The organism is Pseudoalteromonas sp. P1-8 (genome assembly GCF_001399985.1).
Classification (GTDB): domain Bacteria; phylum Pseudomonadota; class Gammaproteobacteria; order Enterobacterales; family Alteromonadaceae; genus Pseudoalteromonas.
In genome coordinates, this window is record NZ_LJSO01000012.1 from 1 (window position 1) to 57,671 (window position 57,671).

The 57,671-nt window shown below is 38.9% G+C and carries 49 protein-coding genes and 1 pseudogene (1 of these 50 running past the window's edge); 16 read left to right on the forward strand and 34 right to left on the reverse strand.

Annotated features, from left to right (window positions below; genetic code table 11):
• Together AN213_RS15400 and AN213_RS15405 are read right to left on the reverse strand one after the other, a co-directional pair.
• Nucleotides 1-337 (reverse strand): annotated as a pseudogene (locus AN213_RS15400) (hypothetical protein); the annotation flags it as partial.
• Between the two features lie 24 nt (nucleotides 338-361).
• Nucleotides 362-700 (reverse strand): hypothetical protein, encoded by a 339-nt coding sequence (locus tag AN213_RS15405; protein ID WP_055199033.1) that lies wholly within the window; start codon nucleotides 698-700, stop codon nucleotides 362-364.
• A 236-nt stretch (nucleotides 701-936) separates the two neighbouring features.
• Between AN213_RS15405 and AN213_RS15410 the strand changes: the two genes are divergently transcribed.
• Nucleotides 937-1,125: a hypothetical protein gene (locus tag AN213_RS15410; RefSeq protein WP_055021845.1), complete on the forward strand. Its 189-nt coding sequence runs from the start codon at nucleotides 937-939 to the stop codon at nucleotides 1,123-1,125.
• 48 nt (nucleotides 1,126-1,173) lie between these two features.
• Here AN213_RS15410 and AN213_RS15415 read toward each other — a convergent pair whose 3' ends face one another.
• The 3 genes from AN213_RS15415 to AN213_RS15425 all read right to left on the reverse strand — a co-directional run bounded on the left by AN213_RS15415 (nucleotide 1,174) and on the right by AN213_RS15425 (nucleotide 2,749).
• Entirely contained in the window at nucleotides 1,174-1,437 is a 264-nt protein-coding gene (locus tag AN213_RS15415) for a hypothetical protein (RefSeq protein ID WP_150114727.1), read from the reverse strand.
• A gap of 188 nt (nucleotides 1,438-1,625) precedes the next feature.
• Nucleotides 1,626-2,141: a zf-TFIIB domain-containing protein gene (locus AN213_RS15420; protein ID WP_055021843.1), complete on the reverse strand. Its 516-nt coding sequence runs from the start codon at nucleotides 2,139-2,141 to the stop codon at nucleotides 1,626-1,628.
• Nucleotides 2,142-2,161: 20 nt separating this feature from the next.
• Nucleotides 2,162-2,749, reverse strand: a complete 588-nt coding sequence (locus AN213_RS15425; RefSeq protein WP_055021842.1) for a DUF4202 domain-containing protein — start codon at nucleotides 2,747-2,749, stop codon at nucleotides 2,162-2,164.
• 276 nt (nucleotides 2,750-3,025) lie between these two features.
• Here AN213_RS15425 and AN213_RS15430 point away from each other — a divergent pair, with 276 nt between their 5' ends.
• The gene (locus tag AN213_RS15430; protein ID WP_055199034.1) at nucleotides 3,026-5,434 is read left to right on the forward strand and encodes a bifunctional diguanylate cyclase/phosphodiesterase; all 2,409 of its coding nucleotides are present in this window, start codon (nucleotides 3,026-3,028) and stop codon (nucleotides 5,432-5,434) included.
• Here the strand turns inward: AN213_RS15430 and AN213_RS15435 are convergent.
• Nucleotides 5,409-5,873 (reverse strand): thioredoxin, encoded by a 465-nt coding sequence (locus tag AN213_RS15435; protein WP_054563289.1) that lies wholly within the window; start codon nucleotides 5,871-5,873, stop codon nucleotides 5,409-5,411. The two genes, AN213_RS15430 and AN213_RS15435, sit on opposite strands and share 26 nt — an antisense overlap.
• A gap of 155 nt (nucleotides 5,874-6,028) precedes the next feature.
• On the opposite strand from AN213_RS15435, the gene AN213_RS15440 reads away from it, so the two are divergent.
• Entirely contained in the window at nucleotides 6,029-6,595 is a 567-nt protein-coding gene (locus AN213_RS15440) for a DUF3365 domain-containing protein (RefSeq protein ID WP_055021840.1), read from the forward strand.
• A 75-nt stretch (nucleotides 6,596-6,670) separates the two neighbouring features.
• On the forward strand, nucleotides 6,671-7,006 hold the full coding sequence (locus tag AN213_RS15445; RefSeq protein WP_055199035.1) for a zinc ribbon domain-containing protein YjdM: 336 nt from the start codon (nucleotides 6,671-6,673) through the stop codon (nucleotides 7,004-7,006).
• A 66-nt stretch (nucleotides 7,007-7,072) separates the two neighbouring features.
• Here AN213_RS15445 and AN213_RS15450 read toward each other — a convergent pair whose 3' ends face one another.
• On the reverse strand, nucleotides 7,073-7,480 hold the full coding sequence (locus tag AN213_RS15450) for a hypothetical protein (RefSeq protein ID WP_150114729.1): 408 nt from the start codon (nucleotides 7,478-7,480) through the stop codon (nucleotides 7,073-7,075).
• Nucleotides 7,481-7,755: 275 nt separating this feature from the next.
• Between AN213_RS15450 and AN213_RS15455 the strand changes: the two genes are divergently transcribed.
• Complete coding sequence (locus tag AN213_RS15455; RefSeq protein WP_055199037.1) at nucleotides 7,756-8,514, forward strand: AAA family ATPase; 759 nt, start codon at nucleotides 7,756-7,758, stop codon at nucleotides 8,512-8,514.
• 97 nt (nucleotides 8,515-8,611) lie between these two features.
• On the opposite strand, the gene rsgA is transcribed toward AN213_RS15455, so the two are convergent.
• The 10 genes from rsgA to AN213_RS15505 form a co-directional block, all read right to left on the reverse strand.
• The gene (gene rsgA / locus AN213_RS15460) at nucleotides 8,612-9,724 is read right to left on the reverse strand and encodes a ribosome small subunit-dependent GTPase A (RefSeq protein ID WP_095209777.1); all 1,113 of its coding nucleotides are present in this window, start codon (nucleotides 9,722-9,724) and stop codon (nucleotides 8,612-8,614) included.
• A 5-nt stretch (nucleotides 9,725-9,729) separates the two neighbouring features.
• Nucleotides 9,730-10,269 carry a GNAT family N-acetyltransferase gene (locus AN213_RS15465; RefSeq protein WP_055199038.1) on the reverse strand — a complete coding sequence of 180 codons (540 nt, stop codon included), beginning with the start codon at nucleotides 10,267-10,269 and terminating at the stop codon, nucleotides 9,730-9,732.
• Nucleotides 10,266-11,447, reverse strand: a complete 1,182-nt coding sequence (locus AN213_RS15470) for a MerR family transcriptional regulator (RefSeq protein WP_055199039.1) — start codon at nucleotides 11,445-11,447, stop codon at nucleotides 10,266-10,268. Before AN213_RS15470 ends, AN213_RS15465 begins: the two co-directional genes overlap by 4 nt.
• A gap of 144 nt (nucleotides 11,448-11,591) precedes the next feature.
• Nucleotides 11,592-12,800, reverse strand: a complete 1,209-nt coding sequence (arsJ, locus tag AN213_RS15475; RefSeq protein ID WP_055199040.1) for an organoarsenical effux MFS transporter ArsJ — start codon at nucleotides 12,798-12,800, stop codon at nucleotides 11,592-11,594.
• Between the two features lie 5 nt (nucleotides 12,801-12,805).
• Nucleotides 12,806-13,816, reverse strand: coding sequence for an ArsJ-associated glyceraldehyde-3-phosphate dehydrogenase (locus AN213_RS15480; protein WP_055199041.1), 1,011 nt, complete (start codon nucleotides 13,814-13,816; stop codon nucleotides 12,806-12,808).
• Nucleotides 13,817-13,818: 2 nt separating this feature from the next.
• Entirely contained in the window at nucleotides 13,819-14,319 is a 501-nt protein-coding gene (locus AN213_RS15485; RefSeq protein ID WP_054563279.1) for a dual specificity protein phosphatase family protein, read from the reverse strand.
• Nucleotides 14,320-14,332: 13 nt separating this feature from the next.
• Nucleotides 14,333-15,355 carry an ACR3 family arsenite efflux transporter gene (arsB, locus tag AN213_RS15490; protein WP_054563278.1) on the reverse strand — a complete coding sequence of 341 codons (1,023 nt, stop codon included), beginning with the start codon at nucleotides 15,353-15,355 and terminating at the stop codon, nucleotides 14,333-14,335.
• 9 nt (nucleotides 15,356-15,364) lie between these two features.
• A complete protein-coding gene (locus AN213_RS15495; RefSeq protein ID WP_054563277.1) occupies nucleotides 15,365-16,129 on the reverse strand; it encodes a metalloregulator ArsR/SmtB family transcription factor in 765 nt (254 codons plus the stop codon).
• A gap of 142 nt (nucleotides 16,130-16,271) precedes the next feature.
• Nucleotides 16,272-17,417, reverse strand: a complete 1,146-nt coding sequence (locus AN213_RS15500; protein ID WP_055199042.1) for a serine hydrolase — start codon at nucleotides 17,415-17,417, stop codon at nucleotides 16,272-16,274.
• A gap of 129 nt (nucleotides 17,418-17,546) precedes the next feature.
• Nucleotides 17,547-18,356, reverse strand: coding sequence for a sulfite exporter TauE/SafE family protein (locus AN213_RS15505; protein ID WP_055199043.1), 810 nt, complete (start codon nucleotides 18,354-18,356; stop codon nucleotides 17,547-17,549).
• Nucleotides 18,357-18,743: 387 nt separating this feature from the next.
• Here AN213_RS15505 and AN213_RS15510 point away from each other — a divergent pair, with 387 nt between their 5' ends.
• The 3 genes from AN213_RS15510 (at nucleotide 18,744) to AN213_RS15520 (ending at nucleotide 21,645) form a co-directional block, all read left to right on the forward strand.
• Nucleotides 18,744-19,721: a DUF1852 domain-containing protein gene (locus AN213_RS15510; protein WP_054563270.1), complete on the forward strand. Its 978-nt coding sequence runs from the start codon at nucleotides 18,744-18,746 to the stop codon at nucleotides 19,719-19,721.
• Between the two features lie 11 nt (nucleotides 19,722-19,732).
• Nucleotides 19,733-20,770 (forward strand): methionine synthase, encoded by a 1,038-nt coding sequence (locus AN213_RS15515; protein ID WP_055199102.1) that lies wholly within the window; start codon nucleotides 19,733-19,735, stop codon nucleotides 20,768-20,770.
• A gap of 539 nt (nucleotides 20,771-21,309) precedes the next feature.
• Nucleotides 21,310-21,645, forward strand: a complete 336-nt coding sequence (locus tag AN213_RS15520) for a hypothetical protein (RefSeq protein ID WP_055199044.1) — start codon at nucleotides 21,310-21,312, stop codon at nucleotides 21,643-21,645.
• Nucleotides 21,646-21,679: 34 nt separating this feature from the next.
• On the opposite strand, the gene AN213_RS15525 is transcribed toward AN213_RS15520, so the two are convergent.
• Together AN213_RS15525 and AN213_RS15530 are read right to left on the reverse strand one after the other, a co-directional pair.
• Nucleotides 21,680-22,156 carry a hypothetical protein gene (locus tag AN213_RS15525; RefSeq protein WP_055021831.1) on the reverse strand — a complete coding sequence of 159 codons (477 nt, stop codon included), beginning with the start codon at nucleotides 22,154-22,156 and terminating at the stop codon, nucleotides 21,680-21,682.
• A gap of 40 nt (nucleotides 22,157-22,196) precedes the next feature.
• Nucleotides 22,197-23,018 (reverse strand): hypothetical protein, encoded by an 822-nt coding sequence (locus AN213_RS15530; protein WP_236702931.1) that lies wholly within the window; start codon nucleotides 23,016-23,018, stop codon nucleotides 22,197-22,199.
• A 248-nt stretch (nucleotides 23,019-23,266) separates the two neighbouring features.
• Here AN213_RS15530 and AN213_RS15535 point away from each other — a divergent pair, with 248 nt between their 5' ends.
• Complete coding sequence (locus tag AN213_RS15535; RefSeq protein WP_095209778.1) at nucleotides 23,267-25,099, forward strand: GGDEF domain-containing protein; 1,833 nt, start codon at nucleotides 23,267-23,269, stop codon at nucleotides 25,097-25,099.
• 352 nt (nucleotides 25,100-25,451) lie between these two features.
• On the opposite strand, the gene AN213_RS15540 is transcribed toward AN213_RS15535, so the two are convergent.
• Genes AN213_RS15540 through AN213_RS15555 form a run of 4 tightly spaced genes read right to left on the reverse strand, consistent with a single transcriptional unit; the run spans nucleotide 25,452 to nucleotide 30,679 of the window.
• Nucleotides 25,452-27,095 (reverse strand): hypothetical protein, encoded by a 1,644-nt coding sequence (locus AN213_RS15540; protein ID WP_055199046.1) that lies wholly within the window; start codon nucleotides 27,093-27,095, stop codon nucleotides 25,452-25,454.
• Nucleotides 27,085-28,005, reverse strand: coding sequence for a TniB family NTP-binding protein (locus AN213_RS15545; protein ID WP_055199047.1), 921 nt, complete (start codon nucleotides 28,003-28,005; stop codon nucleotides 27,085-27,087). The genes AN213_RS15540 and AN213_RS15545 overlap by 11 nt, the downstream gene beginning before the upstream one ends.
• A complete protein-coding gene (locus AN213_RS15550; RefSeq protein ID WP_055199048.1) occupies nucleotides 28,002-29,996 on the reverse strand; it encodes a DDE-type integrase/transposase/recombinase in 1,995 nt (664 codons plus the stop codon). Before AN213_RS15550 ends, AN213_RS15545 begins: the two co-directional genes overlap by 4 nt.
• Nucleotides 29,993-30,679 carry a TnsA endonuclease N-terminal domain-containing protein gene (locus AN213_RS15555; protein ID WP_055199049.1) on the reverse strand — a complete coding sequence of 229 codons (687 nt, stop codon included), beginning with the start codon at nucleotides 30,677-30,679 and terminating at the stop codon, nucleotides 29,993-29,995. The genes AN213_RS15550 and AN213_RS15555 overlap by 4 nt, the downstream gene beginning before the upstream one ends.
• Nucleotides 30,680-31,003: 324 nt before the next feature.
• Here AN213_RS15555 and umuD point away from each other — a divergent pair, with 324 nt between their 5' ends.
• Together umuD and AN213_RS15565 are read left to right on the forward strand one after the other, a co-directional pair.
• Complete coding sequence (gene umuD, locus AN213_RS15560) at nucleotides 31,004-31,417, forward strand: translesion error-prone DNA polymerase V autoproteolytic subunit (protein WP_055199050.1); 414 nt, start codon at nucleotides 31,004-31,006, stop codon at nucleotides 31,415-31,417.
• On the forward strand, nucleotides 31,405-32,664 hold the full coding sequence (locus AN213_RS15565) for a Y-family DNA polymerase (protein WP_055199051.1): 1,260 nt from the start codon (nucleotides 31,405-31,407) through the stop codon (nucleotides 32,662-32,664). Before umuD ends, AN213_RS15565 begins: the two co-directional genes overlap by 13 nt.
• Before the next feature lie 45 nt (nucleotides 32,665-32,709).
• On the opposite strand, the gene AN213_RS15570 is transcribed toward AN213_RS15565, so the two are convergent.
• Complete coding sequence (locus tag AN213_RS15570; RefSeq protein WP_055199052.1) at nucleotides 32,710-33,156, reverse strand: antitoxin Xre-like helix-turn-helix domain-containing protein; 447 nt, start codon at nucleotides 33,154-33,156, stop codon at nucleotides 32,710-32,712.
• Between the two features lie 189 nt (nucleotides 33,157-33,345).
• On the opposite strand from AN213_RS15570, the gene AN213_RS15575 reads away from it, so the two are divergent.
• The gene (locus AN213_RS15575) at nucleotides 33,346-36,216 is read left to right on the forward strand and encodes a UvrD-helicase domain-containing protein (RefSeq protein WP_055199053.1); all 2,871 of its coding nucleotides are present in this window, start codon (nucleotides 33,346-33,348) and stop codon (nucleotides 36,214-36,216) included.
• A 36-nt stretch (nucleotides 36,217-36,252) separates the two neighbouring features.
• Here the strand turns inward: AN213_RS15575 and AN213_RS15580 are convergent, their stop codons facing one another.
• The 9 genes from AN213_RS15580 to AN213_RS15620 all read right to left on the reverse strand — a co-directional run bounded on the left by AN213_RS15580 (nucleotide 36,253) and on the right by AN213_RS15620 (nucleotide 51,048).
• A complete protein-coding gene (locus AN213_RS15580) occupies nucleotides 36,253-36,927 on the reverse strand; it encodes a hypothetical protein (protein WP_055199054.1) in 675 nt (224 codons plus the stop codon).
• 421 nt (nucleotides 36,928-37,348) lie between these two features.
• Nucleotides 37,349-41,125 (reverse strand): hypothetical protein, encoded by a 3,777-nt coding sequence (locus tag AN213_RS15585; RefSeq protein WP_055199055.1) that lies wholly within the window; start codon nucleotides 41,123-41,125, stop codon nucleotides 37,349-37,351.
• Nucleotides 41,126-41,396: 271 nt separating this feature from the next.
• Nucleotides 41,397-41,603 carry a hypothetical protein gene (locus AN213_RS15590; RefSeq protein WP_150114730.1) on the reverse strand — a complete coding sequence of 69 codons (207 nt, stop codon included), beginning with the start codon at nucleotides 41,601-41,603 and terminating at the stop codon, nucleotides 41,397-41,399.
• A 198-nt stretch (nucleotides 41,604-41,801) separates the two neighbouring features.
• Nucleotides 41,802-42,239, reverse strand: coding sequence for a hypothetical protein (locus AN213_RS15595; RefSeq protein WP_055199057.1), 438 nt, complete (start codon nucleotides 42,237-42,239; stop codon nucleotides 41,802-41,804).
• A 128-nt stretch (nucleotides 42,240-42,367) separates the two neighbouring features.
• Nucleotides 42,368-43,285 carry a DUF2971 domain-containing protein gene (locus tag AN213_RS15600; RefSeq protein WP_055199058.1) on the reverse strand — a complete coding sequence of 306 codons (918 nt, stop codon included), beginning with the start codon at nucleotides 43,283-43,285 and terminating at the stop codon, nucleotides 42,368-42,370.
• Nucleotides 43,286-43,872: 587 nt separating this feature from the next.
• A complete protein-coding gene (ltrA, locus tag AN213_RS15605; RefSeq protein WP_055199104.1) occupies nucleotides 43,873-45,345 on the reverse strand; it encodes a group II intron reverse transcriptase/maturase in 1,473 nt (490 codons plus the stop codon).
• A 793-nt stretch (nucleotides 45,346-46,138) separates the two neighbouring features.
• The gene (locus AN213_RS15610) at nucleotides 46,139-48,592 is read right to left on the reverse strand and encodes an AAA family ATPase (protein WP_055199059.1); all 2,454 of its coding nucleotides are present in this window, start codon (nucleotides 48,590-48,592) and stop codon (nucleotides 46,139-46,141) included.
• Nucleotides 48,585-49,454 (reverse strand): ABC-three component system middle component 1, encoded by an 870-nt coding sequence (locus AN213_RS15615; protein WP_055199060.1) that lies wholly within the window; start codon nucleotides 49,452-49,454, stop codon nucleotides 48,585-48,587. The genes AN213_RS15610 and AN213_RS15615 overlap by 8 nt, the downstream gene beginning before the upstream one ends.
• Complete coding sequence (locus tag AN213_RS15620; protein WP_055199061.1) at nucleotides 49,447-51,048, reverse strand: hypothetical protein; 1,602 nt, start codon at nucleotides 51,046-51,048, stop codon at nucleotides 49,447-49,449. Before AN213_RS15620 ends, AN213_RS15615 begins: the two co-directional genes overlap by 8 nt.
• 657 nt (nucleotides 51,049-51,705) lie before the next feature.
• On the opposite strand from AN213_RS15620, the gene AN213_RS15625 reads away from it, so the two are divergent.
• Nucleotides 51,706-52,182, forward strand: a complete 477-nt coding sequence (locus tag AN213_RS15625) for a hypothetical protein (protein WP_055199062.1) — start codon at nucleotides 51,706-51,708, stop codon at nucleotides 52,180-52,182.
• 11 nt (nucleotides 52,183-52,193) lie between these two features.
• Here AN213_RS15625 and AN213_RS15630 read toward each other — a convergent pair whose 3' ends face one another.
• A complete protein-coding gene (locus tag AN213_RS15630; RefSeq protein WP_055199063.1) occupies nucleotides 52,194-53,399 on the reverse strand; it encodes an anhydro-N-acetylmuramic acid kinase in 1,206 nt (401 codons plus the stop codon).
• Between the two features lie 259 nt (nucleotides 53,400-53,658).
• On the opposite strand from AN213_RS15630, the gene AN213_RS15635 reads away from it, so the two are divergent.
• From AN213_RS15635 to AN213_RS15645, 3 genes are all read left to right on the forward strand, one after another.
• Nucleotides 53,659-56,394: a TonB-dependent receptor domain-containing protein gene (locus AN213_RS15635; RefSeq protein ID WP_055199064.1), complete on the forward strand. Its 2,736-nt coding sequence runs from the start codon at nucleotides 53,659-53,661 to the stop codon at nucleotides 56,392-56,394.
• Nucleotides 56,395-56,554: 160 nt separating this feature from the next.
• Complete coding sequence (locus tag AN213_RS15640; RefSeq protein ID WP_055199065.1) at nucleotides 56,555-57,550, forward strand: hypothetical protein; 996 nt, start codon at nucleotides 56,555-56,557, stop codon at nucleotides 57,548-57,550.
• Nucleotides 57,540-57,671 carry the 5' portion of a helix-hairpin-helix domain-containing protein gene (locus AN213_RS15645; RefSeq protein WP_055199066.1) on the forward strand. It continues 102 nt past the right edge of the window, so 132 of the gene's 234 nt are visible here — the first part of the coding sequence; the start codon lies at nucleotides 57,540-57,542; the stop codon falls past the right edge of the window. Before AN213_RS15640 ends, AN213_RS15645 begins: the two co-directional genes overlap by 11 nt.

Genomic DNA, 57,671 nt, shown 5'->3' on the forward strand with positions numbered 1-57,671 from the left:
TGTAGTGATAATTAGGATGAGTAACTTTAAAAAGAATTGTTGCGTAGGCATTAGCTTGCAATAGGTCTAACCGCTCACGCGGGAAGGTAATTGGCTCATTAGCATAGCTCGTTTTTAGATATCTATAACCGGAGTCTATGCCACAGCTACTATGACCACACGACTCTGTGTACACAGACTCTATTAAAAAAGGAAACTCCGACACTGAGCCATCTTCTGTTTTAATTGTCACAACGATGGGCCCGCGATAACCATGCGCTTCATCAAATAAAAAATCACAACCTGTGGTAAAAAAACAGGCCAGTAACACGCTCATAAACACCACTAATTTTTTCACACTATTGACCTTATATTTTAATAATTATTTAGCGCTAATTATGGGGTTGTCGGCACTGCCACTAATTTGGTAGCCATAAATGTTGGCAAGCTGCTCAAGCTCAGGCGACAAGGCAAGGCCGTTGTCTGTATCAAACAATAGTCCTAACGTTTTTAATAAGTCAGCTTTATTATTTTTTAAAATTGCAATGGGTATATTGTCGAATTCAGTAATGTTCGGGTTAGGTGATTCGCGGTCGTTATTTTGGCTCAACTCAGCCGAGTTTAGTTGCGATACCAAACTTAGAATTAGACTAGACTCATGATAAGACTGAGAGTTTAGCTGTTTTATTTCAGGCTCTTTTTGTTCAATATCATTTAACATAACTACTAGCGATGTATAAATAAACAAAATAGCGAATATGAGAATAAAATATAAAACAACCCTGTTATGACTTATATTCACAGCAATTCCTTTTGTAAAACCATTTAAAACTTTAATAACCTTACACCAGCAATAAAGACCATCAAAAAAATCATTAAAAAAACAAACAAAAGAACCGAAATAAAAATAAAGAACCAGTAATTTTTAACGATTTAAAGCAAGATAAAAAGCTCACCATGCAAGGCTTTATCGTGATTGATTATTTTGATCAGTACCCTGAGTTTATTGAACAAATGGGTGCGTGGTTCAGCGAAGGTAAAATTAAATCTGAAGAAACGGTATACCATGGCATCGAAAATGCCGTTGATGCATTTCTTGGTCTGTTCGAAGGTATAAATAAAGGAAAAATGCTAGTTAAGCTTTAACGCTTAATAACTAATAAAGCCTGTATCTTAATTAGTAAAGGCTTCTTTTTAGGCAAGTTTAAAAAATACGATTGCCGAAACAAGCACCAACCCCACATAGGAAAGAAACAAAATCCCAGCTTGGCGATGTTTTTTTGCATTCGCTCGCACAGTTTCGTTCTCTATGGAATTTAAAAGTGCTAAACCCTTTTTAGATACAAACACCATAGGTACTTTTAAAAATCGCGGTGCACCTAGCTGTTGCCACAGTTCCGGCTCTAAAGTTTTAACCGATTGATAGTATTTATATTCAGCGCTCGCAGCATAAAGCATTAACAGCGCCCACACTGAAACCAATATTATTGTTATTAGCATAGGTTACCGATCAATTTATTTCGTTAGGTTTAAAGTGTATGCCATCGCCTATAAATCACAACTCTGTAAACAGTTTTAAATCTTAAAGTTTCGAAAGATAGACAGAACCGCGAGTAAGTTCAGCGTCAGGTGTTTTATATAAATTATCAGTCATTCAAAATCGATAAATACGCAAGTTCTGCTAGTTTTTCTAATGATGACGTTGCTTTAGGCTCAGGCTTTTCAGCATGAACAGAATAACGCCTTTTCGGGATCTTAACTTGAATAAAACCATGATTATTGGCCATATCAATACGCAGCATTTCACGTTCTTTTGGCGTTAAATGATTTTCATGGATCTTTTCAAGCTCACCATGATCAAGCCAAATAGCTGCACAATTTGGACATTCATCTATTTCAACCACTTTTAGTGGCGTAAAAAAGCGTCGCATCATCACCACGTCAGGGCAATTCGGGCAATTAATTCGCTTTGCTAAATCAACACATTCTGTTGGCAGGGTTTGTAAATGAGCCACCAGCACTTGCGCGGGTTTTAAACTTGGATCGCTAAAGTGAAATATTTGTCGGTTATCAAAAAATACGCCACCAGATTTTGATAAATACACGTTAACGTCGCCAATGCTCACTGCTTCAAGGGCTGTTTTAGTACGCGGGCAAAACATAGACCATCCTTGTTTTATAATTAATTTAGCGCTTTTGTAATTAACGGTTTAAGCGGCTCAGGTAAGCTGATGTTACCAGCTAATACAAAGTCATGTGCTTCGTTTGACATTTTTTGCCATGTTTTACGAATAATACCCAACCATTTTTGCTCATCGTAGTCAGGCTTACTACTTGCAAAATCAAGCATGTAATGCTCAATAAACACAAGGCTTGCAATGTCTTCAATCAATTGGCTATCAGGGTTTCGTTTTATGTTCTTTTTAGCAACGGCTGCGTATACGCGCTCACATTCTTCCGGTGCGTAACCCGCCGTTTTCATAAGGGCTGTTACACGCTCGGCATGAAAGTCATATAAAGCCGTACGCCATTGATAATAACCTTGCTTACCCATAGGAAAATCACTGCGAGGAGAGCGCCAACGCTCAATATGTTGGCCTCGCGCAGCAATATGCATCAACTCATCGGCTTGTGGGTTGAAACGGTTTAGCATATCGGTCATACGCATTGCATATAAAGACTCTTTTGCTAGCTCTTGATCATCTTGTTTTACACGATTTGGGTCGACAGCATTCGCTGCATCTATCGCTTTTATAACGGCTTGGTACATAGTGTTTAATCTTACTTGTGCTTGCAATTCATTGTATTTAGGTACAATTATTTTTTTAACTTGCTAAAAATTCAACTAAAATTCTAGATATTTGCTAGACAACCAGCTAACCCTAAACTAGTATTTTTAAAAGCAAGCTTAGTACTTAAATACCCACTTAATTCAGAGACGCCATTGCGTAATATTACATATTTTTCGTTGTTATTTACTTCTTTTTTTCTCAGTTTCTGTTTATTTTCGGCGATCGCACTAAAAGTGTTTTACGATAGACAAGAAATGCATGAAATTGAGCAAAATGCAGCACTTAACAGTTACAGCAGTAACATTGAAAAAGCACTTGATAGCGCACTCCTTGGTCCTTACCTTGTTCGCGCCGCGATGCGTGACTTTACATACTCACAAACTGAATTCGAAACCCTTGCCACTGAGATATTAACTCATAGTGATGGTAGCCAAACTATTCAACTTGCACCAAAAGGGGTTATTCAATACAGCTACCCGCTAACCAGTCACGAGAGTGTGATTGGTGTCGACTTATTCAAGATGCAAAGTATTGAAAAGTCATTACAAACAGCCATTGATACTCAAAAAATGCAAATCGATGGACCTAAAGAGTTGGCTCAAGGTGGTCAAGGCTTAGTCGCTCGATTACCAATTTTTGATCAAAATGAGTTTTGGGGGTTTGCAATCGCGGTGCTGCGTTTTCCAGAATTTATAGCAAATTTGAGCCCTAAAACTACTTCACACCCTCACCTCTATGAGGTTTGGCAAAAAACAGCGAATAGCTACGCGCCGCTTTTAAATAACAACGGTTTTGAGCAAAGCCACTGGTCAACTTACAACCTCGATGTTGAAAATCAACATTGGGTTGTGGGTATTAAAGACGAGTTTGCTTATCGAGCGCATGTTGAATTTTTAGTATTACTACTCATAGCTCTGTTACTTTCATCGGTTAGCTGCTATTTGATTACGATTACTTGTCGGTTACGTGAGCATGAGCAAAACCTCGAAAAACTTGTGCAAAAGCAAACCTTAGAGCTGTCTGAACAGGCACTTGAATTAAAACAAGCTCAGTCACTCAGTGGCGTAGGCAGTTGGCATCTGTCGCCTGATAAAAGCATTAGGCAATTATCATCACAAGCTAAATCGCTATTCAAAGAACAAAGCAAAGCGCAATCAATTACTGATGTCTGTAAAAAAATCGATAGTTTTTATAAAAATTCGTTTTTAAATTTTATTCATACTAAGCCTAGTAGCCCGACTGAAATTGAATACACGATTAAACTCAATGGAGAAAAACGCTGGTTTCATGAACACGCTGAATGGAACCCTAAAACCAACACCTTGGTTGGTACGATTAAAGACATCAGTGCTGAAAAACAACGCCAACATGAGCTTTACCAGCAAGCACATTTTGACTCGGTCACCGGCCTTGCCAATCGCCATTACAGCGAAAAATATATCGCTAGTTTATGCCCTGAAGACCAATACAGTAGCGGCCTTACTTTATTGTGTGCCGAGATCAAAGGCTATCGTCAATTAGAAGATATTTACGGTCAGGATTACTTAAATGAACTACAGACAACGCTAGCTAACCGGCTAATTGAATTTTCTGACTTACATCAAGCGTTTTGCGCTCATATAAAACCTGGCTGTTTTTTAATATTACTAAAAGAAGCCATTTTTGATGAAAAACTCGCCGCCCTATTAGATAGATTACAGCATCAGGTCGGCGGTATTATTGAAACCGCTGGTAGCGCTCATTTTTACCACTTATACATTGGCGTGGGCTATCCGCATTTACAAAACATCGATGCGGCTGAGCAAATCAACACAGCCCTCATTGCGATGAATGAATGCCCTCGCACACAAAAACCGTTCACAGTTTATAGCCAATCTCTAAAAGATAAGCTTATTGCACAAAGTAACCTCGAAAGTGATCTACGCCATGCGCTTGCGGCCAACGAACAGCTAAGTATGGTGTATCAGCCAATTGTAAACACTCTAGATGGCACACTGATTGGCTGTGAAGCGCTTGTACGTTGGCAGCACCCTGTTAGAGGCTTTGTGTCACCTGTTGAGTTTATTGCCATCGCTGAGCAATCAGAGCTCATTAATTTATTATCACGTTGGATTGTTGCTAAGGTTGCGGAAGATTGCCACCGCATGGTTGATAACAATATTCGTATTAAAGTGTCGATCAACCTGTCGCGTAAGCAGTTCTCTGATGTGCATTTAGTTAAACGACTCAGTAAAGAAAAAGCTAAGCTATTTCCTGCTAATCAAAAAATTAATCTTGAGATCACCGAATCCGCCCTATTTCAAAATACCCAGTACGCCATAAACCTAATGCATGAACTTAAATTAGCAGGTTTTAATTTATCACTTGATGACTTTGGAACGGGTTATTCATCACTGTCGTCAATTCAGCAGTTTCCGCTAGATAACGTTAAGATTGACCGTGCCTTTATTTGTAACTGCGTGGATAACCCACGAGATGGTTTATTTTTACAAACGATGAGTGATTTAGCCCATCAACTAGACTTAACGATTACTGCAGAAGGGGTCGAAAGCTCAGAGCAATGGCAGTTGGTGAGTGATAAAGGTATTGATTATATTCAAGGTTACTTAATATCAATGCCCTTATCTATTGATGATTTTATAGCGTTTGACCCGGTTGCGTAAGGTCCACTGCCAAGCTTTGTTTTGGCTTTTCGATCATACGGGAAAGCTCTTTTTCACCATCAAGGACTATAATGGTTGGCGTATACATTAAGTCATACTGTTTTGCTAACCCTGCAGGGTCTAGCTTGTCGTAGCCAACGGCCACTAGTTTAAGTGAGCCTAACTGCACCTTTGCAGTATCGAGAAGCTTCAAAAATCGAGGCACTTCACGTTTTGAGTCATGACACCAAGTGCCCAAGAACACCAAAACCTGCTTACCTTGCAGTGCTTTTATAGTGCTTAACTCTTCTTTGCTCGGTGAGTATTCATCGTACTCTTCACTAAACGCAGAGTAGTCTTTAAGTAAGTCATCACGACTTATCTCTCCACTGTATGGAGCGGTACCTGCAAATGTCAGGGCAGAGAATAACAAAGCGGCGATATAAATTAGTTTTTTCATTTTTTAGTTCTCAAGATATTTTCTTCACCTTAACCAATTTAGCAACAACACTCCAGCAGGCTTTGTGCAAAGAATCGTTATTTTTTGCAGGTTAAATTGGCATGTATAGTAAAAACAAACTACTATATTAGATGTATCTAATATAAGGTTTTACTATGTTTTCCTTCAGAACAATTGTGATTTGTACTGTGTTACTTTCACCTAGTCTTTATGCCGAAACAAAATCAGCGACTCTAGAAACTCAAGCAGCGGAGCGAGCAACTGAATTTGCCACTACGCTTAAATCAGCATTGGGAGCTGCAATAAAACAAGGCGGTTTAGTTGAAGGAATTAACGTGTGCAAAATGCAAGCCCCGGCTATTAGCGATAGCTTATCAACTGATGGTTGGACGGTAGCACGTAAAAGCACTAAAAACCGTAATCCAAATAATCAACCCGATGAATGGGAAGCTGAAAAAATCGCCCAGCTGCTCGATATGATCAGAAACACAGAGAGCATCGACAATGTGACTTTTTCAACCAATAAAGATGGTCAATTTCGCTTTGCTAAAGCGATAAAAGTCGCGCCAGTTTGCCTCAATTGTCATGGCCAAACAATTGCGCCAGAAGTAAAGCAAGCGCTTAGCGAACATTACCCAAATGATTTAGCCACAGGCTATCGGCTTGGTGATCTAAGAGGAATATTCTCTATTACCAAAACGCTCGAAACGCCTGAGTCATAAAATAAAAGCCTTGTACTCGCATAGTTTACTCTTAGCCATTAAAATACCCTTTTAAAATCAACCATGGTGCCATTTATGTCTTTTCCTCCTTGCCCACAATGTAACTCTGAATACGTGTATGAAGATCAAAACAATTTAGTATGCCCAGAATGCGCTCATGAGTGGGATCCTAATGCGGTTGATACCGATGATGTGATCAATGTGAAAGATGCTAACGGCACCTTATTGGTCGATGGCGATAAAGTGACTGTTGCGAAAGACCTAAAAATTAAAGGCAGCTCACAAGTAATTAAAATTGGCACCAAAGCCGTGATCCGCCGCGTGTTAGATAAAAAAGACCACGAATTAGACTGTAAAGTTGATGGCGTTGGTGAAATGATGGTTACCGCTAAGTTTGTTAAAAAAGCCTGATAACATTATAAAATTGTTATATATTGCTGCGAATAATTACGCAGCAATTTCAATAAGCTAACTTTTTTAATAGCCAAACTTTTCAACAACAATCCCCGTTACTTCACAATGTTCGCAGCTCAACTGCCAGCCAGCAGCCCATGTGGTTGCGTTAAGCTTTACTTTGCAAAGTGGGCAAACTTCGCCAATAAAAGTGCTTGGGGTAATATCTTCAGCTTGCTTAGAAAACGGTCTTAAAAACCACAGAATATTATCGTCGATACTGATGGTTAGATCGTGGCGTAACGTTTCACAATACGCATCAAACACCGCTTGTTTGAACTGTTTTGCGTGCTCAGCAGATTGGCTGGCATAAACACTGAGTGCGTTTTCGATGTCTTTTAGGCGATCAGGCCATGCTTGTCCGTCTATATTCGCTTTGCAATCTAACAGCTCTTCAAGAGTGTAACTTGCATAGTTTGGTTCAAACATCATTACCATCCTTGCTTTGGGTTATTAATTTTTTGGGTACTCAGTGCTTTGGATATAATGTACCATTTAGCTTTATTTGCAAAAGCCATTGATCAAACAAATTGTTCGCGATACTCAGCTTTTCATCTGAAAGTGTCGGGTATTGTCTTTGCTCAAACCGCGCGTAACGATTATACACATCGTTATTTTGCGTGATTTCCATAATGGCAAGTTAGAAACTTAGTAAGCTACCAGAGCCTATTATTGGGTCTAGTTCGTCTTTATTAGGAGTATTGTGTATGGACGCATTACCGTATCTACAAAAAATAAAACTCAAACGAGAGCAGGTTTTCTCTTTTGATACATATCCATTCTCTATTCCTGCGGTTAATCAGCTCTTTGAAATAGACTTTTCGAAACATGTCACAATATTTGTAGGTGAAAATGGTTCTGGGAAATCGACTCTTTTAGAAGCAATTGCTATCGGCTTAGGTTTTAACGCCGAAGGTGGTTCTAAAAACTTTAACTTTCAAACTCAGCACTCGCATTCAGAGCTTCATAAGTACTTGCTATTCTCAAAATCCTTTAAGGGATACAAAGATGGATTCTTTTTACGTGCCGAAAGCTTCTATAACGTTGCATCAAATATTGATGACTTAGATTCGGGGTTTTCTGGAGGACCTAAGCTGATAGATGCCTATGGTGGTACATCCCTACATCACCAATCACATGGCGAATCCTTTTTAGCGCTTATGGTAAACCGCTTCATTGGCAATGGGCTTTACATTTTAGATGAGCCTGAGGCCGCACTTTCTCCTTCTAGGCAGTTGGCTGTTTTAAGTCGCATGTTTCAACTAATTGAACAAAACTCTCAGTTCATTATTGCCACACACTCACCGATTTTAATGGCGTACCCAGGTGCAAGGATCTACCAAGTGGGAGCACAAGGCATTGAACAGATAAATTATGAGGATACTGAGCATTACCAAATTACAAAGGCGTTTTTAAACAACCCACAGCCAATGCTCGAAGAGCTTTTCAAGCCTGAAGGTAACTAAATTTTTAGGTTTGAGATTCGCAACAGAATTAAGTTTGTTCACCAAGCAGTTGCTATCTCAGAATATCAGCTATCACCGCAGCGTCTTTATGATCTATTCAAGCTTCCCTGCTTGTATCTAAAATAAGTTTGTTCAAGTTAGGAGCATTGTTATGTACTCTCTCATTGATCAATAAGAGAGCTCTTTTAATTGACCTATTTTGCTTTTGAACAGTATTAACCATTTTTGAAAACGCGCGCTGGTTGGCGCGCTTTTCAGCCATGGTGGCATTGTTGTGCTCATTTTCAGCTAACAACTTACGGTAATTTTCTAAGCGTCTTGTTGATAATGAGCCCATTTCAATTGCTTTAATAACAGCGCAGCCCGGCTCTGTTTGGTGTTGGCAATCTTTAAATCGACAGCTACTTGCGAGTAGCTCAACATCTTCAAATGCACGTTCAATACCTTGCTTTGAATCACTTAATTGCAATTCTCGCATGCCCGGTGTGTCCATCAATAACGCACCATTAGGCAATCTTTTAATCGATCTAAAAGTTGTTGTATGACGGCCTTTGCTATCTTGTTCACGAATACCTGCTGTTTTTAATTCATCGGAACCAAGTAATGCATTAACAATGGTCGACTTGCCCACTCCAGATGAGCCCATAAATGCGAGCGTTTGCCCCTTTCGGCAATAAGGTGTAAGTAAATCACAGCCCTCTGCTTTTAACGCATTAATAGCAATGACACTCAAAAGAGAATCTAGGTTTTGTACTTGCTGGCAGTGCTTTTCAACGTCTGGGCAAGTATCAGCTTTAGTTAACACCACCACAGGCTCTATTTGGGCATTTTTAACCAAGGCTAAATATCGCTCTATCCGATTTAAACTAAAGTCATCATTAAGCGATGTAACAATAAACACGGTATCAATATTCGCCGCGATTAATTGAAACTCGTGTTTAGAGCCTGCAGCCTTGCGCTTAATGATTGAAGCTCTTTCAAGTACCCGTAAAATACGCGACTCATCAAATACCACCCAATCACCTACGCAAATTTGTTCAAGACCCGGTGTTAAAGCAAACCGCACCGTGCCTTGCTCGCCAAGCAATACGACCTCTGTTTTGTGATGCTCAACAACACGCCCTAAATGGCTGTTTTCTAGCTCATCCAAACTCAGCTGTTGTTGAAAGAAAGGTCGCATGCCTAATTCTATCAGTGAAGGGGTTTGCATAGTGTTTACCAAAGCGCAGGGTTATCGAGTGGTTTTAGACAACTTGGCTTACCAGTAATTGGCAAAATTTCGTCATCTAAAACCGGTTTAGCAAGCCAACCTTTTGGGTAAGATAAGTTATGAGGAGCTTGAATAATTTCTTCACTCACAACGGAAAAACCGACTTTTCCATAAAAGTTGATATCGCCATAGGTCATCACTAGGCTGACATTTTGTTCAGCTAACTTATCACAGCCAAATTGGATCAGCTTTTGTCCTATGCCTTGTCCCTGACAATCCGTTGCCACTGCAACAGGCGAGAGTAAAAACACCTCTTTAGCGTGCGCAAACTGTAAACGCGACAGCACAATAGCGCCCACGATCCGTTGCTTATCTGTCGCGACAAACACATATAAATCAGTTGATGGATATGGCTCAGCTAAAAAGTCAGTGACTAAACGGGCAACTTGCTCGCCTTCTTGTTTTGACTCTGATGCACTAAATGTTGCCAAGTAAAGCGCAATAATTTCGCTTTTTTGGCTCTGTTCGTAAATTGAAAAATTCACTTAGACTCCTTAAGTTTTAAAATAAAATAGTGATAAGTAAAGTTTTGCCCGGTTTCATTTTCGTAAAGGGCAATTTCTGTTTGTATGTCTTTCACAGCTTGAGACTCTCTTATCGATGGCGGTAATTCAGCAAGGCGCACCTTGAGTGGTTGCCAATAGTTTTGCCAAGCTTGCTGATCCAGCGAAAACTGCTCTATAAGCTCATATCCAAGCTCATCAAATAATGAAACGCGGCTTTCGATTAATTGCATATCTGGGTAATTCGCTTGCCAGTACTCTTTAACCGCCATTTCAGACTGGCTGTTAAGCCAAACTAAATCACTGACCACAATTACCCCATCACGGCGAAGAAACGGTTTCCAGCTTGATAGTGCGCTTTGCATCCCCATGACATACACGCACCCTTCAGCCCAAATAACATCGAATGAATTTGCTTTAAAAGGCAGTGCAGTCATCGATGCGCAAGTCAAAGACACACGCTCAGCCAATTGCTCTTTGCGCAGTCGCTCCTGTAAATAAGCAAGTGCCGATGACTCATTATCTAAAGCCGTGATATTGGCATCAGTTTGTTTGGTTATTAATAATGTTGATGAGCCTTTACCACAGCCAATTTCTAAAATTTGTTTGGCATTGTTAGGAACAGCAGAAATGGCTTTTAATGTGGCTTCTTCACTACCAGGCCCCAATCGCTCTAATGGCTCAAACACAGTCATGAAATCGTGCATGTAGCTTTCATGGTCACTCATATCTTTTGATAACCAACGAAGCCGCAATGCCTCTTTTTCTGTGTACCCTTGCTTTAACAACCAATTTAAATGCGCACTTGGCGCACGCTTATTCAGCTCATCATGTAAGTGTTTTTGAGGGCGTTCGCCAAGCAAACTCAGTAACAAATCTTTGGCTTGTAACTTAGCGGTAATTTCATCTTCAAGTTGTGCTAAGCGCTGTTGCAAAATAGCTTTATCTAGCTCTTCATCTAAACAGCTTTGACATTCTTTTAAGGTTAACCCCGCGCTTTGTAACTGCTGGATCAAAACCAAGCGTTGTAAATCAGCCTCGCTGTAATAGCGATAACCATTTGCAAGCCGGCGCCCTTGAATGATTTTAAGCTTCTCGTAATACAACACAGCCGTGCGCGACAAACCAAGCTTTGCTGCTAACTCTGAAATTAAATACATGATGAAATAGGCCTATAAGGCTTTTGAATACAATAAGTATGAAGTGTAAAGCTATAGACAGGTCAATTATTTTTACAAAATAATTTAAGAAAATAAGGTAAGCAAGAAAGTATGCTTACCTTTATAAGGCGTGTTTAGATTTAACTAAATTTGTTTTGGTAATTTAGTCGAAATAAGAGCGGTAATAACAATAAATAACAGTGAGATAGCTAAACAGGCTGCTAAACCATAAAGCTGAAACACTAAGCCCGAAAACACAGTACCAATTAAGCGTCCCATGGCATTGGCCATATAATAAAACCCGACGTCGAGTGATACGCCATCGGCATCAGCCATACTCACAATTAAGTAGCTGTGCAAAGATGAGTTAATCGCGAAGACCACGCCAAACAACATCAGTCCGCCTATCAGCATTGGTTTTACTGCCCAGTCAAAACCAATAGCAAGGGCAATGGCTAAGGTGACTAAAGCAAGCAGTGATGCCCACTTAACTGTTTCTGCGCTCGGTGATGTTTGCTTATTAAGCTTAATGATTTTAGGTGCAAAAGATTGCACTATCCCATAACCAATGATCCACGCAGCTATAAAAGCCCCCACGGTCCAATGATCCCAACCAAAGGCTTGCGATAAAAACACCGGAAGTGCAACTACAAACCAAACATCACGGGCACCAAACAAAAACAACCTCGCGGCTGACAAGATATTAATTGAACTGCTTTTTGAAAATATCTCGTTAAACTTAGGTTTATTTTTGGCTTTGCCTAAATCATTTTTAAGTGCATATATACTAAAACACCACACCACCAGCAAAGTGGCTGCCATCGCGAGCATTGCGCCTTTAAACGACATTAATGTCAGTAGTAAGCCACCTAAAAAGAAGCCTACACCTTTTAATGCATTTTTAGAGCCCGTTAGTAACGCCACCCATTTAAACAAGGTGCCTTCTTGTCCACTGGCAACCAGCATTTTAATTGAGCTTTTAGCACTCATTTTATTGAGATCTTTGGCAATGCCCGACAGAGCCTGCGCTAACATCACATAGGCAACACTCAACCATTCAGGGGGGACTGCCAGCATAAACAACGCCGCAACCTGTATGGCAAGGCCAATGTTCATGGTCTTGTTTAAACCAAGCCTTGCGCCTAAATAGCCGCCCACTAAGTTAGTGACAACACCAAAAATCTCATAAAACAAAAACAGCATGGCAATACTCAAAGGCGAGTAGCCAAGCGCATGAAAATGCAGTACCACCAACATTCTCAATGCGCCATCTGTTAGCGTAAATGCCCAGTAATTCCCAGTGACAATTAAGTACTGCTTTATATCTGCGGGAAGATTAGCAAAACGCGTCATTGCTTTTAACCTTGTAGTGATCGCGCAACTTTACGGGCAAGTTCAGCGGTGCGGTTTGCGTAACCCCATTCGTTATCGTACCAAACATACAGCTTAACTTGAGTCTCGTTCACAACCATGGTTGATAACGCATCAACAATGCTTGAGCGTGGATCGGTTTTGTAATCAATAGAAACAAGTGGCTTTTCTTCATAGCCCAAAATGCCTTTTAGCTGGCCCTCTGCGGCTTCTTGCATCCATTGGTTAATTTGCTCAGCGGTGGTTGGCTTTTCAACTTCAAACACACAGTCGGTGATTGATGCATTTGCTAACGGCACACGAACCGCGTGGCCGTTTAATTTGCCTTTAAGTTCAGGGAAAATATGTGTAATCGCTGTTGCAGAGCCCGTTGTAGTTGGAATTAAGCTCATGCCGCATGCGCGAGCACGGCGTAAATCTTTATGGGGCGCATCTAAGATAGTTTGCGTATTAGTGATATCGTGAATAGTGGTCATTGAACCATGTTTGATACCAATTTTCTCTTGCAGAACTTTAACCACAGGCGCTAAACAGTTGGTAGTGCATGATGCAGCAGTCACAATATCGTGCTGCTGTACATCGTATAAATCATCATTTACACCCATTACAACGTTCAGCACACCGTCTTCTTTTACAGGGGCAGTGACAACAACTTTCTTCACACCTTGATCAAGATAGGCTTGCAGTAACTCGGTTTTTTTCATCACACCAGAGGCTTCAATAACAATATCGCAACCAGACCAATCAGTGTCTGCAATCGTTTTATTTTGCGTAACGTTAATTTCGTGGCCATCGATGATCACAGCGTTGTCGTTACTTTCAACCTCATGAGGCCAAATACCGTGTACCGAATCATACTTTAGTAAGTGAGCGAGTGTTGCTGCATCACCCGCTGGGTCATTAATTTGCACAAACTCAACGTCGTCCCATGCAAACGCTGCCCTTAGCGATAAACGACCCATACGGCCAAAACCATTAATGCCTACTTTAATTGCCATTGTTAAGCTCCTACTTTTTGAAAATTGTCGAAAAATGAACGTTGTACTTGGTTATGCAACGATTTAGGGCGAATAGCCTGCACTTGATTAACTATGTCGTTTTTAGCATAGCCAAGCTCATGCATTAATAAACCAATAACTAAGCCTGTACGGCCTGAGCCGCCTTTACAGTGCACAGCCACGCTACCACCGCTTTTTATGATGGCAAGAATCTCGTTAAGGTGTTTGTTGAAAGCGAGACTAAACGCTTCGCTTGGCGCGTCATCATCAACAATAGGTAATTGAAACCAGCTAAGACAGGCTTGCTCACATTCGATTGCAAGCTGCTGCGCGCCATTTTTAATAAGCTCTTCATCGTACATTAGAGTAATAATGGCTTTTGCACCTGCCGCTTTTAAATCTGCTACAGACTGCGATAAACCAACGCCTTTTGTGCCAGGGCAAGGGGTAAAAATAAATGCCCCAGTTTCTAGCTGTAAAATATCAAATGGATGTGATTGCATTATGATTCCCCAATTACTCTTTAAACCAATGTGTTGTTTTATTAACGATTGCAACCAACGACAGCATCACAGGTACTTCGACCAACACCCCAACAACGGTTGCTAATGCTGCACCCGAGTGCAAACCAAATAATGAAATAGCCACTGCGACCGCTAACTCAAAAAAGTTAGAAGTACCAATTAAACATGCAGGCCCTGCAATGTTGTGCTTAAGCCTAAGCTTTAACGCAATGAAATAGGTGATTGCAAAAATACCGTAGGTTTGCAAAACAAGCGGAATGGCAATCAGTACAATGTTAAGCGGTTGGGCTAAAATCGTGTTCGCCTGAAACCCAAATAGCAAGACCACTGTGGCCAGTAAACCAATAACTGAGTAAGGTTTAATTTTCTCTAAAAATGACTGCACAGCAGCCTCATTTTGTGCTGAATTATTAAGAGCTTTTCGTGTTAATACCCCGGCAATGAGTGGTAGCAATACATACAGCACAACCGAAATCATCAGTGTAAGCCAAGGCACATGAATATCAGATACACCCAGCAATAACCCCGCAATAGGTGCAAAAGCAAAAATCATAATGATGTCGTTCACAGACACTTGCACTAAGGTGTAATTTGCATCGCCTTTGGTCAGTTGTGACCACACAAACACCATTGCCGTACAAGGTGCAACACCAAGCAAAATCATCCCAGCAATATATTCTTGCGCAGTTTCAGGGCTAACGAAATCAGCAAATAACCCTTCAAAAAATAGCCAACCTAATGCGGCCATTGAAAACGGTTTGATAAGCCAGTTAATGATTAAAGTGAGCATCAGCCCTTTAGGGTTTTTACCGACTTCTTTGATTGTTGAAAAATCAACTTGCACCATCATCGGGTAGATCATTACCCAAATAAACAGTGCAACAACAATGTTTACATGCGCCACTTCGGCTTTGGCAATTAGCTCAAATAAAGGCGGAAACATCACCCCAAGCGTCACACCGATGGCGATAGCAGCAGCAACCCATACAGATAAATATCGTTCAAAAACACCCATTTTCAGTCCTTAATTGCAGCAACGAGCAACACGGGTTGGGCGATCATCGCCCATCGCATTTAGCCTTGCTAACTCGTTTTCTATGAAATTTGGTTCGTTTACCACGGTCGAGGTAATTGTTTGTTTCATCCACATAGGTAGAGTCGGGTTTAAAGAGTAAAACACCCACTGCTGGTGTTTTCTATCCGACAAAATACCCTGTTTTTTAAGTTGCGCTAAATGCCTTGAAACCTTTGGTTGGCTCTGCTCGTTAAGTGCCGTCATTAGTTCGCATACGCAAACCTCTTGCTCAACGGCGATAAGCAATAAGCTTTTTAAACGAATATCATCTGCAAGGGCTTTATAAAATATGGTTGGCGAAATCGATACTGGTTTTTCTTTGTTATGGGATTGCACAAACTGTTTGATTCGCTCATTGAGCTCTTGCAAGGTTTTTTCAAAGGCGTGAGGTTCAGGACGCGTTTTAGGATCGATAAAATCCCATGCAAGGCAATGGCTGCCATCGACGCGATTGGCGCATTCTTTGGCAGCGTCATCACATAAGGTAATGACGTAATCAAAATTCAGGTTAGTTACATCGTTTAAGTGCTTTGAGTGTAAGTCATCTGTTTTTAAACCAAAATGCTCAATCGCCGCAAGCGTACGAGGGTCTACCGCATAAGGTTCAGTACCCGCACTAAACACCTCAAACTCACCTTTACCATGATGTTTAAGCAACGCCTCAGCCATAATTGAACGGGCTGAATTTTCTGTACATAAAAAGAGAACTTTCACGACTTACTCCATAACAATTTAGTTATATAATATTTTTGTTATATGAAGTACGCAAGTCATTTATTTTCTATAATAACTTAGCTAAAGTTGAGCTAAAGGAAGAATCTGGCGCATCTGTGCGCCAGTTTAGATTTTGGCGTGTTTAGAGTGCTGATTTTGCTTGTAAAATTAAGTAGTCACTCATTACTTTTTCAAGCTTAGCGTAGTCTTTTTGCTGAGTAACAGCCCCTGCGACCACCACCTGCGTTGTTGGCTCATACATCACCAAAGTGCCCCAAAAGCCACCATGTTGATAAACCAAGGTGCCGTTATATTCTTTTGCAAATACACCTAAACGGTAAGGGCTATCTGCTGGTAAGCCTTTAACCGATAGCATGAGTTTGAGCGTTTCTGGATGTTTGAAGACCTTACCTGAAAATAAAGCCTGATAAAATTTAGCCATACCGATTGGGCTGGCAACAAGCCCACCGCCACCATATAAATCGACAGTTGGGCTCCAATTAAAAGTATCGGTGCCATGCAAGTATTGATGTACGCGTCGAGACTCATCCACAGCAACCGAATCACCCCTTTCCCAGACCACATTTTCGATATGATTTTTATCGAAACTTAAGTATTGGCGAACCGCTTCAGGTAGCGGTAAATCTGTCACTCTTTCAATAATATGGCCGAGTAACACATAACCGGTATCTGAATATGAAAAACGCTCACCAGGTTTACCAACTGGGTCGCCCCACTCTACACACCCTTTAATTTGCTCGCGCATCGTAATATCTTGTTGCGGATGTGCCATTATGCCAGCTAAATACTGATCGCTTTGGGCGTGATCGTATAGCCCTGCCGTATGACTCAGCACTTGCTTAAGCGTCATTTTATCAAGGGCATAACCATCGCTTTCAAGAAGCGCAAAAAAGTCGTCAGAAATTAACTTATCGAGCGTTGTATCAAGGCTTAGTTTTCCTTCCTCGTGCAAACGTAACACCGTTGCCGCAGTAAAGGTTTTGGTCACACTGGCAATTCTAAATAAACTATTTGGGTTGATAACTTGCGGCGCATTTTCTTTACTTTGCTTTACCGTTGAAAAAGCATGTCCATCATCAACAATCACATGAAGTGCAAAACCTGTAAGGGGAGCTTGTTGGTTTGCATTGAGAACTTGGCCCATTAAAGCATGGTGAGTTTCGAGAGGCTTTGTAGCCTCAGCAGTCACTGGCAAGGCCATGAGTGATAGAGCAACGAATAAAGAGCTTAGTGTTTTTTTACTCGCTTGAAAGCACCAACGTTCCATAACATTTTCCTTAAAAAATAGTCCTTAATTAGCGCCTACAGCTTTCGAAAAAAGGCAGTTAAGCAGCCTAAATACTGCTTAACTGACATTAACAAACGGCTTTCGTGTTGTCGAATTAATACGTTAACACTATTTAGTAAGCATATTCACAGCCATAATAACCAAAAGTCCTGCAAAGATTTTCTTGATGGTAGACACAGGCAAATGATGCGTTGCTTTTGCTCCTAATGGTGCGGTAAACCACGAAGTACAAACAATACCAAACAAGGCCGGTAAATAAACAAAACCGGCAAAGCCCTCTTTTAATGTAAAGTACTGACTACCCGAACTGATGTAACCCACTGAGCCAAATAGCGCAATGACAATACCGCAGGCCGAAGCACAACCAATGGCTTTTTTCATATCGACCGAGAAAAACGTTAGTAACGGCACAAGAACCGCACCACCGCCAATGCCTATCATGGCAGAGAGTCCCCCAGTGATGGTTGTATAAAGTGTCAAAAGGCCTTTATTGGGTAGCATTCGTGTTGATTGGCTGTCATTTTTACTACTGAAAATCATTTTTAATGCAATAAGCACTACACTCACAGCAAACACAATTCGCACCACATTTGCAGGTAATAGCGAAGCCAAAAAGCCACTGATAAGAGCGCCTAGTGCAACCCCAGTCATCACCCACGGAGCCAATTGCCAAGGCACATTACCATTTTTGTGGTGAGCGATAGCTGATGACGTTGAAGTAAAAAGAATTGAGGCAAGCGATGTAGCAATCGCCACCAGCACAACTTGCTCAGCAGGTAACACCTGAAAGTGCAGCAAGATCATGCTTAATATGGGCACAATAACTAAGCCTCCACCAATTCCTAAGAGCCCCGCTAAAAAGCCCACCCCGCTACCAAGTATGGCGCAAGCAATAATAAGCACGATTAATTCATTCATTGTATTTGTCTGCTTTGTTGGTTTAGGGAACCGAGTATAACAACAATAAAGTACGGGGTTGTTTTCAAAAGTAGGGTTAAGTAGTGAATATTACTCACGTTTTATATGAAATTACTGCAACTCCAACAAACCGATTTGGAAATCCAGACGTCTAAAATGGCTTTGAAGTATTTTTTCACTATCCCTTCCTAAATGTTTTACTAAAACAGCAAATATTCATGAATCTGTCTCATGTTTTACCTGAAATAAAAACGTTTTTCTTCATGATACTGAGCACGTATAAATTTATTAGTATTTTACGCTGCAGAGCAACCTAAGGTTAATGACCTAGCGATTTAAGGAAGGTGAGCAGCAATCATTTATCTCAGGACTTTTGGATACATTGCCATGAACAACGATTTCAGATTTACAATTAAAAGCATTTGCCTAGACGAGAATTATCATCCGTCAAATAGCACACGACTTACCACAAACTTTGCGAACCTAGCTCGCGGTGAAAGTCGCCAACAGAATTTACGTAACGCATTAAAAATGATTGATAGCCGCTTTAATGCGCTAGCTAACTGGGATAACCCGCAAAGCGACCGCTACTCAGTAGAGCTTGAGATCATCTCAGTTGATCTAGAAATTGCACATAGCACAGAGGCATTCCCGTCAATTGAAGTGCTAAAAACTAATATCATTGATCACCAAACTAATGAACGTATCGAAGGTATTGTTGGTAATAACTTTTCATCTTACGTGCGTGATTATGATTTTAGTGTACTGTTGCTTGATCATAATAAAGCGAAAAGCGAATTCAGCATTCCCGAAAACTTTGGCGACTTACACGGTAAACTCTTTAAATACTTTATTGACTCAGAGACTTACAAACAGCACTTTAAAAAACCACCGGTTATTTGTTTAAGCGTGTCTGATAACAAAACGTACCATCGTACAGAAAACCAACACCCAATTTTAGGTGCAGAGTACCTACCAAATGAGTCGTCATTAACCGAGCAATACTTTAAAAAAATGGGCTTGCAGGTGCGCTATTTTATGCCACCAAACACTGTTGCTCCGCTGGCGTTTTATTTCTTTGGTGACTTGCTGAACGATTACACCAACTTAGAGTTGATCAGCACGATTAGCACTATGGAAACATTCCAAAAAATCTACCGTCCAGAAATTTATAACGCCAATGCTGTGGCGGGTAGTTGCTATCAACCAAATTTAAGAAATGCCGATCACTCTATCACGCAAATTGTTTACGACCGTGAAGAGCGCAGCCAACTGGCGATTGCGCAAGGTAAGTTTACTGAGCAACACTTTATTAAGCCTTATCAATCAGTACTTGAAAAATGGTCTGCCAACTACGCAATTTAATGAGAGTAAAAATGAAAAAGTTATTACCTACATCGACAGCAGGCAGTTTACCAAAACCAGCTTGGCTTGCTGAGCCTGAAACCTTATGGTCACCTTGGAAATTGCAAGGTGCAGAACTTATCGACGGCAAACAAGACGCGCTGCGCGTTGCCTTACAAGAGCAACAACAAGCTGGCGTTGATATCGTGAGCGACGGCGAGCAAACCCGCCAGCACTTTGTAACGACCTTTATCGAACACTTAAATGGCGTTGATTTTGAGAACCGTAAAACAGTGACCATTCGTAATCGCTACGAAGCCAGTGTACCAAGTGTGATTGGCCCGGTGTCACGCAGCAAACCCGTGTTTGTTGAAGACGCCAAGTTTTTACGTTCGCAGACCAAGCAACCTATAAAGTGGGCATTACCAGGGCCTATGACCATGATCGACACCTTGTATGACGCGCATTATCAAAGCCGTGAAAAACTAGCGTGGGAATTTGCCAAAATTCTCAACCAAGAGGCGAAAGAGCTCGAAGCTGAGGGTGTTGATATTATTCAATTTGATGAGCCTGCGTTTAATGTGTTCTTCGATGATGTTAATGACTGGGGCATTAAGTGCCTAGAAAGAGCAATCGAAGGCTTAAAGTGCGAAACCGCCGTGCACATTTGCTACGGCTATGGCATTAAAGCCAACACTGATTGGAAACAAACACTGGGCAATGAATGGCGTCAATATGAAGAAGTATTCCCAAAACTTCAAAAGTCGAATATCGATATTATTTCTCTTGAGTGTCACAACTCTCGCGTGCCCATTGAACTATTAGCACTCATTCGCGGTAAAAAGGTGATGGTGGGTGCCATTGATGTAGCAAGCAATGAAATTGAAACCCCTGATGAAGTGGCACACACATTACGCGAAGCCCTAAAATATGTTGATGCCGACAAGCTTTACCCATGCACAAACTGCGGTATGGCCCCTCTCCCTTGCCACATAGCAAGCGCCAAGCTTAGTGCGCTAAGTAAAGGCGCAGAGATTGTTAGGGGGGAGGTTTTAGGGGCTAGAAGCTAGGCTCTAGGAGTAGTTAGCGAGTAACTAGGGGAAAGTTACGAGGATCGAGTTACGAGGTTCGAGATGCGAGGGTCAAGGTGCGAGGAGCGAGATGCGCGTCTACATCCCCCTAGTCGCCATAAATGACGACCTTATAGGTCGGGCTTCAGCCCGTCAGTTTTTAAATTTAGTCTGAACCTGATTGTGTAGCAGTGATTTCACATCGTGTTTTTACCTCGCCCATCGTATCTCGTATCTCGTTTCTCGTATCTCGTTTCTCGTATCTCGTTTCTCGTTTCTCGTAAAAATTTATCAATGACGCAGCATAAAGCCGCTGCTACAACGTAGGCGTGAAACGTGTTTCGCGCATCCTATCCCCTAACGACCAATCCCTAAGGATTACCCCCTATAAACTGACCACGCCCCTCCCCCTAGCACTTTTAAATCAACCTTCCCAGAAAGAGTTAATCCAAAAGATGCAAAATTGAGTTGGCTAGATTAATTATTTTTTGCTAGATTTCAGTTGTACCCAATGGATGGGCAAAAATTGAGGGATTAATATGAACGAATTTGATATTTTCATCAGAAATATTGTCTTGGATTGTATTCGTGAGCAAGGCACCTGTAGCGACATTTGCGAAGAAGATGAGCAATTAATTTTCTATGTTGAGATTGAAAACCACGACAATGTGATATCGCATAAAAAGTTTAAAGTAACCTACCCAATTAGTTATTCGATTCAGTCAGCACTTAAACATGAAATTGATTTACTGAGATATTTAGACTCTGGTGAAATCAGAACGCCCTTTACCACGGATATTGTCGAGGTACTTAAATCTGAGTTACAAGCCTTTATGTTCAGCAACAAACACCGTGGCGAATACCATATTTGCTAATTCTTAATTTATAGCCTGATGAAAAACAATCTGGCTATAACTTAACTAACTCACCATTATAAATACGGTAGCGTAAAGTGATTTTCTTGCTGGGGCAGCAACGAGGATCACTCTCATCATATGTACTTAATTGTATAACAAGCTGTTCGCCAATCTTTTTCGTACTATCTACTACGCCGTTAAAAGAAATAGACGACAACTCGCTATATCCATCATCTTGCACCTTAATGAGAGTCAGTTTTTCTAACCAAACATTGCCTGTTTGATAAGTCCAAAATATAGAGACTCTACCATCACTATGCTCATAAAAACGCTTTAATTGGCCAATTTCATCATCAGAGACTAACTCTGTGAAGTGATCTTTATATTGGCTCTGAATAAACGCATCTACGTGCTGCTGAATTTGCTGCTCGGTGGCATATCCTGTTAAAGATACAAAAAGTGCTATTAATCCAAAACTTTTCAACACAAAACTATGGGGCTTTGGTTTGTTATTTTCAGACAACCCCATTGTTTACTCCATTGATAACTGTTTGTTGATAAAACTTGGTTTAATTAGTTTGATAATAAAAACTTATCTTGGAGAGTGGTTTGATTATTTCGTACTCAAGGCCTAAAGCATTCCTATCGCCTTCCCTAGGTATACTATATTTGTCTAAAAGGACCACTCCCCAATGATTATCACTAAGACCACCGAAAATCACATTAATGTTGTCATACTCATCCTTTGTTACTGCTGCAACCTTAAATTTAACCATTAAATCTCTGAGTTTTTGTGAATCGGCTGATAGCTCCATCAAGCTAGGGGCTTCACCAGGTGATAGAGTTTTATAATCGGCAGATGGTACAAACCCCGCATATTTTGATGGTGTATAGCTTACTAATTGAGTAGGAGAGTAAAAAGTATTGTTAACACGATAAACATTCGGCGCAGTTAATTGTACAAGATTCAAGCTAATGTTGTTTTTAAAAGCTAAGATCTGCTCGTCCGATACAGCTAAAAATGAGCTAATTTGCTTTAGCCTTTGCTCCGTACACTGATCTTTTTTGCAAATAAATAAATTAGGAAGTTTTGTTCCAATCTGCTGTTCAACATTTAAATACTGACTACCAAGCACGCCTAAATTAAAGTTAGTGAACGCTTGCTTATCTTTGTCATTTTTAAATTTTGTGGCATGAATATCAAAAATGCTAAACGGGTAAAAAGAGGGTAAATAGGCAAGCTCTACATCGGTTTGCGGCATCATTTCGTCCATATGCTTTAAAACCGCGAGATACTCTTGCTCTATCTCATCATTAAAATAATCTGGTCTTTCAGCCAGTGCTGTAACAGAAAATAACAAAGCACTACAAAGTAATATTTTGTTTAACATGAAAAAAAACATCCTTTTAATTAAAACTATTTAAAGTAACCATATCATTTTAGGTACACAATTCCATTACTTTGTGTTGAGCTGCTTTCAAATCCCAAAAGTAACCAACCATAGCTTAAAGTGTTAAATTATTTATATTTTTTCAACGTAAAATATTATAAGCAACAATTTCATTATGCTAAGCTAGCTGCAATTATAAGAAAATATCATTGATTGGCATCAGAGTAGCTGTATGGAGTAATGCTCAAATGATAAGGATATTGTGCTTGTTGCTATTTGCAACCAATGTGGCTGCAAATGATGTTCAGAGTGAAATCAGCCGTGCTCTTCACGGTTATACAACATATTCTGAATCTGTCGAAATTTTAGCTAGATTAGAGCAGCAAATGCCTTATGAAAATGTGCTAGATGATGCACAAGTAATGGCGTTTAAATGTTGGTTTTCTAATGTATCAACCCCAAACGGAATTAATGAATATAAAAAATTTCTAGAAACAGCCAAACCAATCATTCAACAAGTAAACAATTTAAACTTAATACAGGAACTTGCTGTTTGTGAAGCAAACCAAGAGTATACGCAAGGTAACTACCAGAAAGCTCTCGAACACTTAAAACCAATAATTAACACGCCGTCAGTAGACGAAATAACCTCTTCAAAAAAATTGTCAATCATTGCTCTTGCTCACATAGTACTTAACCGTATTCAGTTAACTAAAGGCGACTATCAAGAGGCATTCGACTCTGCTAAAACGGCTTATCAGTTATTTGAAAAAGCAGGTAATGACTACGAAAAAGCACTCGCATTAAAAGAAATTGCCGATATTCACATAGCGTTGTACAACTATGAACTTGCAATTGAACAACTGCAGCGAGCCAAATTAGCGTTAACGAAATTCAATAAGCAAGAGCATTACAAAGTAACGGATCAACTCGCGTATGCCTATGAAGAAAAAGGCGACTTAATAAAGGCAGTTGAGCTATACGAGTCGATAAAAAAAGATGTTCGTCGTTTCGAAAGCGAAAATGGCTATGCTTACATATTAATTAAACTGACAGAACTCAATATAAAACTTAATAGCTTATCTCAGGGTGAGTCATATCTAACTGAGTTGAACACGCTTTCTGTTACTGACAGCTGGATTTTGACTCTTTACAACTTCACTAAATCAGAATGGTACTTGGCTACCTATCAGTTGCAAGCCGCCCTTACATCTTATGAGAAGATAGCCGGGCAACAACAATATTGGCCCGATAGCTTAAAGGAGCGTTATTTAAATTTAACCTCGCAGCTTGCAGCTGCAACAGGAGATACTTCCTTACAAATAACATCTCAACAACAATTAATCGCTTTAATTAAAGATAAACAACAAGCTATCGCAAATAACACGCTTATATCTGCCAGATTAAACTTTAATTATGAACAGCAGATCCTTGAGATTTCTCGTTTAGAGCATGAGTCAAAGCTACAACAAAAACTTTTAGCGGTGGCCGAAGATAAATCTTTTTGGCAAGGCTTAACTGTGATGATCACTTGCTTGTGCTTACTCTTATTCGCCGTTTATACATTCAAACAAGTTCGCCAGAAAAAGTACTTTGAAATACTCGCTTTAAAAGATGAACTAACAGGCATAGCAAATCGAAGAGCTATATTGAATTTAAAACGAAGTGTCATGCTGCAAAACAAACTAAATCAGCAAGTAAGCTCTTTGATTTCTATCGATATTGATCATTTTAAAGCGGTCAATGATCAATACGGTCACGATATTGGTGATGAATTAATCATATCTATAACCAATACGATTGTGCAAACCGTCCGTTGTTCTGATCGGGTAGGTCGTGTCGGCGGCGAAGAGTTTTTAATTGTGCTTGAGAATCAATCTTTAGAGCATGCAAAAGATATTGCCGAGCGTATTAGACTTTCAGTTGCCGAAAAGGAACATACATCTTTGTCTATAAGCGCAACGATAAGCTTAGGTGTTATAGAAATTGCACCAAACGAAACGTCAGAACAGGCAGCCAAAAGAGTCGACTTACACCTTTATGAGGCAAAAAGAAGAGGACGAAATACTGTTTTTTCTTAGCTTTTAATAGGAGCTCAACATCCAAAAGATACAGACTTATATCCGACCAAACGAATCAAACATTCAACGTTGTTCTTTCTGATCCAAGGCTGGAATTAAGCTATAGAAATGGTGGGAAAATTTAAGAGCACTTTCTGATTTGTATAGCTTCAAGTTTCTGATTAAACGCTAGAATTTGTTGTTTTTTACGATTAACCGTAAGAATAAATTTGCTATTTATATTTTGAGTAAAATCCAAACGAAAAAAAGGCCGAGGGCATTAAATGCCCTCGGCCTATTATTAGTGTGATTTCAACTTTTTGTCAAATCAAGACAGCTAAGCGAAACTAAACAAGTCGACTAAAAACTCTAGTTAATGACGTCGTTTGTTTCTAAAAATGATGACGTCTTTTGATAAATCTATGTTTGATTTACTGAAATGCGTAAATCGTGATTGTAATTTTTGCATACAACAATCATTAAGATGTGCTTTGTCGTACAGAACAAAATCTGTTCTGTTTGGATCCATATAAATTTGAAAAATTGGCTGCACGTTACAGCACCCCGTGATACGTTTTTCGCACGTTCTCGCTTTTTCAAAATTAGCTTTTCTATTTAAAATAAGGTAGTTAGAAACAAATTCACGTATGCTATCTGCATCTATTTGTTCACTATTTTTCGCTGAAAGCTTTAGATACTCATTTTCAATCAATGTACCTAAAACATCAGCATTTATTTTCAACATACGAACAGCGTCATACTTATTCACTTCATCTATTGCATTCCACTTTTCTTTCAATAATTGCTTTAACCCTTTCTCACTTACATATAAATGATTAACACGCTCAATGCTTGTATTGACTTTATATAGACCGTCAACATGACTATTTAATACACAACTAACAAGCTCATCTCTAGATAAATCAAACAAATCATAGATGCCATTGGGCACATCACTTACTTTCAAGAATTTATCATCACATTCAGAAACTAGCTCAAATGATTTCGATAAAGCTTCTGCAACTTTTCTCATGTCATAAAATGACTTATCTTGTTGCTTACAAAGATAGATTGCATCAAACATGTTTTGCTGAGCAACATGAGAAAGTGACTTCATATTGATACCTAAAAATTCTGAAAGGGCTGCCCCGTCTATCTGGAAAGAAAAACTTTGTGAATCGAATTTACTGTCAAAGCGATGAGTAGAAACGTATAAAGACTTGTCTATCTGTGCATCATGGTATTTTAATAAAAGAGTCTTTGCTTCTACCTCTTCAGTCGATTTTAAAAAGTTATACTCATGCTGAATTGAGTAGATTGAGTTAGCAATCTCATCGAATCGATGATGCATGACTAACTCACCACATTTCTCAAATTGCGCTCTGTGCTTTAATAATAAGTGCTTCCAAATTTCACTTAGAGATGGGCACGACAAAACCTTGAACACATCATCTAATAAAAACCTCATTTCCTGAACACTAAATTTTTGAAATTTAATTTTTGCTTGAATAAAGTCAAAGGGTCTGAATAAAAGGCTTGAGAACCCTAGTAGCTTTTCAGCAAACTCTGAGCTTTCAGCCTCACTCAAACACAGCATGTATCGCTCAAAGCTCAATAAATTACATGACTCTTGTAAGTCATAAAGAGGCAGATTTTTAACATTTACTAGCGCACATTCATGTACCCGACAACTTGTCACTTCAATATGCTGCCATTGATAAAGTTGAATCCCCGTGTTGTGATAGCAGCGAGGACAAATCTTAATATGATCAGAGTCATTTATTGTGCCCCCTTTTTCGAGTACTTGAGTACAGTCTAATAATTTATATTGCTCAATATCATGTTTAATCTGCTCATTTTCAAGTAACTTTTCAAAGTGAGAGTGTGCATAAAGTTCGAATCGCGTCGGGGTTTGAATAGCATTAGATAGCATCAACTTTTTAACTGTCGCAAATCCATAAAAGCGAGCCACTGCTGCACACGCTGAAAATGGTGATATAAAATGATTAGAGCTCATAATTAACTCCCAGTTCCGTTTTTAGTAAAGAGAACTTTTTAGAAAATGGATTTGCTTGATTTTTCTTTGACGCACTAATTGAACTAAATACAGCGGCGAAATCTTTGACGAGAACTTCATCTCTATTTTTGTCACATGCATAAAAAACAGCCTTGCGAATAAGCATGCTCAGTTGACGCAAATCACCTTTTGTCATGGCAAAAATAGGCAAGCTGATTTCAGGGTTTGTGAAGTCAATTTGAGAAAACTTCAAATGTTCATTTAGAGTTATTAGATATTTCACAAAGTGAACATAATTTTTTCTTGTCGAGACTGAAAGCAGTTTCTTCTCAATGATGAGTGAACATCGTGATGCGAATTGTTCATTAATTTCAAGTATATTCATGACTTTTGAAGTGCCAGCGAACACAAGAAATAACCCTAGTTCATCAACTAATTCTTTTAGATAATCTGCAATTTGGCGCGCCGACTTCACACCGACTTTTTCAACGACTTGCTGAAATTCATCAAACACAAGAACACGATAACGCTTGTTCTTAACTTGCTGCGCGATACGTCGACGAAGCTCAACTTCAGAGCCCTGTATTGAGCCGGGCTCGGCCATACCTACTAAGATTGCACGGTACAGGTCAAGCGGGCTCATGTTCGACGGCGAGCGAATATAACATGCTTTTATTGACTTGTTTTCACTGACGTCTGTGCTGTACTTTTCATTGAATCGCTTTATAAAAGTTTTGAGTAATGTAGTTTTGCCACTTCCAGAGTCGCCAACAATCACACTACAACTACCGACACCAAGACTCAGTGTCTGCTGTGATTCTTCAAGCAAATCAGCAAGCTCTAGACGATTATTCGCGCAATCAAATGTTTTACTGTATAACAATTCAGCCTTGCCTTTTAAACAACTCATAGCTCACCGCCCGGCTCAAAATCATCAAAAGTGGCACCAGTGTCGATATCTTCTTCGACAGCAACTTGCGCATTTAGCGAGTTTAAAATTTGCTCGCGCGCGTCAACTGAATCAACATCAATTGCTTTATTATTATTGTATTTTGTTCGAGAAGGCTGTTTACGACCGCTTTCAAGCTCACGCTTTTCAGCTTGCTTTTGCTTTGCTTTTTTGAAGTTTGGCAAGCCTCGCTTGCTGCCGGCCTTGTACTCATAATGCTTACGCTCAACAACATCACATTCACTGAATTGCGAGTTGCGAGCAACATCAAGCTCTGCTTGTTGAACACCCACCTCAGTATGATGATTCATCTCGCGCAGTGGCACGATAAATGTGTCGTTTTGATGCTTCACAACAACACTACTTGTATCAATATCACTGTAAAAACATTCAACACTTTTCACACCTGACAAGCTTAAGGCTTTCAGCTCATCGCTCACATATTGCTCATTTTTAAGCTTAATTGAGCCATTTGTATATAATGTACACTTCGCACGATAGCAGCCGCGAAATTCAGATAAATCAGTATCAGGCGCAGGCACCGTTTGCAGTAGTGGGTTTTTACTGATTGCATTCATCCACACGTCAAGCGGCGCACGATTTTTAAGGCCAGTATGTGCTGATTGCATGTAGACATTTGTGATGTAATCTTCAAACGCTGCGACGAACTCTTCAAGCGTCATTGATGCATGAAGTTCAGCATCTTCTGTCGCTTCTAGATGACCATTATTGACACGCGTTTTTGAGCCCAGATACCCGGGTAATTTGCTTAAAAATTCACGTCGCAAGGTGCGAAAAAAGCTTTCAATAAACGGCTTACTCTGCCCCTCACCACTACGCGTGGTGATTGAATTCGCACCAAGTTGCAAAGCAAGCGACTTATATATATTGCCTTTTGTTGCGGTCGTCGCATCTGTCACAAGCTTCACTGGTACACCAAAACACGGCCAAAGTGGATTGTCTTTTGGTGTCACAACACTTTTCAAACATTCGATAGCTAAATCAGCAGATTCAGATGCGTTTTTACCGACACGAATTGAATAGCCAAGCGGGCAACGCGTGCAAGTATCAATCGCAATCATCATTACAATAGTGCCCAGATATTTGCTCGCGTCGTTGTTTAAACCTAAGTTTATGTATACCGCGTCCATCTCAACTCGCTCAAGCGGGTCTTCTGACACAAACTCACGACCGAGTTTATAACGCAGTTTTTTAGCTTCAGCTTTGCTCAATGTCTTAAGCGTCTTCATTGATGCAATTGTTTCGCGAAAACGTCGATAAATAGTGTCGACACATGGTATGACTGGATAACACGCTGGCTTTGATTTACCAAGCTCGCGTATCTTAGCCCTCAGCATATCTGCTATTGCATGTACAGATTTTGCAGTTGCATCGCTTCTAACAAGATAATAATCACAAAAATACTCGTAAATTAAATCTTCTGTTGCCGGTGTCAGTCGCTTTGAGTTTTTCTTTGCGTGATGGCCATGGCCAATTGATGAACGTATATCACAACCAGAATCACGATACGCCTTTATCTTCGCTTGGCACGAGCTACGCGAGTATTTTTTTGAGTTGTAACTTTGCCAACTGAAAGCAGCGATGCTTTCATCAACATTATGCTTTGCAGTAAAATTTTTACTGTGTTTCTCGAAATGCAAGTCAAAAAACGCTTGCCACATACTCATCTGATTTAATTGATTTTCTGTCAGCAATTGTTGCATCGGTATGTCAGAAGCGCGCTCATACAAAAGCGCTTCGCTACCTATGAGTTTTTTATGAAGCTCAGATTGTGCCATGCACTCGACTCTTGCATTATTCACTTTCTGACTGTCATCATCAAACAATGAGTAAAAAATCATATTATCGAAGTGCTCTCGCGCTATCGAACGCACTATGTAAGAGCTGCTATCCATTTGAAACTTCGTACCAATTTTAACCACACCGCTCATTGCACAAATCCATGAAGATTGTTAATTAAAGCAGTTTCATTACAAATATCGCATGAAACATCCATTTTTAAATAATCTTTTAAAACAAAATGACAAATCATGTTTCTATTTACATTCAGTGCATCACAAATTGCGTGTGCTTTCTGTAGAGTCAGTTCAGGAGGCAAGACATCAAGCAGTGTGTTTACATTCTCACCATTCACAACTTTCATTGATAGAGCATTGCGTAATATCATCTTCATGTTTGAGAGCGCTCGTCTCGGTGGCAAGTCATTTTCCGTCAAAACTACAAACTCAAAGCCTAGCTTTTCGAACGCTTTCTCAATCAAAAAATGAGTGCATTTTGTCTTTTCATCAATCGCTTTCGAGTGCTTCACTTCGACCACGCGAACACTGCCATCACAATAAATTAAAGAAAAATCAGGTGTATACAATCGCTTCTTATTGTCATCTGTATAACTAATTGAAAATGGCTGAGTTCGAACAGATTTTATCGTTTGATCAAACTCAAACATCAATGCAAAATGTGACTCATTGAACGATTCGAAAAAGTGTGGCTGTGTATCTTTTAGCGTAGGACACAAGCCACTTATGTTGAAACGACTAAAACGTTCAAGACGACGTCGCATACTTTCTTTGTTATATACACTATCAATATTGCTGTGATTTGAATGTTCATTCATAACGCTAACTCTCACTCTAAAATTCAATCTCTTTTTTAAAGTAGCGGCTAAATTCACAAAATCAAGCTATTTACTATTTATTTTTAAGCTTACCGCCATTTTAAGTAATTAACACCATATAAAGATAATTTAAAATCATAAGTAATTGAAATAGTATTATCTTTTTTTGTCACAAATACAAAAAACAAAATAATAACCCCTCAAATAACCGGCCGTTATTAGCTGTGATTTTTTATGGGATGAAAATCTAAACGAAGAAACTTCAAAAGAGTGGAATGACACAGACAATCAAACTATACTGTATATACATACAGCGAGGTCCATATGTTTGTTATTCCAATTTATATCGAAGCGGGCATTACCGGCTTTGAATCACCAGCAGCAGAATATACTGAGCTAGGCATATCGTTAGATGAGCTTGTTATTCGCCACCCTAATGCGACCTTTATAGGCCTTGCATCCGGTCAGTCTATGCAAGATGTCGGGATTTTTGATGGTGATTTACTTGTCGTTGATAGAGCTGAAAACGTGACTTCCGGTGATGTTATCGTTGCAAGCTATAACGGTACATTCGTGTGCAAAATTATCGATAAATCAAATCGCTTGCTAATCTCTGCATCTAAGAATTATTCATCGGTTTATATTTCTCCTGAAGATGACTTCAAACTAGAGGGCGTCGTTACAACCAGTATTCGGCTTCATAAAAATAAAGTCGCGCTCAGTAAATGTTTGCCCTAGTTGATGCAGTAGCATTTTATGCCAGTGCTGAGAAAGTGTTTGACCCAGCTATACGACACAAGCCCGTTGTTGTTTTAACAAATAACGATGGGTGTATATGTGCTGTATGTCCGATTGCTAGACAACTCAGTATTCCCAAGTTTCAGCCTTACTTTAAAATTAAGCGCTACTTAGAACATCATGATGTTGTAGTACGCTCATCTAACTATGAGCTTTATGCTGATTTAAGTGAGCGAATGATGACGGTTATCGGACGTTTTTGTGATGACCACTACGTATACAGTATTGATGAATCATTTTTACGTTTCTCTGGATTTTCTAAAGTAATTAGTGACTGGGCTGAGTATGGGCAGGTTATTCGTCGTGCCGTGTGGCGTGAAACGGGATTGCCTGTTGGTGTTGGGTTTGGGCCTACCCCCACGCTCGCAAAAGCAGCCAATCATGCCGCTAAGAAGCTGTTTGGATATAACGGTGTCGCCGTTATCAATGATGATAAATCACGCTGTGAAATTTTATCTAAGATGGCCGTAACAGATGTGTGGGGAATTGGCTCTCGCCTAGGTAATAAATTAAAACAACTGAATATACAAACAGCCTTGGATTTAGCAAATCAAAACCCTAAAGCAATGAGAAGAATGTTCAGCGTCGTGGTTGAGCGCACTGTTAATGAACTCAATGGTGTAGCGTGTTTAACTTGGGATGAAGTAAAACAAAATAAGAAAGAAATCTTTTCAACACGCAGCTTTGGCGAGCGCATTACTGATATCACTCCTTTAAAAGCTGCGCTTGTAACACATGCTGCTATTGTGGCTAGGAAGTTAAGACGACAACACTCTTTAACAAAGCGTATTGTTATATTTGCAGCCAGCTCCCCGCATGAAGAAGTCTATTACAAAAAGTCGATGCTATATGACTTTATCACACCAACATCCGATACTCGCGTCATTGCAAAAGCGGTGTCCGAAGTTATCAATACACTATATAAACCCGATACCCGTTTTTATCGATGTGGAATCGGTGCAATTGAACTTGAGAGTGAGTACTTCTATCAAACAGATATGTTTAACAAAAGTCCTGACAACCCTAAAATAATGACGTGTATCGACACAATTAACAACCGCTATGGTGTTGGCGCTTTAAGCATTGGCAGTGAAAAGCTCACGCAAAAATGGGCTATGAGACGCGCTTTTTTGTCACCACATTACACTACCCGATGGTCAGATATTCCCGTGATTGACTGTGACTGAAACAGTGAAGTGAAAATATTTAGATAAAACTAAGCTAAACAGTCATCATGCTGTGAAACCGTACTGAAGCTGCTTAATAACATTTTTAATTAGCTCACGTCCGCGTATTGAGTTCAACACTAATCGAGGTGCTTGACTGTTAAATTGAATATGAGCAGTATTTAACCATGCATTCCAATTTTCGATGCAACCAAAATAGTTAATTCCAATCATACTTAGTCTTGCAACTTCAATCGCATGTTCGCTAGTTTGTGAACTTAATGATTTAGATTTACATCGCGATAATGTTGCAGATGTTGTACCTAATGCGTTTGCGACTGTTGCCATATCCCATCCCATTAGACTGGCAAAAGCATACACTCCGGATGCATTCACACCATTTCTTACAACTGTTATTTCTGACAACGGGTCTGAATGAGATGTAAGTTCTCCACATGAAATTATTTGAACTAAATCAGAGTTACTTGATAACTTTAACTGGCTTTCTGTCATTTGACACCCGCTTAAAAATCACGCATTGATTTAAGTTTAGCAAAGAAATAATGTCTTAGGATCACCAGAACAGGCTGCGACGTTTAAGTAATAGATCCAACATAACCTTAAAACGTTTGGTTTACTTATTCCTTTTATTTATACACTTGAGTCATAATGTAACAAACTGATATTCAATATGGAAATAAGATGGAATACATCAGAATCAATTGGCTAGGAAGGCTATTATGCAAAGGCAATAAGCTAAGATTTGATGAACCACATTTAACTCTTCTAAATGGTTCAACAGTACTTGATGAATATAATTTACACGATTCATATAACTTCCCAATATTTGAGAAAGGCCTGCTTGGCTCAAAAATCACACTTAATTCAAGGCAGTCAAAGAAAACTATAAGCTTTCTTAAAACTAAAGACATTGATAAATTTTACGAGAGTCTTTTTCGACAAATCGCTTTTTATATCCAGCAAAATATAGAAGGCTCTAAAGAGCAGTTTTATGATTATGCAATTAATGAATACCTAAGGGATTCAAATATCAAAAAACTGGACAATTTGATTACCCCTCTTTTACGTTCATATGAACTACAAAAAAATGAATGGAATAATAACCTCCCCAAAAATCTAATCCAGTTTCTAGTTAGCTATTCGAAATATTTCCCTTTAGAAATAGGGGCATCAGAATTAAGAAAGTGCTTCGAGGAAGTGACTAGTCAAGAACGAAAAAAATTTTATGACGAAGTTGAGTCAAACCCCCTCACTAAAGAACAAAGATTGGCTGTCATTAGGGATAATGATCGAAATTTGGTTTTAGCTGCTGCTGGTACGGGAAAAACCTCTGTCATGGTAGCGAAAGCTTTAGATCTAATAGATAGAAAAATAGCAGCCCCAGAGAAAATTTTAATTCTAGCGTACAACAAGGCTGCTGCTAGTGAGTTGCAGGAACGCTTAAAAAAAAGAAGTACCAAGCTTGGACTTAGTCAAGATAAAAGCCCAAAAATCATGACTTTCCATGCCCTTGGGCGCCAAATACTATTAAGTTCTAACAAGTCAGTCAGGATGTCAAAATTCTGTGAAGATTCTATAAAACTTGAGAATTGGTTATCAAGGTGGTTTTCAGTTCAAATAAAACAAAATGAAAAATTTATGAAGACATTCATAGATTTAAGTTATCAACCAATAAACCCTTTTGACTTTAAAACTAAAGAAGATTACGACGCATATATTCGAGATAATGAATACAGAACGCTACAGGGTGACAAAGTTAGGGGCTATCAAGAGCTATTGATATCAAACTGGCTTTACTTAAATGGAATTGAGTTTGAATATGAAGCTCAATACGTAAGTAAGCGTAGAATTGAGATAGGATTTGATTATAAACCTGATTTTTATATCAAAGATGCCGATGTTTACCTTGAGCACTTCGGTATTGCAAGGGACGGAAGTACAAGGCCTGATATTGATAAAAAAAAATATAAACAGAGTATGTGCGATAAACGGAATTTGCATTTGGAATGCGGTACAACATTGATAGAAACGTATCACTACAATTGGGTTGAAGGGAATTTAGAAGAGATTTTAGCAGAGCACATAGACAACCTTGGAATACCAATCAAAAAAAGGTCAAATGATGAAGTTTTTGTGAAGCTGAAAGAAAGTGGGTTTCTTTTGAGTGGTATCAAGCGTTATTTAAAATGCTTACAAGCAATTAGAGTTGAGCAATTAAGTGATGCGGAAATTAACGAAAGATTAACTGAACAAGCTATTGTAAATTCTGATAAATATACTGAGCTTTTAAGTAGTATACATCAAGCTTACCAGAGGGAGTTGCTTGAACAAGACGCAATAGATTTTGACGATATGATCATAAAAGCAACTAAAGCTGTTGATAATGAGCTATTTACTCCTAAGTGGTCACATATTCTTGTAGACGAGTTTCAAGACATTTCAGGTTCTCGTATGAACTTCCTAAAGAAACTAGTCTCAAAGGGAAGCACTCCAAGGTTGACGGTAGTAGGAGATGATTGGCAATCAATTTATCGATTTTCAGGTGGTAAATTAGAGTTAACAACACAATTTAAAGAACGGGTTGGCTCTTGCTCTTCGACTATGCTTCAAAAAACATTTAGGTACAACAACAGTATTGCTGAGGTCGCAGGTAAATTTGTCATGCAAAACCCTGAACAATATAAAAAGGATGTTATTACTCATACTCAAGTAGATACTTCTCAAGTTTTTTTGTTAGATAGTAAGGTTAACAATGAAGAAAACTTATCTCTGAAAACTGTGCAAATAATCCAAAAAATCCTAAAAAATGACCCGCAGGCAAATATAGCCGTAATAGCGAGATATCGTTACTTATTAAATGAGGCTAAAAATGAAGTAATTGCAAATAATATTGACACACCAATAAAGTTTTGGACTTTTCATGGCTCCAAAGGACTAGAAGCTGATTACTGTGTACTTATTGGGTTCTTTCAGGGAAAGACTGGCTTTCCAAATCAAAACAAAGAAGAGGCCATTGTTGAAGCGCTTTTACCTTCCATGGATAATTATCCACATTCTGAAGAGCGCAGATTGCTATATGTTGGGCTCACTAGAGCAAAGAAAAAGAGTTATCTTATTGCTGACCCAATGGCGACTTCTGAATTTATTGTTGAATTACTTTCGCCTAAGTATAATTTACACATAGCCTCTCAGAGCTTTGAAGAGAAATATAGGCAGATCTTCAAATGTCCTTGTTGTACAACAGGGTATTTTAAATTAAAAAAAGGGAAGTTTGGCACATTCTATAGCTGTACAACTGGCGAAGTTTGTAAGTCCTACCCTCGGATTTGCTCAAAATGCAATGCACCATCCATAGACGGAGAACATTCAAGCACCTGCACCAACCCTAACTGTAAATCTGTAACAAAAATTTGCAATAAATGTGGCCGTCCAATGAAATTAAGACAAGGTAAATTTGGTGAATTTTGGGGATGTACAGGCTATGGCATTAAACATGATCAATGTAAAAATACCTCAAAAACTTCTTCATTTTTAGGGGTTAAGTTTGATTAACTGCTCTTGCTACTAAATGTATGCGTGCGTCTGCTTTTATTTGTAAGCAGCTATTGTTGCACTTCTAACCGAGTTGTTCAGCTCTCGTGATACAACATGCATTAGCAAAACAACATTTTTAATATATTCTTTGCTAATCTCTATTTGTGAATATTTCTTAACTATACCATCGATGTCATCCGGTATTTTATCCATCGGGTCTTTTCCACCATCATGTGCCCAAGCATTACGGATTAACCTAACTTCGTCATCAAGAGTTTTTACTGCAGAAACATATTCCTTCGTTGGTTCAGCTGGTATACCCATTTTACTAAAGCAGTTAATCATATGCTTAAGCTTACTTATTTTTTCCTTTTTATTTTTCTTAGGAAGACTTTCTTGAGGAGAGGCGTAAATATACATTTTTTCCATTTCACTCTCGAACGAACCCCATAGAGTTAATAGCATTGCCTGACGTTGATAGATGGGCATAATTTCTGTGAACATTTCTCGAATGTCGTATTCTTCTTCGCTTATACCCGATATATGTTCGATTTGAGCAACTCCAACCTCTCCCTCATCAGCTGAAATTTGAAACCATCGCTCAACCTCAGTTACTTCTATGTGCTGCTCAATATTATCTATAAATTCAGATATTTGAACTTCCTGTTTGTCATTGAATGCGCTGATTATGTAGAGTTCATCTGAAATGAAGCTTGGTAATGGTTTCAAAATTATTTCGTTCCCTTTTGGCTACTAACATTTTAGTATTTATGCAACATGCGGTTTGTGTTGCATAGTCGCTTGTTGGACTAAGCCGCTACCTGCTCGGTATGTCAGAGTTGGTGTTATTTATGCTATGGGAATTTGTTTTTAGTGGCTCTCACTTTCCTAGCTAATTTAATCAGTTTAGCTAGTGTAATGGTAAGCTTTCCCTGCATTTCTCAGCGCTTATTGTATGTTCATTACACCTAAATTTGCCTTAATAAGCAATTATATTTTTACCCTTACAAAGACAACTAGTCTATGGAGATTAATTAATCAGTGACTTTCTAAATTAGCATATCACGAATAAGTTCAGGTATTACTAATCTACAATCAAGCAGCTAAATTCACTCAGCTACTACGGTATTTCAATTAGTTGAACATTGAATTAGACACTTAGCTCGTCAAAGAAGCTAACTGTAATTGGTATAACACTGTCAAAGTTATCGTACGAAATAGGAACGGTTTGCCTAAACAACAACATTACTTTCAATTCGTTTATAGATTCGAGCTTTAAGTAATCCTTCAACTTATCAATATTTTCATCCAAAACTAAGAAGCGGTCCATGTGCCTCTTTAGGCGATCAGGTTTGCCACCTGATTTCGTTACACCACGAAATTCGTATATTTGTTTAGCTATTTCACCTTGAGTTTTGGAAAATTCTAGATCTTTACATTCAACGAGGTAGACAATTTTTTCTGAAGGGTTCCATGCTAGCACATCAACATCTCCAAAGTCTTTCTTGGTTCTTTTGTTAAGAATCTTGCTGACCTTCACATCAGCCTCAACTTTCCAACCCAGACTACTGAATTTGTCAGCAGCTTCTTGGTTGAATCTGTGACCCGACTTATTTCGTTGCTCTCCAATCCATTTTTTCATCACTTTAGTGTTGAAAAAGGAGCCGTCTAAAGTTGCGTCAAATGAATTGGATAAGCAATACAAAACCCCTCTTCGTATTAAGCTTGGGGCTATAACAAGCTTATCGGCAAGTATGATTAATGGCCGCGCAGTCAATGACAACCTGCGTCGATATCTCCATGGAGAAATATCGCTTACACGATAACCTGAAGATAATGCCATCCAGCTAGCCCTTTGTGGTAGGGTAAATCTATCCATAAAGGCTTTCAACGCAACATCAGATACACCGCTAGTATTCGATTGATTAAACAGCTCTGAACATGAAATTTCATAGACAGCTTTGTTTTTTTCAATCCCAATATTATCAAAAATATCTAAGATTTTTCTGGCTTCATCGATAGATACCCCAAACTCTTCATGCCAAGCAGCTTCGAACTCTTGACCTAGTAGACCGGCAACCTTTTCATGAACTTCTGGTTCAGAGAAATGATCATCATATTTATTTGAAGCATGGTTTATCATCACAGTCTGAACGGACTTACCGTAAGGGTTTACTACGGTGTCATACGCAGTGTGGTCGAATTGTACATCTCCATATGTCGAAAGCCTTAGATGGGGCTTAACCAACTCATACATAATCGAATCTGAAAGATTGCCATATTGGAAAATTGCACTTGCAAAAGTTATTAGCTTAGTTAAATCCAGATGATTTGGAACTTTTCCACCATCATCTAAAGATTCACAGATGGCCATTTCAATAAGAATCCTAGACCCCGTAAGTGCTGAATTATTTGAAGCAATTCGCTCCAATGCGACTGAATATACATCATCTTTATTATTATGGAGTCCGAGTATGGCTTTGAAAGTACGCTGCCAATGCTCAATATCTGCTTCTACAGCTGAATGGTTTTCAAGCAAAAAAATAATTAGTGCTTTCTTGTTAAAAGACCCCAAATATGACTGAATTTCCTTCCAAAGATTTAAAGTTAAGTCTTGTAAATATTGCGTACATTCAGTTTTGCCGTAGATATTGCAAGGCTCGATATGGCTTTTCGACATCCATGCTAACCCAATTTTAATGGTGGCATCATCAAAACGGTCTAATGCTAAAGGCTCTGGCAAGCTCATTTTGACGTAGTCCAGAAAGGATTGTGCTGTAAGCATATGCACTTCTTTACCATAATTATCTTTAAAAACAAGACCTAAAATACTTTCAACTAGCTCCTCATGCTCATTACATTCAACAGATTCTTTTATAAAAACAGTAAGCAATGATTTTATGATGGTTCTTTCAGCAACATTGTCAGCTCGATGAAATGCAAGAAGATAGTTTTTTAATAACTTACAGTTTATATGCAGAATGCCGTTTTCTACAGATGTAGAGGTCTTTATTAAATCGCTTAGTTTTTCGGGGGTAAGTACTTGAGATACTTTAGTAGGGACATTAACATCTTCAAATTCAATGTTAAAACAAACATTAGAGTATGATGAAGAGTAGGCTAATTCAGATAACGCCAAATCAGTCCTACATATCCAATTACAGACTCCATGCCACAATCTATATAAAAGGTCTTTATTCTGATTTTTGTTATTTAAAGGAGTGCACCACCATGAGCAAAGATTCCCTTCTATCAAGCCTAGTAATTGACCATTTTCGAGGCTATCTACCGACCCATAAATTGGTTTAAAACGATCTTCTTTGAAGTAGCTACCTGTAGTCAACCTTCTAACAGAAATTACCTCACCATACGGATTTAAAACTTTATGTATATCGTCCTCATTTTGAACTTCCCAACGAACATCTAACAGAGCGTTCTGAGTGATCATCATGAATATTGATGATAAGTTACCAACGTCTTCATCAAATGCGGAATGAGGGATAATGTTAAAATCGTTATCTTTGGCCCAGCTATATAGATTGAGTAAACCGTTTACATTTTGAGTTTGGACTCCAACATCAAGTACTCTATGTTTAGCTTCAATCAACCGCCAGAAAGTAAATGGATTCATACTAGTGATCCGATTGAGAGTACCTAAATCAGGTGCAGAGACAGATTCTAAAAGCCAGTTGCTAGACTCCGATTCACCTTCAAGTGATATCATAACTGAACGCCCCCAACCACAGCCAACAAGAACGCTAAGGCCGCTCTTAAACCCATCTATTTTTGACGAGTAGCTATATGCTTTCTTAATTCTTTCCGCAATAGCACTATCTAAGTCAGAGTTCGAAGTCGTAGCACCGATAACAAGTCCATTTTGATAGTCGCAAAAGTCATCAAAAAACAGTAAAAAATGTACGTACCTATGCTCATCAATTCCAACGAGAGTATCTACACCGACAATACTTCCGTTTGAGTCTCTAAATGGAGAAAACGGTACATTACTTATTTTGCCCAATAACCATGAGTCTTCAGAAAAAAATCTAGCATATCTGACTTGCATGGCATGTTGTAGCTGATCTAATAAACCAAACCTATTGGCTTGTTCGATCACAAATAAACGAATTGCGACACTTATTGCTGTTGGTAAAGCTAAGATATAAGTGTCATCTTGTGCCCTGTAAATAGGCTTACGTTCTAAAGAGGAGCTTCCAAAAGCTTCATTAGTAAGCGAAATGAGATCTGAGCTCTCAAATATAAATGGCTTAAGGTCCTTCTCTGAGACTTCCAATTGGGTTAGGTCATCCAAAGAAAAGCTGACTATATTACGCTTTTCAGTTGATATATAAGAGTGGAAGTCCCATTCAGATTGAGGGTAATCACTACCTTTCTGATAACGCTTTAAACTTTTCCTACAAATGGCCTCATTCGATAAAATTAGGATTGCTCTTACTGATTTTTTTATACTTGAAAACAGTTTGTTGTCTGGCATTTCATCTATCAGGTCGATAAAGATTTGTGTATAGAAACATGAGCTTTCCCAAAGTCCATTGAGGAACATATATGACCCTTTGATTGAATTGGCTACCCCAACCATAGTGTCTTCAGCCGGATCTTCCCATGAACCAATATATGTAGAATGAATACCATCAAATAATCGACTTATTTCAACCGCATTCATTACTTTATCACCACGCTGAGATAGAAAAAGCTGATGAATCATAGTCTCAGTAGTTACCAAGTTACTATGGAGCTCTTCTTCGTATAGTAGTCCTGCTAGTTTTATAAGAGCATCGTCAAAGTCAAAGTCATCTATTAGCTTACTTATATCGTGATCTGCTCTAAGCTGGCCAAAAGTTGGGCTCATCATTTGTTGACTTGCATTTAAAAGGTCTAACTGGGAGAAGTCCATATCACCTATACTCATCTTAAATAATCCTTAGTTTTCATACATTAGATAAAATAGCCCATACGATCACTTAGAGACAAGAGGCTTGGAGGACCGCAACTCGTTTTGGGACAAAAGCGTTTTAGAACGTCGACTGTATCAGGTAAATTTCACATAAATATTTCTATGGAACAAACGCTTTGCTAAGGGGGCAATTACCAGTTGGCTATACTTGCACGAAGCGCCAAGCCGACTGGTAATTGTCCCAGTGAGTTTACGAACGAATTTCAGCAACTTGTTATGCGGCTGGCTAAATAGATACATTGGTGAAAGTTCCTTCTGCAACTTTTAGATCGAGAATTCTTAAGTCGAACTGCATTCCTTCTACGAAGGATTCAATAAACGGCTCTCCATTGTAGAAAAATAGTACTACGTCTGCCGCATCACCGTCGAAAAACTCTTTTCCTTCCTCAAAACTCAAGGCACATGCTAAATCAGTAAATTTTGATGAGTCCATTCGCATCCAACAATTGTTACCGAAGTACCTATATCCATATGGAGGTCTTGGAATAGTCAAAAACGTTACTTTTGCAGTGATAGTCAACTTATTTCCTTTGCCAACGCCCGCATAAGGGGCTTAAAATTAATTGGCTATACTTTAGCGACGAAGGAGCATTGAGCCAATGATTTTATGTCCCTTTGCTTAATGCGCTTGTCATGTGCCAATTTGCTTTGATAAAAACCGCGTTACTCTCAGGCGCTCAGGCTCATAGTATTCTTCACGTTTTTCCATATGGATGGTTGGCCCACAGGAACCAACAAAAAGTCCATTTTCGTCAGGAATAGCAAATACTACATATTTAACTTTTTCTTCGAATGGAAAACCACATGCTGCGGAATCCATTCTTGTCGTAACCTTGATTTTTTCAGCAGTCATACCTTTATAACTGTGCTCTACGACTAAAGTCACAGCTTTCAAATTGGAATATTCAAACCAGTCATCTTCTTTCACTTTTATGGTGTCAATCGATTCGACGACTCCAGAGAAAACAACAGGATAGTCCTTATAGGCTTCTTCAATTTCGTACCTCAAGCAACTGCAAGCAAAAGAATAGAAAGAAATTAAAGAAAACAAAAAGGCTAAAACTTTCATCCGGACTCTCCTTGGCACCAACGCCTCATTAAGAGGCAAAAAATTGTTGGTTAAAATTAGCGACGAAGGAGCAAAAAACCAACTGTTTTTGTCCTTTTAAACGACTTGTTAGTTTTTGTTTAGCAAGACTATTTTCCAATTTTACCCATAGATTTCATATAACTATCCAGCTGCCCCATTGAACTTAACATTCTAAACGGGTTACTTCTAGCAGCGTCATCCTCATGAGCTTCAGTTATGCTGCACCAAGGACATAAATCGCTCTCTGCAACTAATGGCTCTGAGCAACTATCGCAAGTATTGGACGCAATTAAAATATCGCTACCAGAGAATGTGAAAACATCATTAGACTCATTTTTCATATATGGTTTCGGGTGGCTTTTACCGATGACTAACTCATACCAAGTCAATTCATTTTCTATAGCTATTTCCTGCGCTAAGCCAACGTTTTCCTTAGGGTATTTTGAACCAATAATAATACCAGTCACAAAATCACAGGGAATGTACAAAATATCATTCCCTGCTACTTTCTCCGTTACCTTTTTCATATCAACAAAACGGCATTCTTGCTCATATTTCCAGTCATCGTATTTAGCAAAATATGATTCAACAAAAATATATTCTTGTAAGGCATACGAGTATCGTGGTTTTTTTAAGACAGCGGCTCTTTGAAGGATAGGTTGAAGATGCTCACTTGGCGCATCTCTATAAGTAACATCCCAAATAGGGTTACCTTTAAAATGCTCTTGCAACTTCTCTAAATCAAACTCTAATACGAATCCTGTATGGTTATTTGCATAATGCGCCCACATAGGAGCAACAATCGGAGATTTAGAAAAACATGTTGTAGGACTTTGTGGAATATCAGAAATAATATCATTATAAAAAGCAAGTTGATCCGCAGGAGTGTTCAAATCCATACCAAGAAAAAGCTCATAGGGATCATTATAATCCTGCGGTAAAGAGCATTTTACACCACAAAATCCTTCTCTTTGGAAAACGAGTTGGATTACATCACTTGAAAAGTATTTGTATATTTTTGACATTTGAATCGATCATCCATGTACGAGAAAAAACTAACATTTTAGTATTTATGCGACACGCAGTCTGTGTTGCATAATCGCTTGTTGGACTGAGCCGCTACCTGCTCGGTGTGGTGTGTCAGAGTTGGTGTTGTTTATGCTATGGCTTACTTATATAAAATAGGCTTTTTGGTGGCTCTCACTTGCCTAGCTAATTTAATCAGCTTAGCTAGTGTTATGTAAGCTTTCCCTGCATTGCTCAGCGCTTTTTATATATTCATTACACCTAAATTTGCCTTAATAAGCAATTATATTTTTACACATACAGAGGCCGCTAGCCTAAGCAATTAAGCAGGTTAACTAATTGATTTTAAGCAGCTACCTAGCTGCTAACTCGTTATGTTTTGGGCAAATTCCGTAGTACGCTCAAATTCGACTCTAGAACATCTGCTCTGAATTATTTTGGGGCAAAGGCGAGTATATTTAGAACTCGTCGATGTCGGATAGGCGACACATGTTACCAAGTGCCGCCCTCCTAAGAACCGTACATGCAACTTTCACCGCATACGGCTCAAGCCTCCACTAAGGCAACGTCATGTTACCCAGCAATATCACAATGCAGTTAAGACAGGTTGGTTCCAAGTATTTCGTCCGTAATTATTAGTCTTCCTACTCGCCAGATAATCCCGATATATAGGATCATACGGCGTTGACCCACTTCGGATCTTAACGTGTCTTTTGATTGGTGTTTTGTTGATTTGAACCAGTGTGAGAACTTGCCTTTCACTGTTTATCATTTGATAACCGTGAAATAGCCATTGACCATTTAAACCTTGAAAGTATTTACGGCCAATCCACATTCTGCTTCTACGAGTATGACGCCTTCGCGCCCATCGCCACAACGCCCAGAAGAGCTGATGTCCCATGTAGATAAAGGTTCGCTTTGCCACACAATGGCGATAATAATTCGCCCAACCGCGTAACTTTGGATTCATTAGTTTAATGAGATCTACCGTTGATACGGTTGCGTGTGCTCTGATAAGTTCACGCATGTTATTCAAGAATGACAGCACATTGCTCTTACTTGGTTTAATAAGCAGTTTGCCTTTGTACTTTCTAAGGTTAAACCCTAAAAAGTCAAAGCCGTCATCAATATGAGTAACATGAGTTTTCTCCTCAGATAGCGTTAATCCTCTTTCTTGTAGGAACGTAACGAGCTGCGGTTTAACGTCATTAACGAGCACTTCTTTCGATGTCCCCGTGATAATGAAGTCATCAGCATAACCAATAAAGTTTATCCGTGTGCCAGTTTGACGTGCGATTGACTTAACCTGCTTTTCCAAGCCTGCTAACGTCAGTAACATCAATGTTGGCGAGATTATTCCACCTTGAGGTGTTCCTTCATCGGTTTTGTAGAATAACCTTTTCTCGATAAACCCGCATCCAAGCCATTGTTTCAACATTCGTTTATCCGTTGGAATGTTATCGATTAGCCATTTATGGCCAATTTTATCGAAACAGGCTTTAATATCACCTTCGAGTACCCATTGCGCTGAGCTTGGTTTGCATAAACACTTAAAACATTGTGCAATCGCGTCAGCGGTGCTGCGATTCGGTCGAAACCCGTAGCTATTTGGGTCAGCAATGGTTTCAGATATTGGCTCCAAGGCGAGAAGATGTAACGCTTGTTGCGCTCGGTCTATCATGCAAGGAATACCAAGGGGTCTGAGTTTGCCGTTTTTCTTGGGGATATAAATGCGTCTGAGCGGTTTGGCCTTGTAACCTTTTCTGCTCAGTTGGTTAACTGCCGCAAGTTTTTGTGCATCAGAGCTCCAAATGATGCCATCAATACCTGCTGTTCGTTTACCTTTGTTTTGTGATACTCGTCTGACAGCAAGTAACTTTGCTGACTTCGAGTGAGTCAGTAACCATTGCAACGCTTTCGCTTTACCTTGTTTACCTTCTCGAATTGCCTTTGCAATGCGCATCTGAAGCTTTAACACATTTTGCTCAATAGCCTTCCAGTTAATGGATTGCCATTCGCTTTTGTCTGAAGAGGCACTAACTTCAAGCGAAGTCATCATTTGCGTTTCCTCATAAATAAAGTTCTTCAAATCATCTTGCAACGGGAGACCAGTTGGAAGTGGGCTCACTTTCGTGCCAGATAAAATCTGTATCTGCATCATTACAACGCAGCATTGGCTTTTTCCAACCTCCTTTACCTGCACAACTATCGGCAACCTTCACAGGTTACTTTCCCATAGGGAGAAATACAGGCTTACCTTGTTCCGCATGTCGCGCAATATCAGGTTAGATGCCCACTATAGTGCGGTGAGCCTATCGATCACGAAAGAGCACTGTCCAATCTCTTTCCTACTCACGTTGCCGTTTGGCTACAGCGTATTAACCACTTCCGCTGCTTCTCGTATAACGCACCTTACATGGATTCACATACGTTCATCATACTGACACCCTAGCACTTACCCGATTGTGGTTATCAGGAAGAAACGCCTCTCGCGATTTGTTTCCCGCCAATTGGCTTTGTTACATTGTCTGGCTCGCTGCTTTATTCAGAGCCATAGGGTCATCTGGTGATACAGATGGTTCACTCTTATCGCGATGAACAGCGCTTCATACGACTTCAAGTCGCACGGACAAAAATGAGTTAGAGCCGACGGGCGGCTTTGTGCCAGAAGCAAAGGATGGTTTATCAAATTTGAACGTCGGCTATCCAGTGATAAACAGCCGTTTATATGACTCAATTGGGTAAGCTAGAAGCGCACCCAACATTTTGATAGGCAAAATGTTGGGACTCACTTAGTTAGAATCAATCTACACAGGCTAAACGCTAAAGTGCTAGACTTTAGCCAACCACTGTTAAATTAAGTCTCTATTTTTCTTATCATTTTTTAAATTTATAGCTAAAGGTGATAAGCCAGATGTTTGATATTTATAGGATACATAATTCGCGATTCTACTTTCATGTGTAGACATTATAATTTGATAACCCTTAAACTCTTCCCTCAACAATTGAATAAATGATGCCATATTTATGTCATCCATACTTTGAATTGGGTCATCAATTAATAACGTTTTTAATCCTGTAGGAAACACTTTATTCATCGCCAGCATAAAAGCAATGATCACTCCAGCTAGTTGGCCTGAACTCATTGTACTCCAAGCGTCATGTTCAGATCCGATACTTGAACAAAAACGGTAATAACCATTATTGTTCAATTTATCAGGTGCTTCCAAAATAACACCACTCGCCGGCATCCCTGATTCAAGTCTTGTTTGTAAGATTTTACTGCTAATATTGTAAAAAGGTATTTGAATTTTTTTGGCTATCTCTTTTTCATATCGAGTAATATTAGTTTTATATATTTTATGCCCGTCATTTAATGCGTTTAGTATATTTTTATAGTTTGATATACCTGTGTCATACTCTGTTATTTCATCTGTTAACTTGCTGTATTGATTGTTATTTAATAGTTTAATTTGATTTTCTAAGTACTGAATATCGTTAATAACATTTTCTAATGAAAAAGGCCAATCATTAACTTCTGTACTCGCATCTACACCAATATCATCTAATTTAGCTTTAATTGGCTCAAATTCGTCCCCAACTTTGACTGAAAGCTTACTGTCTAAAGTTTCCAACAGAGTCTTAATTTCAGTATATTTTTCTTCTACAGAATAATCTGCAGAGAATAAGCTAGGGCAAGCGTGTTCACTGTATTGCGGGAGGTTTTCATCGAACCAACTTTTAAGTTTTATAATCTCATCAAATTGATCTCTACTAACCTGACGGGTTCTCAATATTTCTTTGTAGTTATCATTAAAATGGCTGTATTTAGCAAAGCGATCTTTACTTCGTTGGATAGAAGGTGAAATTAACTCATCTATAAGCTTGTTATAAGCTAGCTCTAGCTTTTTACTTGAATCTGTTTGTAATTTTTCAAAAGCTATCTTTTGTTCTTTATATGCTTTATTAAGTTCGATTAAATCGTCATATGGTTGCCCGCATAATGGACAATCGATACCTTCTTTATTATCCGAATTTTCAATGAACTCTTCTTCTTCGTTGCAATATTTATTTAACTTTTTAATTAGCGTTTCACTGGAATTGGTTATGCTAGTTAAAAGTTTCTCGGTTGTGCTTTGAGTATTTACAAGAGTTTCATAGCTATTGATATTAGCTTTGTTTACTTCGTATAATTTTTTGAAATGTTTTTGTATTTTATTCAATAAAACATCTGTAATCTCAATTTCTTTAGTAATATCTAAATTTTTTAGTTCACTATAATCTGCACATTTTTCAACAGTCTTAGTAATCCACAGGATATGTTTGCTTAGTGATTCAATGCGGTTATAGCCTACGTGTTTACTATCCGCGATATTACTAAAAAGAAGCAGATTTTTTATTGCATTTTTATTCTCTGCTTCAAGCTGTTTTTTAACCGCGTATCGCTGTTTAATAAGTGACCAAGCATTACCCCCGCCATCACTTAATATCTTTTTGCATTCCTCAAGCGCGGCTTTATATTTTTCGAGTTCTGCAATCGTTTTTGTACCTAGCTGTTCTATTGTATTTCCAGATAAGCTAATCTCATCATATGCACTTTCTTCAGTTCGAAGTTCTTCACGTTCTGCTTTTTTATCACTTTTTTTTGTTTCCAAGTCTGTTATTTTAGCTAAAACTAAATTTTTTAATTTTTCTAATTTCTCGAACGCGTTTTTTTCATCACCGATACCAAAGAGGTGATCTATTTGTTTAAATCTTGATTTTTCATCAAGTTTAAGAAAATGCAAAGTTTCTTCTTGCTGAATGTAATTGAATACAGTAAACATTTTATTTAATTCTTTAAAATTTAACGCTTCCTGTAATTCTTCAATTATATTCCCATTTCCTTCTCCAATTTCAATATATATATCGTCAATATTATCTGGCCAGCTCTTTAAGATTCCGCGGTAAATATGATTAGCCCATTCTTTATTTTTTCCTTTTTTAGCTTCTATGTAAGTGCCGATAATCAACGAGTTATTATTAGAGATTAATTCTAAAACCACGAAAGCCGGAGCTCCGTCGACTCCATTAGTTGATATCAACATATTTTTATTTCGTTGCTTGGTATCAATTATTTTAGAGTCTTTAAACCGACTGACAGTACCTGTGAAGGCTATTTCAATTGCATCAAATATTGTTGTTTTACCAAATCCATTTGGGCCATCTAAAATAATTAAATCTTTATTTTCGAAGTTATATGAAAATTCTTCCGTGTAGGATTTGAAGTTTTTAACAAGCAAGCGGCCAATTCTATAATTACCCATTGAACCCATTTCCTTTTAAATTAGTTAGCAGTGCTTCTGCATCTAAGTAGGCATCGGAATCTTCCATTTTTGACGCATATTCCATTGCTACTACATAAATTTCCTCTAGGTTTTTATCTAAGATGGTAATTTTACTATTTTCTTCTTCGTCCGTGTCGGTGTTGATCGTAATACTGTATTTTTTTGTATTTTCCGCGATTTCATTGTCGATCATATTCTGTAAGGAATTAGATTCAGAGCTTTTTACGTTTAAATGTAAAAATGGCAACTTTTCAAAAAGTTGGGCGCATCCTGCATAATCAGAATCTTCGTTTTTCTTGCTCATGAATTGTTTAAACTTTTCAGTGTCATGCATGCAATCTTGCAAATATCTAGTTATTTCAAAATCCGTTGAGCTGGAGATTTTATTTCCCAAATTATCTAAAAACTTGGTTGGGAGCAGTACAACTTGTTTTTTAAAAAAATACTCGTTTTCTTCTATTTCAGTAATTTGGGTAATTAGGTTAGTAGTATCACCAATTCTCCTTGTGAATAGCAATAACGTGGTGTTTTTCTCAAAGCTATTATCTAACGCTAAAAATGGAACTCCATTTAATGGTCGCAAATCATTAACACCCGCATCAGTCATTAAGTGGGTTAAGTATGACATCAGACTGATTTGTAAATCACGATTGACTAAATTTAATTCGGATATTTGAATTTCGGCCAATAAAAAATAATCACCAACTTTATTGTTTCTAATGAGGATAAAGTCTTGTGACTGTAGAATTGTTGTGTCGTCATCAACTAAATTAAAAATACCAGCAGACAAGCCTAATTCACCTAATAATTTAGTAATGGTATTGAGTAAATCCTTATTCATTTAACTTTTCCTGTGCTAATTCATAATGAACAAAAGTAAGATCTTTGGTTGAGGTTATATGTTTTTTATCTGTTACTTCATAGCCTAGCACGTTAGGTACTTCTACAAATTTTTCAAGACGACCTGAAAATTTAGTGTTATTAGGTGAATCGATAACAATAAAGTCAGTATCTTTATTTAAATATATATATCGATCTTTAAAATCTATTTTTAAAGCTTCAATAGCCTTTCTTGTATGACGGGGGTTTGAGCGATTTACGCTAATAGTACTTGCATAAAAATACTGACCATTTTTTGGGAAAAAGAAAGAGTCCTCGTATTCTATGTTTAGATTTTCAAGAAAACTTAAATAAGCTATGCTGATATCATTTTCATTTGCTATATGTTGATGATAATAATTACTTTTAGTGGAATTATTGCAAACAGGTAGGTGTGGTTTTAATGCTTTTAACAATAAAGCTAATTTCCCTTGTTTAATATATTTATCCTTAGTCGTTTTATAATGCCTATAGAGGTTTCTTCGCTCTACTAAGTTTTCTTCATCTAAAAAATCAATTTGCTTTTGGAATGCATTCTCAAAGTTTTCACGGCAAATTAGTTCCCAGTAGTAATCGTTTGATTCATCAATAATTTCCATTCTTAGGCAGGCTAAAATATTTTCGAATGGTAATTTTCGTTTTACTTTTTCACTTAGCCGTATTGTTTCATCCCGATTTAGATCTTCATGCCTCAGTGCGACATATTTATCAACAAGGTCTTTTATTGATGCAACGTAAATAGTTAATATATCAGGAGTGATAACAAGGTTTGGATTTTGATGTTGCAAAATAGATTCAGCTAAACAAATCAATTTCTTCGTTAATTCTGCATCATCAAGTGCTAGTTCGTAGTCGGAGTTGCTGTCAAACGAGCATATAATATTTTGATTTATAAGTGTTCTTTTTGAACCGTGTTTCAAACTGACGTTTGATTTTTTTATGTCTTTGTAATCTGATAAATCTTTATCAGGAATGGCTATCTTTTTTGATGTATGGACGTAAACACACCCATTCAAATATTGATCTTTTATAGTTATAAAATCACCTAAGTAATTATTAACCGCAGTTACCGCATCATCATTGTAACCATCTAGGTTTGAGATTTTATTTACTATTATAAATCGGCTTTGATCGACAACGTTCTCTTCAATTAATCTACTAACTAATGTTTCAATGTATTTATTTTTATTTAAGTCTTTGGAATTGATCTGAGCATAATAACCAATATATTTAAATAGATCATTTTCGGATATTCGACCTTGTTGTCTTGATAAAATAGTAACAATGGCGTCAATATAACTACTAAATTGATCATTATTGTAATGTTTAACTTGATGATGGCTTATGTACTGGTTATTTTGGAGTATAGAAAAATCCTCCAACCATTCGAATTCAATACTATATTGCTCACAGAACTCATCTATATCTTCATTACGAAGCAATGCATCATTAATAAGCTTTAAACATACATAAAGACCGACTTTTCCTTGATAAGAAAAACCGTTCCACGTCGCGGTTGCATCAAACAATGGACTTTTAAATTTCGTATCTTCCATTTTCTAGCTATTTCAATCCTTTTGGGTGATATGCGAGGTAGCCACATATAAAAACAATAAATTACAACAGCTTCAAATCTAATTCCATTTTATCTTGCAAATCAATTAGGCAAGCATCCATTGATCGCTAAATCTGTATTAGTTATCCGAATTCAGGCTCAGTTTTGATTCTCATATATTCAGAGGGCATATCGGCAGATATAACTAGGAAAGCTGACGTTTAAGCTTCAAAGATTAACGCCCGCCCCACGCTCAAAGCCACCTTTAGTGCATTTACGCTAACTCACTTTGGGGCATTTTTGAGTTAAGAGACAGCGCAAAAAAGGCAGGTTTTTGATTAATCCAAACTGAGCTTTGTATTACCTCCAGTACTTGATATTTTAATTATGATTCATCTGAAGCTTTGAGGTAAATATACAGGTACCACGCCTTATCAGAAAACCCCAAATATCGATATTTCCCTCCACCCTAAAACCCTTACCAGACAAGACTTTCTATTCCAACCTTGTCAGAAACCATTCCAGTTTTGGAACAGAAAGAACAAACGTTTCTCTGTTTCTGAAATAAATAATCCGCAATATGACAATAGTCATAATTCTGTCATCTAACTGATCAATAATTGACGCTAATTTAATCACCTAACGTAATGAAGAAGTAATGGACAGTGCCTTGGTGCAACTTTCGTTTGCACTCCCCTCTAGTGAAGATCCTTTATGTGCTGCGCTTGCGCATACTATGGAATATGAACAATTGCATTTTGCGGCTAATGAGCAAAAGCGTGTTGTATTTTGTTGTGTGCTGCCAGATGATGCCCATGAAGGTGACGTGATCTCTATCAGCGCGACACGCCCTGACGCTCGTGAATCGGCCTATTTTACTGCGCACACTTTAACGCAGCACGATCTAGATCAGCACGTTATTATGCTTACGTTAGAGGGGGTTACTCACAGTGGTGAATTTGTTTTGCAATTAATGCTACACGGCATGCATGCAACACTTAAAGACAGCGCCCAATTTGATGTCAGCATTGCAGCAAGCACATCACCAGAGCTGCTAACTGGCGATCAATCTAAAAACAATGGCTTACGCCATTACATCAGTAATCTTGGCGCAAGCTTTTTAGCTTTTTTCTAGAGCGTTTTGGCTTAGTCAGCAAAGCTAATTTTACCCATGGTAATATCGGGGATCCCTTGCTCGGTATTACCAAAGCGTTGCTGCCCACCCGACAAACATTCGTTCGCTAAAATAGCAAATAACACGGCTTCTTTTGCATCTGGGTTTATGCCCAACGAATCGGTGTTATTTATCACAGAAAGCGCTGGGCAATTAGCCAAAATAGTTTTCATTAATAATGGGTTATGAACCCCGCCACCACTGGCGTATACTGCCACATCGGTCAAGCCTTCGCTGCATTGGTTAATTGCTTTAGCAATCATTACCCCTGAAAACTGCACTAAGGTTGCCATCACATCAAAGTGCGATAAACTCTGCGTATTCGAGCGTGCTTGTGCTGCAAATAAATACTCTAGATTAAATACTTCTGGCCCGGTGGTTTTTGGAAACCCTAAAGCAAAAAATGCATCATCACACAGCGCTGCGAGTAAATCTTCACTTACTGTGCCTTTTGCTGCAATAGCGGCATCTTTATCATAATGAAGTGGTGCAAAATAACGCTGTACATAGGCATCCATAATGGTATTGCCAGGGCCTATATCAGAGCTAAAAACCGCTCGCGCATCTGCAGATTTAGGTAAGTAGGTTAAGTTTGCAATGCCGCCCATATTTAGCAATATGCGGTTTTCACTGGTGCTTGTGAAATACAAATAGTCACCATATACCGCAAGCGGTGCGCCTTCGCCGCCCGCTGCAATATGCTTTTGTCTAAAATCAGCGATGGTCGTAATACCTGCGGTCACCGCTAAATGATCGCTGTCACCAATTTGAAGTGTTGCATTACCATATTCTGCACGCTTGTGTTGGTTTTTTGGGCAGTGATAAATGGTTTGCCCGTGGCTGGCAATCACATCAACAAGTTCTTTTGCTATTCCCCAGCCCGCTAACGTTTTGGCGACCATTTCACCATGTAATTGGCCAACCCAAGGGTTAAGTAAAGTGACTTCTTCAAGGTCACATTCTCGTTTGGCGAACACTCTTTTTACACGTGTTTTATAATCATCGTCGTAATCAACGGTAGTAAACTTTAATACTTCTACATGAGTATCCATGCCCTGCCCTGATACTTCGCATAGCGCGATATCAAGGCCATCTAACGAGGTACCACTCATTAGACCAATTATTAATTTTCTTTCTTTTTTTGCGCTTAAATACAGTTTTTCAATATGTTGATGCATAAATAAATCACTTAAAATCAGCTTATTAGATGTAAATAAGCGGGTTGACGACTTGGAATAGTTTATATTTTAAAATAATAGATTTAAAGAATAATTATTGCAAAGACTTTTAAATTGCTTTAAAACTGTACCGGTGAGCTCCCCAAAAGGAGAACACACAATCATCATAACAAAAAGTATGACTCATTAAATTAACTAAATGGTCTAGGTCATTCACCAACCTGCGTTGATTTAAATGATAAAACGCAAGGGAATCATCATGAAAGCAAATACATCAACAGGGCATCGCTCGCTATTGCTGCTATCACCTTTAGCTCTCGCTGTAAGTTCAGTAATTAGTTATGCCCACGCAGAAGAAACTACTGAAGTAAAAAAACCTGAAGTGATCACCGTAACAGGTTCACGTATTCAACGTACCGAGCTGGTTTCAAGTAGCCCAGTGGTGAGCGTTGATGAAGCACAAATTCACCTAGACCGTGCAGTGAACGTTGAAGATATTACCGCAAAACTGCCTCAAGCTGCAGCAGGTGCCAACAGCACCGGTGCCACAGTCGGTGACTCATTTGGCTCATCAACCATAGATTTACGCGGCCTTGGCCAAAACCGTACGTTGGTACTTATTGACGGTACTCGCGCAGTACCATTTAGTTTTCGTAACTCGGTTGACGTGAACACCATTCCAGCCGGATTAATAAAACGCGTTGATGTATTAACCGGTGGTGCAGCAGCGGTTTACGGCGCAGATGCAGTAGCCGGTGTTGTTAACTTTGTTTTAGACGATGATTTTACTGGCGCTGAATTCTCAACCAGTTACGAAAGTGCCGATGGCGGTAACGAAAAGCTTAACTTTGAGGCTATTTTTGGTGGTGACATCGCCGATGGCCGCGGCCATGTAACAGGCTATATTGGTTATACCGAGCGAAAAGAGCTATTAGCTGGTGAGCGTGACTATGCGCTTGAAAACTCAACGGCAATGATCAACAGCGGTGGTTATTATACTGACGTTGCATCTGGCAACAGCATTGGTATTGCTGATTCAGGTGCTGTAACAAGTGATCGTCAAACAACTGATTTCACAGCTGAGCGCTATTTAACCCAACCGATGGACCGTTTTTCTGCGGGCTTATTATTTGACGTTGATGTAAGTGACAGTGCCATTGCCTATGGCCGCGCCATGTATTCTAAAGTGACCGTAAATGGTGCGGGTGCCAGTGGCCAAACCCCCATTTTTGTTAACGAACAAGTGACCCTCACGCAAGACAACGCCTATATTCCTGATGAACTACGTGACCAACTCACGTTTGATAGCGAAGGCAATGCCCTTGTTAATGTTGAACGTAACCTAGGTTTAGGTGTGCAACACACCGAAGCGGTACGTGATTCAATGCAATTTCAACTGGGCTTAAAAGGTGATATAACAGACTACCTATACTACGACGTATATGGCCAGTATGGCAAAACTGACGAAGTAGCCACCATTTACAACAACGCATACCGTAATGATAACAGCGGTAATAGTCGCTTTGCTGCCCTTGCAAATTCAGTGGATATTTTTGATCCAAACCATGATTTCAGCGACTTTAGCGACCCATTGCTATATACCACTCGCGACCGTACACAAAGTGTGATCTCAGCAACACTATCAGGTGATTCTGGGTTCTTATTTGAATTACCAGCCGGTGCTATCGATTTTGCAATTGGTTATGAATACCGTAAAGAAACCGGAAAACAAACTCCAGGTGATGCATTTAGAAACGGCACCAGCTTTGCGTCTATCAGCGCATTTGATATGGATGCAAGCTTTAGCTCTGAAGAGTTCTATGCTGAAATTTTAGTGCCTATCTTAGTTGATAAACCTTTTGCTGAAGAGCTTAGCTTTGAAGGTGCCTACCGTATTTCTGATTACTCAAATACCGAAGCAGAAGACACTTACAAACTAGGTATCAACTGGGCAATAAACAGCGACATTCGTATTCGCGCCAACCGCTTAACCGCATTTAGAGCACCTAACTTAGGTGAGTTTGCCAGCCCAATCACAGCGCTATCGTTATCGTTATTCGACCAAAATAGCGACCAGTTTGTGCCACGACTAGCAGGGCGTTATAACGGCGATCCATGTTTACTTGGCACCGGTGATGCAACTCAATGTGCTGCGTTTGGTGCGCCACCTGTTGGCACTGAGTTCGATTCAAGTACCGCAGAGTACACCTATGGTGGTAACCCGAATATTAAACCTGAGCAAGCTGAATCAGATACATTAGGCATTGTTTATACACCTAGCTATTTAGAAGGCTTTGATTTATCACTCGATTACTACAGTATTCGTGTAACAGATGCGGTAAGCCAAATTCAACCTGGTGCAGCACTGCAAAGCTGTTATGTTGATGACCCGAATCCAAACAACCCACTGTGTGGTGCGGTACTTCGCGATCCAAATACTGGCTTTATTAGCACAGCCATCGTTAATGACTTTAACTTAGCCGCTATTGAGCAAGAAGGTATCGACGTTGCAGCAAATTATGTGATTGATGCACCAGAGCAAATGGGTGGTCGTTTTAGATTTTCGTACCAAGGTAACTTTGTTACTAAACAAACCCGTCAGAACAACAGCACTGTACCTGAAGTAGACTGTAAAGGAACTTATGGCAGCGCCTGTTCGGGTGACTTTGCGAGTATCCTACAAGCTGATTACAAACACCGCGCAAGCATCGATTGGCAGTTAGATAACATGAACTTCCAACTTGGCTGGCGCAGAATCGGTGAAGTAGAGTATGCTGTCGACCGTTCAGAAACAATCTCAGCACAAAATTACTTAGACTTTGCCGCTGCATGGCAAGTTAATGAGGAACTTGCTGTTAACTTTGGTGTCGATAACTTATTAGACCGTGAACCACCAACACCTGAGGTAGGCGCAAATCACTTTAACACCGTGAGTGATTATAGTGTAATTGGCCGCTCAGTCGGTGTTTCACTGAGATACTCTCCAAGCTTTTAATTAATCCTACTGTTTTAGCTACACAGGATTGATCCCCTCAAGCGCACCCTGCCCGGTGCGCTTTTTTATTTTATAAAAGTAAGAATATATCCAGAATAAATAGGGACAGTGAATAGATTGTTGTTTAAGATATAAGCAATAAAGCTACAAGGAAGGTGAAATGCTCAAATCAATAAAGTCAAAAATTCCATTTATTTTTCTAATTAGTATTAGTCTTTTTTGGGGCATTTATTATCAGGGTAAGCATCCACTAAATGACTTTGGTAAAGCAAACTTTGAATGGTTATATCTACTTGATTCACTGATAGTATTACCTGTGCTTTGCTTAATATTAATTAAAAATAAGAAAGAAGCGGCTTTTAAAGCATTGATGCTGTGCTCACTCGCTATTTTAGTGGGGAGTTACATTATTCCCGAACAAAACAAGTTTTTAATGAATTACTTAGAACAAGGTCGTTACGGGCTTTTAGCTTTGATTGTAATTTTAGAGCTAAGCGCTCTTATTACTGTGTACCTGGCAATAAAATCCGCTTTAAGCCAGCAGACCGATCCAGATATAGCTGTTGAGCGGCCAATAAAAAAGCTTTTTAAACAAAGTTCTATTGCAAACTTTTTATGTTTCGAAACAAGGATGTGGGCTTTCTTATTTTACGCTAAACACATCAAACCTAACTATTTCACTGGTGAACAACATTTTAGTTACCATAAAAAAGATGGATCACAAGCTAACTTACTTGGCTTTATTTTTATTATCTTATTAGAGCTACCCATGATGCACTTCTTTGTACACTTTGTGTGGTCATCTATAGCCGCAAACATTATCACTGGTTTAACTGTATTTAGTCTTTTATTCTTCATTGCAGAATACCGAGCAGTTGCAAAGCGTCCTGTTTCTATTAGTAAATCGCAGCTCGTTATTCGCTATGGGCTATATTCTGCTTACAATATTGCTTTAGAAAACATCAAATCCATTGATTTAAATACTGACTTCATAGCACGCGCTCGCACAATCAAACGTTACAACTACTCTGGCTACCCGAATATTAAAATTAAGCTCATTGAACCTATGGGTAATATCAACACTGTTTTTCTAGGATTAGATAGCCCTCATCAATTTATAGACTCAATCAACGAGGAGCGAAAATATGTCATTTAACGAGCAAGAGCGCAGCGTGCTTTTAGCACTCAAAGGTGTGGGGCCAACGGTAATAAAACGGTTTGAAGAAATTGGTATTGAATCGTTTGAGAAGTTAGCCGGGTTTGATGCAAATACCATT

Bases quoted from the DNA above. Each gene is read 5' to 3' on its own strand.
- AN213_RS15570 (WP_055199052.1), bottom strand. From the start codon at position 33,156: ATGACAGAAAGCCAGTTAAAGTTATCAAGTAACTCTGATTTAGTTCAA.
- AN213_RS15585 (WP_055199055.1), bottom strand. From the start codon at position 41,125: ATGAGTATAGGTGATATGGACTTCTCCCAGTTAGACCTTTTAAATGCA.
- umuD (WP_055199050.1), top strand. From the start codon at position 31,004: ATGTTTGTTATTCCAATTTATATCGAAGCGGGCATTACCGGCTTTGAA.
- AN213_RS15545 (WP_055199047.1), bottom strand. From the start codon at position 28,005: ATGAGTTGTTTAAAAGGCAAGGCTGAATTGTTATACAGTAAAACATTT.
- AN213_RS15600 (WP_055199058.1), bottom strand. From the start codon at position 43,285: ATGTCAAAAATATACAAATACTTTTCAAGTGATGTAATCCAACTCGTT.
- AN213_RS15535 (WP_095209778.1), top strand. From the start codon at position 23,267: ATGATAAGGATATTGTGCTTGTTGCTATTTGCAACCAATGTGGCTGCA.
- AN213_RS15450 (WP_150114729.1), bottom strand. From the start codon at position 7,480: ATGATGTTTGAACCAAACTATGCAAGTTACACTCTTGAAGAGCTGTTA.
- AN213_RS15410 (WP_055021845.1), top strand. From the start codon at position 937: ATGCAAGGCTTTATCGTGATTGATTATTTTGATCAGTACCCTGAGTTT.
- AN213_RS15440 (WP_055021840.1), top strand. From the start codon at position 6,029: ATGTTTTCCTTCAGAACAATTGTGATTTGTACTGTGTTACTTTCACCT.
- AN213_RS15430 (WP_055199034.1), top strand. From the start codon at position 3,026: ATGCATGAAATTGAGCAAAATGCAGCACTTAACAGTTACAGCAGTAAC.
- AN213_RS15640 (WP_055199065.1), top strand. From the start codon at position 56,555: ATGCTCAAATCAATAAAGTCAAAAATTCCATTTATTTTTCTAATTAGT.
- ltrA (WP_055199104.1), bottom strand. From the start codon at position 45,345: ATGATGACTTCGCTTGAAGTTAGTGCCTCTTCAGACAAAAGCGAATGG.
- arsB (WP_054563278.1), bottom strand. From the start codon at position 15,355: ATGGGTGTTTTTGAACGATATTTATCTGTATGGGTTGCTGCTGCTATC.
- AN213_RS15565 (WP_055199051.1), top strand. From the start codon at position 31,405: ATGTTTGCCCTAGTTGATGCAGTAGCATTTTATGCCAGTGCTGAGAAA.
- AN213_RS15595 (WP_055199057.1), bottom strand. From the start codon at position 42,239: ATGAAAGTTTTAGCCTTTTTGTTTTCTTTAATTTCTTTCTATTCTTTT.
- AN213_RS15445 (WP_055199035.1), top strand. From the start codon at position 6,671: ATGTCTTTTCCTCCTTGCCCACAATGTAACTCTGAATACGTGTATGAA.
- AN213_RS15540 (WP_055199046.1), bottom strand. From the start codon at position 27,095: ATGAGCTCTAATCATTTTATATCACCATTTTCAGCGTGTGCAGCAGTG.
- AN213_RS15550 (WP_055199048.1), bottom strand. From the start codon at position 29,996: ATGAGCGGTGTGGTTAAAATTGGTACGAAGTTTCAAATGGATAGCAGC.
- AN213_RS15425 (WP_055021842.1), bottom strand. From the start codon at position 2,749: ATGTACCAAGCCGTTATAAAAGCGATAGATGCAGCGAATGCTGTCGAC.
- AN213_RS15435 (WP_054563289.1), bottom strand. From the start codon at position 5,873: ATGAAAAAACTAATTTATATCGCCGCTTTGTTATTCTCTGCCCTGACA.
- AN213_RS15555 (WP_055199049.1), bottom strand. From the start codon at position 30,679: ATGAATGAACATTCAAATCACAGCAATATTGATAGTGTATATAACAAA.
- AN213_RS15420 (WP_055021843.1), bottom strand. From the start codon at position 2,141: ATGTTTTGCCCGCGTACTAAAACAGCCCTTGAAGCAGTGAGCATTGGC.
- arsJ (WP_055199040.1), bottom strand. From the start codon at position 12,800: ATGACGCGTTTTGCTAATCTTCCCGCAGATATAAAGCAGTACTTAATT.
- AN213_RS15575 (WP_055199053.1), top strand. From the start codon at position 33,346: ATGGAATACATCAGAATCAATTGGCTAGGAAGGCTATTATGCAAAGGC.
- AN213_RS15480 (WP_055199041.1), bottom strand. From the start codon at position 13,816: ATGGCAATTAAAGTAGGCATTAATGGTTTTGGCCGTATGGGTCGTTTA.
- AN213_RS15635 (WP_055199064.1), top strand. From the start codon at position 53,659: ATGAAAGCAAATACATCAACAGGGCATCGCTCGCTATTGCTGCTATCA.
- AN213_RS15515 (WP_055199102.1), top strand. From the start codon at position 19,733: ATGAAAAAGTTATTACCTACATCGACAGCAGGCAGTTTACCAAAACCA.
- AN213_RS15630 (WP_055199063.1), bottom strand. From the start codon at position 53,399: ATGCATCAACATATTGAAAAACTGTATTTAAGCGCAAAAAAAGAAAGA.
- rsgA (WP_095209777.1), bottom strand. From the start codon at position 9,724: ATGCAAACCCCTTCACTGATAGAATTAGGCATGCGACCTTTCTTTCAA.
- AN213_RS15590 (WP_150114730.1), bottom strand. From the start codon at position 41,603: ATGGACTCATCAAAATTTACTGATTTAGCATGTGCCTTGAGTTTTGAG.
- AN213_RS15455 (WP_055199037.1), top strand. From the start codon at position 7,756: ATGGACGCATTACCGTATCTACAAAAAATAAAACTCAAACGAGAGCAG.
- AN213_RS15505 (WP_055199043.1), bottom strand. From the start codon at position 18,356: ATGAATGAATTAATCGTGCTTATTATTGCTTGCGCCATACTTGGTAGC.
- AN213_RS15530 (WP_236702931.1), bottom strand. From the start codon at position 23,018: ATGTTAAACAAAATATTACTTTGTAGTGCTTTGTTATTTTCTGTTACA.
- AN213_RS15405 (WP_055199033.1), bottom strand. From the start codon at position 700: ATGTTAAATGATATTGAACAAAAAGAGCCTGAAATAAAACAGCTAAAC.
- AN213_RS15615 (WP_055199060.1), bottom strand. From the start codon at position 49,454: ATGAATAAGGATTTACTCAATACCATTACTAAATTATTAGGTGAATTA.
- AN213_RS15510 (WP_054563270.1), top strand. From the start codon at position 18,744: ATGAACAACGATTTCAGATTTACAATTAAAAGCATTTGCCTAGACGAG.
- AN213_RS15470 (WP_055199039.1), bottom strand. From the start codon at position 11,447: ATGTATTTAATTTCAGAGTTAGCAGCAAAGCTTGGTTTGTCGCGCACG.
- AN213_RS15485 (WP_054563279.1), bottom strand. From the start codon at position 14,319: ATGCAATCACATCCATTTGATATTTTACAGCTAGAAACTGGGGCATTT.
- AN213_RS15520 (WP_055199044.1), top strand. From the start codon at position 21,310: ATGAACGAATTTGATATTTTCATCAGAAATATTGTCTTGGATTGTATT.
- AN213_RS15525 (WP_055021831.1), bottom strand. From the start codon at position 22,156: ATGGGGTTGTCTGAAAATAACAAACCAAAGCCCCATAGTTTTGTGTTG.
- AN213_RS15610 (WP_055199059.1), bottom strand. From the start codon at position 48,592: ATGGGTAATTATAGAATTGGCCGCTTGCTTGTTAAAAACTTCAAATCC.
- AN213_RS15415 (WP_150114727.1), bottom strand. From the start codon at position 1,437: ATGCTTTATGCTGCGAGCGCTGAATATAAATACTATCAATCGGTTAAA.
- AN213_RS15500 (WP_055199042.1), bottom strand. From the start codon at position 17,417: ATGGAACGTTGGTGCTTTCAAGCGAGTAAAAAAACACTAAGCTCTTTA.
- AN213_RS15625 (WP_055199062.1), top strand. From the start codon at position 51,706: ATGGACAGTGCCTTGGTGCAACTTTCGTTTGCACTCCCCTCTAGTGAA.
- AN213_RS15620 (WP_055199061.1), bottom strand. From the start codon at position 51,048: ATGGAAGATACGAAATTTAAAAGTCCATTGTTTGATGCAACCGCGACG.